Below are 57,671 nucleotides of genomic sequence, written 5' to 3'. Positions count from 1 at the left end.
CGGTCAGGTGCCGGCGCCAGCCGTAGTCGCTGATGGGCCGGTACTGCAGCAGCCACAGTTGCTGGCCGTCCCAGGCCCATTCCACATCACCGGGCACGTAGTGGAAGGTCTTGAGCACCCCTTGCAGGAAATCCCACAGGGCGCTGGCGCTCAGGCCCCGGGTGGTGGCGAAATGGCCGCTTTCCCAGGCCGCGCCCAGGCGTGAAAGGATCGCCCGCTGCGGGCTGACCTGACCGTCGGCAAGGCTTTCCAGATGGCCCTCGACCCACTCCAGTTCCACCGCCAGGTGACGGACGAAGGCGATCCCCGACAGGGTCGGCTGGATAAAGCGCTGCACCACCACTTCCTCGACCCCGGCATCGCGCAGTTCGCTGATGCGCCCGGGCACTTGCTCGCTGGCCACCCGCAGGTAAGTGGTGCTCAAGCCGGCATTGGCCGAGTCGGCCTGATCCTCGCCGTAGCTGGAGGAACGCACCGCCCACAGCGCCGCAGGCTGGCTGGCGAGCAGGGCCGGCAGCTGCGGGTCGCTGGCGCTGTCCAGGGACAGGGCGCTGGGCACCGGCTGGCCGGCCAGCTCCGCCAGGCGCAGGCGGCCGCCCTTGGTGTGGGCGACGAAGCCGTTGTCGGCGGACTCCAGCCAGTCGACGAACGCCGTCGGCGCATCGATCCAGGGGTAATGGCCCCAGCCCGGCCGCAGGCTGACCCGCAGGTCGGCCCGGGCCAGGATGGCCGACCAGGCTGCGGCCTGGGCAATCCCCAGCAGCCGGTCCTGGTCGCCCCAGACCAGTTGCACCGGGTCCTTGATCCACTCCAGCAGCGGCAGCGCGGTATCGGCCCGCAGTTGCTCCCACAGCGGTACGAAGGCCCGGCACCGACCATAGCCGGCGCCCATGCGCCGGTACTGCTCCTGGCTCCACGGCTGGCGCGAGAACTTGCCGGCAAACCACGTCGGTTTATGGCTGAGCAAACCGTGAATCAGCAAGCGCGCGGGCAGCGGCGACATCAGCGCCGGCAAGCGCCGTTGCCAGAGAAAGGCCCCCACCGGCGACAACAGCACACTGCGGCAGAAGTGCCCCGGGCGGCGCTGCAAGGCGTGCAGCACGATCAGCGCGCTGACCCCCACCGCGACAATCCCCTGGCCCGGCTCGGTCATGCCCAGCAGGGCCTCGGCGTATTCACCCAGGTCCTGGCAGGGCGGCAGCGGGTTGTCGCCAAACCCCGGCAGCTCCAGGGGCTGCACCTGATAGCGCTGGAAGTGCGGCAGGGCATCGTCCCACCAGTCGGCGGCGCTGCCATTGCCCGCCAGCAGGTACAACAGGGGCTTGCTCATGGGCATTCCTCAGCTCAGGTCAGGTCGCGCAGGGCGGCGTCCAGGGTCGGGTAACGGAAGCGGTAGCCGGCCTGCAGCAGGCGCGCCGGCACTACCTTCTGGCCATCGAAGAACAGCTCGGCCATCTCCCCGGCCAGGGCCCGTACCGGCGCAGCCGGCACGTGCAGCCACACCGGGCGCTTGAGCACCTTGCCGACAGTAGTGGCGAAGGTGCCCTGGCTCACCGCTTCCGGCGCCACCATGTTGTAGGTGCCGGACAGGGACGGGTCGTTCATGGCCCGGGCCATCACCTGCAACACGTCGTCGCGGTGCACCCAGCTCATGATCTGCCGGCCATCGCCCATGCGTCCGCCAAAGCCGAAATGGAAGGGCATCAGCAATGGCTTCAGGGCGCCGCCGGGACCGAAGACGATCCCCAGGCGCAGCACCACCTGGCGCACGCCGAAGCGGGTGGCCGGTTCGGCGGAGGATTCCCAGCGCGCGCACAGGTCGGCCATGAAGCCTTCGCCGCGCTCGGCGTTTTCATCCAGGCTCTGGCTGGCGTCGCGCACGCCATAGAAGCCGATGGCCGAAGCCTGGATCCACAGCTCCGGCTTGTGCTGGGCGTGTTGCAGCCAGTTGAGCAGGGCTTCGGTGGTGCCGACCCGGCTGGCCAGCAGTTGCGCCTGGCGCTTGGCCGACCAGCGCGGCCCGGCCACCGGGGCACCGGCCAGGTTGATGATCACGTCGAAGGCTTCGCCGTGGCCCAGCTTGCTCAGCGAGCGCAGGCAACGGGCGCGACCGTCGAACAGGTAGGCGGCGCGCAGCGGGTCCCGGGCCAGCACGCTGACCGTGTGCCCGGCATCCAGCAGTTGGTTGACCAGGGTCTCGCCGATAAAACCGGTGCCACCGGTGACCAGCACCCGCTTGCCGCTGCCACCGGCAAAGGGGTTGGCGCCCTGGCCCTGGCGTTGCAGGCGCAGCGCCGCCAGGCCGTCGCGGATGCCCGAGGCGGTGACGCCCACGGCGAACAGGCTCAGGGCCCAGCCCTGCCAGCCCAGGTCGATGGGATTCAAGGCACTGGGCAGGCGTGACCATTCCAGCAGTTGCAGGCCGTACAGGGCGAAGAAGGCCCCGGCGTTGATCGCCAGCACGGTGTGCATGATGCGTTCGATGGCCGGCAGCTTGCGGCTGCGATCCTCGACCACGAAGTCCCACAGGGTCAGGCCGATTTCCAGGGCGAACAGCAGGGCGATCACCAGGGCCCAGATGCCCTGGAACGCCAGGTGGGCGATGCCCAGGAACAGCACGCCGTAGAAGCACGAGCGCAGGGCATGGATGCTGAGCTCCTTGCGGGCGCTGTGACGCTGCGGCAGGGCCACGGTGAGTTCGTGATGGTAGAGAGTATCCAGGGCGCCGAGCACGCCCTGGGCGAGCAACAGGGCGATAGCCCACTGCAGGATTGGCAAATCAGCCACGATGGTGAAGTCCTTTTACGAGGGAAGACGAGAGGTACGGCGGTCGTGGCGCTGCAGCCACAGTAACGGCGGCAGCAGCACCAGCAGGGCGAAGCTGTCGATCCACAGGTGGGCGGTCATGTTCATCTGCCAGGACAGCCACATGTCTTGGGGCGCCCACAGCACAATCCCGGCCATCAGCCAGGCCCAGGCGGCAGGGGCCCGCAGGCGGTTGCCCAGGTGCACCAGCCCCAGCAGGAACAGCGAATAGCTTTGCAGGGTGGCGCCGAACAGCCCCAGCCACCAGATCTGCTGGGCCCGGGCCGGTGCCGGCGCGGCGGCGCCCCAGAAGGCCTGTTCGATGCCCGCGAGGTAATCGTTGAACAGGCCACTGTGGCCGGCCCAGGTCAGCAGCAGCCCGGCCAGCAGGTGGCCGGCGCCGACGGCATACAGCCAGAGCACCAGGGCCCGGCGCAGGCCGGGTCGGGGAGAAGCGGCGACGGATAACATTCCATGTCCTGTGGGGGGATCGAGGCCGCGAAGTGTACCGATTTTTTCCGGCCCATGGCGTGCGCCGGCGCCCATCTCAGGGCTTGCCGAGCAACTCCAGCAGCGCGTCGAGGGTGGCTTGCGGCGCTTCCTGGGGCAGGTTGTGGCCGATCCCCGGGAGGATCCGCCGCTGATAGGGCCCACTGAACAGGCCGACATCGGGGTCCGGCTCGGTGGCCGGGCCGACGCCGTCGTCAGCGCCGCACAGGGCGATGGTCGGCACCCGGATCGGCGGTTGCGCCTCCAGCGCCCGCTCGATGCTTTCCAGGCCCGGGTCGCCCGGCACATAGCCGAAGCGATGACGGTAGGAATGGATCACCACCGCGACGAAGTCCGGGTTGTCGAAGGAGGGCGCGCTCAGGCCATAGAGCCCGGGCCCTTGTTTCCAGGTTGGCGACCACAGGCGCCACAACAGCTCGCAGAATTCCCGGCGGTTGGCCGTCAGGCCGTCCACCCCGCGCTGGGTATTGAAGTAGTACTGGTACCACAGCCGCAGCTCGGTCTCCGGCGCCCGGGGCTCGATGGCCCGGGGAATGTCCTGGATGTTGTAGCCGTCGGCGCTCATCAGGCCCTTGACCCGCTGCGGCCACAGCGCCGCGACGATGCACGCGGCGCGCCCACCCCAGTCGTAGCCGGCGAGGGTGGCCTGGGGCAGGTACAGGGCGTCCATCAGCTCCAGCAGGTCCCGGGCCAGGGCCGCCTGCTGCCCGGAGCGCATCACCTGTTCGCTGGCAAAGCGCGTCGGGCCGTAACCCCGCAGGTAGGGAACGATGACCCGATAGCCGCGCTCGGCCAGGGGCGGGGCGATCTCGTCGTAGGCCCGCACGTCGTAGGGAAACCCGTGGAGCAGGATCACCGGCTCGGCGTTGCGCGGGCCATGTTCCTCATAGGCGATATGCAGGCTGGGGGTGCTGACCTGGTGCAGGGAGGCTGGGCTGGGCATGACGACTCCGGATCCGGTGGGCCGGGAAAAGCTAGCGCAAAACTTGCGTGCTGTCCTCAAGTCTTAGCGGCATGCAGCCCGTGGGCGTCGCGCCAGCAAAGGGGCCCGCAAGCCGGCCCCTAGAGTTCGTCGCTGCGGGCCAGGTGCCTGAAGTGATGCCGCCACAGGTCGATGCCCAGGCCGCCGCTGCGGTCCAGGGACGAACCCACGGTCAGGTCGGTGAGCAGGGTCGGCTGCAAGCCGGCATCGAACAGGGCAAAACCTGCGGCCAGCACGCAGGTGTCGGTCTGGATACCGCACACCAGCACACGCTCGGGGGCGAGGCTTTTGAGGTGCTCGAGAATCTCCGTCGTCGGCCCGTAGCCGTGCTTGATGAAGATCTTGTCGGCGGCCACCAGGCTCTGGTCATCCACCGCCGGCTGCCAGCCCAGTTGCCGGGCGAAGGGCGTGCGGCTTTCATCATGGCGCTCCACCGTGGCCACCGAGGGCATGCGCCCGAGCAGGCGGTTGATGCCGTCCACCAGCCACTGCGGAGGGTTGAAGCAGGGTTGCACGTCGATGATCAGCAGCACCTGGTTCATGACGCTTGCCCCAAACGGGCCGGCTGGCGCAGGCCGATGCAGTTGCCCCAGGGGTCCTGCACCTGGCAGATCGAGTCGCCGCCTTCAATGACCATGGGCCCGCGATACAGGCGCCCACCCAGCCCGGTCAGGCGCTGCACCTGGCCGGGCAGATCGGCGACCTGCCAGTACACCACCGTGCCCGCCGGCCCCTGGCCGACCTTGGCGTCGCAGGGGACGATTTCCAGGGACAGGCCCGCGAGCTGCAAATGGCCGAAATCATCCGGCTCGTGCAGGACCCGGCGGGCCTGGGGAAAGGCCTGGGCGTACCAATGGGTGGCGGCACGCCAGTCGGCGGCATGGATCATCACGGCGATGATCGGCGAGTCGGGCATGGGGCGAGTTCCATTTCTGTCGGGCACCAAGGGAAGAGCGCCCCGGTCTCAGCACCGGGGCCGGGCTCAAGGTTGCCAGACGCTCTTGTCGCCACTCAAGCGCCGGTCGAGAAAACTTGCCGCGCTGATCAGCGCCAGGTGCGTCAGGGCCTGGGGCGTGTTGCCCAGGTGACGGCCGTGGCTGTCGAACTCCTCGGCGTACAGGCCCAGGGGGTTGGCATAGCGCAGCAGTTGCTCGAACTCCAGGTGCGCCTGCTCCAGGCGCCCGGCGCGGGCCAGGCATTCGACGTACCAGAACGAGCAGGCGGCGAAGGCGCCTTCGGTGCCGGCCAGGCCGTCGATCTGGCTGTCGTCATTGCGGTAGCGGTAGACCATGCCGTCACGCACCAGGCTCTTTTCGATGGCATCCAGGGTCGCCAGCCAGCGCGGGTCCTTGGCGCTGACAAAGCGCACCAGGGGCATCAGCAGCATCGAACCGTCCAGGGCGGTACTGCCGATGTGCTGGACGAAATGCCCGTGCTCCTGGTTCCAGAACCGGCTCCAGATATCGTCGTAGATGGCTTGCCGGGTCTGGTCCCAGCGGGCGAAGGGGGCCGGCAGCGAACGCTTGGAGGCCAGGCGGATGGCGCGGTCCACCGCCACCCAGCACATCAGCCGCGAGTGCAGGAAGTGGTGCTGCTCGCCGCGCATCTCCCAGATGCCCACATCCTTGCTCTGCCAGCTGTCACAGACCTGGTCCACCACCTGTACCGTGTGTTTCCAGCCTTCGTGGGAGATGGCCTCGCCGTACTTGTTCACCAGGTACACCGCATCCAGCAGCTCGCCGAAGATATCCAGCTGCACCTGGTCGTAGGCCTGGTTGCCGATGCGCACCGGTTGCGCGCCGCCGTGCCCGGAGAGGTGCCCAAGCTCGGTCTCCGGCAACTCCTGGCGGCCGTCGATGCCGTACAGGATATTGAGCTTCATCGGTTGCCCATGGCAGTCGCTGACCCGGCCCCGCAGCCAGCCCATGTAGGCGTTGGCCTCCTCGACGAAACCCAGGCGCATGAAGGCGTAGACGGTGAACGAGGCGTCGCGTACCCAGGTGTAGCGGTAGTCCCAGTTGCGTTCGCCGCCGGGGCTTTCCGGCAGGCCGAAGGTGGCCGCCGCGAGGATCGCGCCATGGCGCCTGGAGGTCAGCAGTTTCAGCGCCAGGGCCGAACGGTTGACCATCTCGCGCCAGCGGCCGCGGTAGTTGGACTGGCCGATCCAGTCGCGCCAGAACTTCAGGGTGCGCGTAAGGTGCAGCTCGCTATCGCCGTGCCGCACCCGCAGATCGTCGACGCCACCGAGGATGAATTCGGCGCCCTGGCCCTGTTGCAGCACGAACTCGGCCCGGGCCGAGTCCCGTTCAAGGTAAAGCGGCTGGTCGCCCAGCAGGCGCAGCCCGGGCTGCCCGGGGGCTTCGAAGCACACCGAGTCGCCTTCCTGTCGTGCCCCGGTGGCGGCCCGGCCATAGTCCAGGCGCGGCGCGCAGTGCAGGCGCAGGGTGGCCTGGCCGCTGACCACCCGTACCCGGCGGATCAGCAGCGGCAGCTGCTCGGGGTCGTCGTCGATGGTCAGCAGGTCGGTGACTTCCACCACCGCCTCGGTTCCCAGCCAGCGGGTCTGCAGGACGTTGCTGTCGGGCAGGTAGATCTGCTGGCGCCGGGCGTCGGCCAGCACCGGTGCCAGTTCGAAGATCCCGGCGGCGGGGGAGTCCAGCAGCGAGCAGAAGATGCTCGGGCTGTCGAACTCCGGCCAGCAGAAGAAGTCGATGCTGCCCTGGTCGTCGACCAGGGCGGCGCTGCGCATGTCGCCGATGATGCCGTGGGCGTCGATGGGGCGTTGTGCCGTGGGATGCTGGTCAGCCATTGCCGCGAAACTCCGGATAGAGGCTCATGCCGCCGTCGATGAACAGGGTGCTGCCGACCACATAGTCGGAGGCGTCCGAGGCCAGCCATAGCGCGGCATTGGCCACATCCTCGGGGTCGCCGACCCGGCCGTAGGGAATCAGCTTGAGCAGTTCCTGCTCTGCCGCGCCCTCGGTGGCGGTGCGGTTGATGGCGGTGCGGATCGCCCCCGGGGCGATGCCGTTGATGCGGATCCGCTGCTGGCTGACTTCCTGGGCCAGGGTGCGCATCAGCATGTCCACGCCGCCCTTGGAAGCCGCGTAATTCACGTGCCCGGCCCAGGGAATCAACTGGTGCACCGAACTCATGTGGATGATCTTGCCCGCCGCCTTGGACACCCCGGCGCGCACCCCCTGGCGCTGGAAGATGTTCAGCGCCGCGCGAGCACAGAGGAACTGCCCGGTGAGATTGACGCCGATCACCCGGTTCCAGTCGTCCAGGCTCAGGCTGGCGGCCGGCCCATCCTTTTGCAGGCCGGAATTGGCCACCAGGATGTCGAGAAAACCAAAGGCCTCGATGGCCTGGGCGAACAGCGCCTCGACCTGGGCCTCATCGGCCACATCGGCGCCAATGGCAATGGCCCGGCCGCCTTCGGCATTGATCCGCGCGGCCAACTGCTCGGCCGGCGCGGCCTGGGAGTTGTAGTTGAGCACCACGCTGGCACCGGCCGCCGCCAGGGCGATTGCGGTGGCGGCGCCAATGCCGGAGCTGGCGCCAGTGACCAGGGCTACCTGCTGGTCGAGGGATATCTGCATGCACTGCACTCCTGTCGCCGCTGTCGAAGGCCGGGGCTGATGCGCCCATGCGACACGCAACGCATCAGTGGCCCCTGTTGTGCTGACCCCGGACGCGGTTCAGGAGTTCAGTTCAGCGCGGTGGTTGCAACCCGCGCAGCAGCAGCTCAAGCGCCTGCAGGGCTTGTTGCAGGCGTTGCCCGGGCTGCTCGGCGGCGGCGATCCACAGCGCCGCGTCCACCAGGCTGCCGTTGATCAGGCGCGCCAGGGCCTGGCTCGGCGCGGGCGTGATCAGCCCGGCTTCGACCAGCGCTTGCAGGCGGCGGCTGAGGGAGTCGATGCAGTGTTCCTCGGCTGGCTGCCGTTGCCCCAGTACGGCCCGGGCATCCTGCAGGACGATGCGGCGGATTTCGGCTTCCTGGGCCATTTCCAGGTAGGCCCGGCAGCGCTGGGCAAAGCCTTGCCAGGGATCACTGGCCGCTGCGGAAATGGCCTCCAGGCGCTCATCCATTTCACTGTCGATCTGCTCCACCACCGCCGCCAGCAACCCCTGCTTGTCACCGAAGTGGTGATACAGCGCGCCCCGGGTCAGCCCGGCTTCGGCGGTCAGGTCGTCCATCGAGGTCTTGGCGTAGCCCAGGCGGGCAAAGGCCTGGCGCGCGCTGGCAATCAGCCTGGCGCGGGTTTGCTCGATCATCGCGGCGCGTGGGCGGCTGCTCATGGACACAGTTCTCCAACAAATGGCGGGTTGACATACGAGGCGTATGTTTACATGATTTTTAACATACGAGGCGTATGTGTTTCTACTGTGCCTGCCCTTTGTGGCAAGTTGCAGCCCCCCAAGGAGTCGTTGTAAATGGCAAACCCCTACCGCGAACTGTTCAAGGCCCCCGGCAGCCGGGCCTTTGTGCTGGCCGGGATGATCGCGCGCATGCCGATCTCCATGACCGGCATCGGCCTGATCACCATGCTGGCTCAACTGCACGGCGGGTACGCCCTGGCCGGCTCGGTGGCGGCGACGTTCGCCCTGGCCACGGCGTTCTGCGCGCCCCAGGTATCGCGCCTGGTGGACCGTTACGGCCAGAGCCGGATATTGCCCCTGGCCGCCGGCCTGGGGGGTGGGGCGCTGCTGGCCCTGCTGCTGTGCACCCGCTTGCAGGCCCCGCACTGGACCCTGTTCCTCTGCGCCGCCCTGGCCGGCTGCATGCCCAGCATGTCGGCCATGGTCCGTGCCCGCTGGACCGAGCTGTACCGCGGCCAGCCGCAGCTGCAGACCGCCTATGCCCTGGAGTCGGTGCTCGATGAGGTCTGCTTCATTGTCGGCCCGCCCTTGTCGGTGGGCCTCAGCGTCGGCCTGTTTCCCGAAGCCGGGCCCCTGGCGGCGCTGCTGATGCTGGTGCTGGGGGTCAGTGTGTTCGTCATGCAGAAGAGCACCGAGCCGCCGGTCCATCCCCATGAGGAAGGGCACGCTGGCTCGATCATTCGCTCGGTGGAAATCCGCCTGCTGCTGTTGCTGATGACCGCCATGGGCACCATCGTCGGGGTGGTGGACGTGGTCAGCGTGGCCTTCGCCCAGCAACAGGGGCAGCCGGCGGCGGCGAGCATCGTGCTCTCGGTGTACGCGATCGGCTCATGCCTGGCGGGCATCGCCTTTGGCGCCCTGAAACTGGCCACGCCCTTGCCCCGGCTGTTCATGTACGGCGGCATCGCCACGGCGCTGACCACCTTGCCGCTGCTGCTGGCGAGCAACATCCTCGGCCTGTCCCTGGCGGTGTTCGTTGCCGGGCTGTTTTTCTCGCCGACCCTGATCGTCGCGATGGCCCTGGTGGAACGCAGCGTGCCGCCGGCCAAGCTCACCGAGGGCCTGACCTGGCTGGTCACCGGCCTGAGCATCGGCGTGGCCCTGGGGGCCGCGGGGTCCGGAGCACTGGTGGACCAGTTCGGCGCCCGCAGCGGCTTCTGGCTGGCCCTGGCGGGCGGCGCGGTGGTACTGGGGGCGGCGTTGCAGAGCTATCGGCGCATGCGCTGAGGTGATCGGTGGACTAATTTGTTCCCCTCGTGCTGCGTTTCTTTAGCGTCCATCCGTCGAGGGAATAACCGTGACTCAGTTGAACCTGCTGTGCCTGCCGTATTCCGGCGCCAGCGCCATGGTCTACAGCCGCTGGCGCCGCAAGCTGCCGCAGTGGCTGCACCTGCAACCGCTGGAGCTGCCCGGGCGTGGCGCCCGTTATGCCGAGCCGCTGCACACCGACATGCGCGAGCTGGCGCGGCAGCTTGCCCTGGAAATCCGGGGCACGCTGCGCACCCCTTACGCCCTGTTCGGCCACAGCCTGGGCGCCTTGCTGGCCTGCGAACTGGCCCATGCCCTGCGCGCCCTGGGGTGCCCGGAGCCGGTGGCGCTGTTTGCCTCGGGCACTGCTGCGCCGACCCTGCGCACCGAATACGACCGGGGGTTTGCCGAGTCCAAGACCGATGAGCAACTGATCGAACAGTTGCGCACCCTCAACGGCACCAGTGAAGAAGTGCTGGCCAACCAGGAACTGATGAGCCTGACCTTGCCGATCCTGCGGGCCGACTTTCTCTTGTGCGGGCGCTTTCGCCCGGTGCAACGGCCACTGCTCAATTGCCCGGTGCATGTGCTGGGCGGCAAGACGGATCGCGCCACCACCGAGCAACTGATCGGCTGGAGCAAGGAAACCCACGGCAGTTTTTCGGTGGACATGCTGGCGGGCGGGCACTTCTTCATCCACGAGCACGAGGCCAAGGTGCTGAGCCTGCTCAAGGGCCATCTGGAGGTGCATCGCCGCCGCCACCTGCAACCGGTAGCCGCGGTTTCCTAGCGGCTACACACTTGCTTCCTGTAGCCACTGGCGCAGGCTGCGCACGGCCCGCAGGGGCGCAAAAATCCCGGGTTCGCCAGGGGGTCGGCTGGCGATCGCCAAGCAAGGTCCGGCGGGCCTTTGTGCAGCTTCGCGGCCTCGGCAGCGGCTACAGGGAAGAGGGTGGGGCGGTTGGTGGGGCTCAACCCAGGGAGCTGCCCAGGCGCCAGTAGCCCATCAGGGTCAGGTTGCGACGCTCCTGGCCGCGCTCGTTGATCAGGTGGCGGCGAATGTTCATCACCGTGGCCGACTCGCCGGCCACCCAGGCGTAGAAATCGTTGTCCGCCGGTTGGGCGGTTTCCCAGAGGCGCTGTTCGTCGTTGCGTTCGGAAACCTTGATCGGCCGGCGCTGGCTGTTGGCCGGCGGCAGTTCGGCCAGCTCCCGGGCGGCATGGATCAGGGTTTCGCCATGGCGTGCGCCCAGCAGGTCCCGGGGCAACCAGTTGATCCGCGCCAGCGGGTGGCAGCGCAGGTCGATGCAATCGCTTTCATAGGGCACTTCGATAAACGCCTGCACATCCGGATGGTCCGGATAACCCTGCAGTTCTTCCAGAATGCCGGCAATCGCCGGCAGCGCGGTTTCATCGCCCATCAACAGCACCTTGCGGATCCCCGCCGGCGGCAGCCATTCATAACCACCGGGGTCGCCGCTGTAGGCCTTGTTCGGCACCACCATCTGCAGGCGGTCGCCGGGCCGGGCATGGGTGGCCCAGGCGGAGGCCGGGCCGTTGACCCCGTGCAGGACGAAATCCACATCCATTTGCGCAGGCTGCAGGCGCAGGGCGCGAATGGTGTAGGTGCGCATCGGCGGTTGCTGCTCGGCCGGCAGCTTGCGCCGGGCCGCCTGCCAGTCGCCTTCCACCGGCAGTTGCGAGGGCGTGCCATCGGCCCCGGGAAACAGCAGCTTGATGCGCTGGTCCGGCGCCAGGGTGCGCGCCTGGGCGATGTCCTCGCCGGTGAACACCAGGCGGGCCATGGACGGGCTGAGGTGGATGCGCTGCTTGAGCTCGACGTTGATTACCCGGTAGCCCTTTGGCCTGGACCGGTCGATGCCGGTCAGTTTGCGCAAGCCTTGGGTGAGGAGGCCGGTCAGCGATTGAGCGGAAGACATGGGCGGGTACCTGCTGCAAGGGGAGGATAAGGAAGGAACGAAGGATGAGCGGGGTGATTTACTGCTGGCGGCGCCTGCCCAATCACCCTGAGGGGCCCGCAAGCGGGTTGTTCTGGCGCTGTGCGGGGTTAATTTTCCCCGGCCTTCATCCGTTCCGTAGGGATGACCGAGCCAATGCTCGATACCCAACAAGTAAGTACGGATGACTCCCGATGAATGCAGAAGACTCCTTGAAGCTCGCCCGCAGATTCATTGAACTGCCGCTGGAAAAGCGCCGGCTGTTCTTGAAGGCTCTGGACAAGGAAGGCGTCGACTTCTCTCTGCTGCCGATTCCGGCGGGGGTTGCGGTGCCTGATCGCCAGGCCCTGTCCTATGCGCAGCAGCGCATGTGGTTTCTCTGGCAACTGGACCCGCAGAGCGCGGCCTACAACCTGCCCAACGCGGTCCGCCTGAGCGGGCCGCTGGACCGGGCAGTGCTGGCGCAGGCCTTCGACTGGCTGCTGGAGCGGCATGAGAGCCTGCGCACGGTCTTTGCCCTGGAGGACGATGAGCCTCGGCAGGTGATCCAGGAGGCGCGGGTCGACATCGATTATCGGGAGCTCTGCGACCTCGACCCGGTGCAGCGCGAAACCAGGGTGCAACAGCTGGCCGACGCCGAAGCGCGCCGGCCCTTCGATCTGCAACAGGGGCCGTTGCTGCGGGTCTGCGTACTGGGCCTGGGCGAACAGGAGCACGTGATGCTGCTGACCCTGCACCATATCGTCGCGGATGGCTGGTCGATGGGGGTCTTGATCGAAGAATTCCTGCACGCCTACGACAGCCTGCTCCAGGGTGAGGTGCCGAACGTCCCGGCGCTGCCGATCCAGTACCGCGACTACGCACTGTGGCAGCGCAGCTGGCTGGAGGCAGGGGAGCAGGAGCGGCAACTGGACTACTGGCGGGCCAAGCTGGGTGACGAGCATCCGCCGCTGAAACTGCCCACCGACCATCCGCGGCCGGCCCATTCCAGCCGCCAGGGGCGCCGCCTGGATTTTGCCCTGGAACAACCCCTGGCCCAGCAACTGGGCGCCCTGGCGCGCCAGCAGGGGGTGACCCTGTTTGCCGTGCTGTTGGCCGGCTTCAAGCTGCTGCTATCGCGCTACAGCGGCCAGCAGGACATCCGGGTCGGCGTGCCCATCGCCAACCGCACGCGCCAGGAAGCCGAGGGGCTGATCGGTTTCTTCGTCAACACCCAGGTACTGCGTACCGAACTGAGCCCGCAATTGACAGTGCAGCAACTGCTGGCCGATATCCGCGAGACTACCCTGGGCGCCCAGGCCCATCAGGACCTGCCCTTCGAGCGTCTGGTGGAAGCCCTGCACCTGGAGCGCAGCCTGAGCCACAGCCCGCTGTTCCAGGTGCTGTACAACCACCAGCCCCAGGTCACCGAACTGACCACCTTGCACAGCCGCTCCGGGCTGCAAGTGCAGGCCTTGCCGCGCAACGAGCGCACGGTGCAGTTCGACTTGACCCTGGACACTTTCGAACGCGGTGGCCAGTTGCAGGCCGCCTTCACCTACGACTGCCAGTTGTTCGAAGCGCAGACCATCGAGCGCATGGCCGGCCACTGGCAGAACCTGTTGTGGGCGATGGTGCGCGAGCCGCAGTCGGCGCTTGCCGAACTGCCGCTGCTCAGTGCCCAGCAGCACCGGGGCTTCCTGGCCCAGGGGGCTGGCGCAGAAGAGGTGTTCAGCGCCGAATCGGTGCTCGAACTCTTTGCCCGCCAGGTCGCCACGCAGCCCGAAGCACCGGCCCTGGTATTCGCCGGGCAGTGCCTGAGCTACCGCGAGCTGGACCTGCGTGCCAGCCGTCTGGCCGCAGCGCTGGTGGCGCGTGGCGTGGGGCCGGAAGTGCCGGTGGGTATCGCTGTGGAGCGTTCCCTGGAGATGGTGCTGGGCCTGTTGGCGGTGCTCAAGGCCGGCGGTGCCTATGTGCCCCTGGACCCGCAATACCCCGAACAGCGCTTGAGCTACATGCTTGAAGACAGCGGCGTACGCCTGCTGCTGAGCGAGACGGCGGTGCAGCCGCGGCTGCCGGTGACGGCCCGGGTCGAGGTGCTGTTGCTGGATCAGGCACAGGCCTGGGCGCCGGACAGCGATCCGCTGGCAGCCTTGCCCGGGATGGCTGCCGGGAACCTGGCCTATTCGATCTACACCTCCGGCTCCACTGGTGCCGCCAAAGGCGTGAGCATCACCCACGGAGCCCTGGCCAACTATGTGCAGGCGATCATCCAGCGCCTGCCACTGGGGGCTGCGCGCACTATGGCCGTGGTCTCGACCATCGCCGCGGATCTTGGCCACACCACGCTGTTCGGCGCCCTGTGCTCCGGCAGTTGCCTGCACGTGATCGACCTGGATACCGGGTTGGACGCCGACGCCTTCGGCGCCTACCTGCACACCCACCAGATTGATGTATTGAAGATCGTCCCGTCGCATTTGCAGGCGCTGATGAGTGGCGAAGAACCGGCCCGTTCCCTGCCGCGCCAGTGCCTGGTGCTGGGCGGCGAGGCCTGCCCGGCGGCTCTGGTCCGCAGGATCGCGACCCTGGCACCGGAGTGCGCGGTGTTCAACCACTACGGCCCCACGGAAACCACGGTCGGCGCCCTGACCATGGCCGCCGCCACGCTGGCGGACGAGCGGGCGGTGGTGCCCCTGGGCCTGCCGCTGGCCAACGTCCGTGCGCGGGTGCTGGATGCATCCTTGCAACCGGTGGCGCCCGGCACTCCGGCCGAGCTGTACCTGGGTGGCGCCGGCCTGGCGCGGGGTTACCACCAGCGCGCGGCCTTGACCGCCGAGCGCTTTGTGCCGGACCCCTTCAGCGGCGACGGGCAGCGCCTGTACCGCACCGGTGACCTGGCGCGCTATCTGGACGGCGGGGTTATCGACTACCTGGGCCGCATCGACCATCAGGTGAAGATCCGCGGTTACCGTATCGAGCTGGGGGAAATCACCGCGGCCCTCAAGCAGTTGCCCCAGGTCGAAGACGCCGTGGCACAGGTGGTCAGTGTGGCGGGCGAGTCGCAAGTGGCGGCCTATGTGGTACTGGCCAAGGCTCAGGAACCGGAGGCGGCGTGGCAGGAGATCCGCCGGCAACTGGCGGTGGCCTTGCCCGACTACATGCTGCCCATGCATTTCCTGGCGTTGGCCGGCATGCCCTTGACCCCCAACGGCAAGCTCGACCTGCGGGCCCTGCCGCCATTGCAGCAGCAGGCGCCGGTGGAAGCCTTTGTGGCCCCGGTCAGCGAGCTGCAGCAGGGCATCGCGGCGATCTGGCAGGCGGTGCTCAAGGTCGAGCGGGTGGGCCTGGGCGACAACTTCTTCGCCCTGGGTGGCCATTCATTGCTGGCAACCCAGATCATGTCCCGGGTGCGTCGCCTGCTGGGGGCGGACGTGCCGCTGCGGGTGCTGTTCGAAACCTCGCGCCTGGACGAATTCGTCGAACAGGTACAGGCCTGCGCGGGCGCCGCGGCACTGCCGCAGATCGAGGTGCTGGAGCGTGATGGGCCCTTGCCGGCCTCCCATGCCCAGCAGCGGCAATGGCTGTTCTGGCAGATGCATCCGCAGAGCACCGCCTACCACACGCCGATCGTGGTCCGGTTGCAGGGGGAGCTGGACCAGGTTGCCTTGCAGCAGACCTTCGACGCCCTGGCGCAGCGCCATGAAGCGTTCCGCACCACTTTCACCCAGCATCAGGACCGTCTGTGCCAGGTGGTGCATGCGCAAGGCGAGATCAGTGTGGCCTGGGAGCGGCTGACGCCGGGCCTGCCCCGCGCGGCCGTCCAGGCCCGCGCCCTGGAGGAGACCCAGCAACTGTTCGACTTGGAGCACGGCCCCCTGTGCCGGGCCCGGGTGCTGCAGATCGCCGAGCAGGATTGCCTGTTGGTGGTGACCTTGCACCACATCATTTCCGATGGCGCTTCCATGAGTGTGCTGGCCCGGGAGTTCGTCGCGCTGTACCGCGGCTTGATCCAGGGGCAGGCACCGCAGTTCGAGCCGTTGAGCGTGCAGTACGCCGACTACGCCAACTGGCATCGCAGCTGGCTGGAGCAGGGCGAGCAACAGCGCCAGCTGGATTACTGGCGCCAGCAACTGGGGCTGGAGCATCCGGTTCTGGAGCTGCCTCTGGATCATCCACGCCAGGCGTTGGTCTCCCACCGCCAGGAACGCCTGGGCCTGCGCCTGCCGGCGGACCTGGAGCAAGGGCTGCGGCGAGTGGCGCGGGAACATGACATGACCCTGTTCCAGCTGTTCCTGGGGTCGTTCGCGTTGCTGCTGCACCGTTACTCCGATCAGCCGGATATCCGCATCGGGGTGCCGGTGAGTAATCGCCGCCACCAGGAAATGGAAGGGGTGATGGGCTTCTTCGTCAACACCCTGGTGATGCGCGTCGAGCTGGCGCCGAGCCTGCCGGTGGGGCAGTTGCTGCGTCAGGTCAAGGCCACGGCCCTGGCCGCCCAGGCCCATCAGGACCTGCCGTTCGATCGTCTGGTGGATGCCCTCAAGCCCCAGCGTGCGCTGGACCAGAACCCGTTGTTCCAGGTGATGTACAACCACCTGAGCATTGCCGGGGAAAGCACCGACGGCACCAGCCTGCCGGGCCTGCAAGCCGAGGAAATGGTCCTGCAGGGCGGTACCGCGCAATTTGACCTGACCCTGGAAACCCTGGAGACCGACGCCGGGATCAACGCTTCGTTCATCTATGCCGGCGAATTGTTCGAGGTCTCCACCGTCCAGAGCCTTGCCGATCACTGGCGCAATCTGCTGCAAGGCATGCTTGAACCGCAGCAAGCCCTGGGCGAGCTGCCGATGCTGGGCCAGGACGAGCAGCGCCGCATTCGCCAGGAGTGGGACCACACCGATGTGGTCTACCCGACCCATCGTTTTGTCCACCAGCTGTTTGCCGATCAGGCGGCCAAGGCGCCGGACGCCCCGGCGGTGTTTTTCGCCGAGCAGCGCTTGAGCTATCGCGAGCTGGATACTCAAGCCAACCAGCTGGCGCACAAGTTGATCGAACTGGGCGTTGGCCCGGAAGTGCGGGTGGCCATCGCCATGCCGCGCTGCGCGGAAATCATGGTGGCCTTCCTGGCCGTGCTCAAGGCCGGTGGGGTTTATGTGCCGCTGGATATCGAGTACCCCCAGGACCGCCTGCGCTACATGATGCAAGACAGCGGCGCGTGGCTGCTGCTGACCCAGAGCCACCTGCTGGATCGCTTGCCGATCCCCGATGGCCTGCCGACCTTGTCGGTGGAACGGGCCGCAGATTTTGCCGGCTACCCCGCCAGTGCCCCGCAGGTGGATCTGGCCGAGGAAAACCTCGCCTATGTGATCTACACCTCCGGCTCCACCGGGCTGCCCAAAGGCGTGGCGGTGTCCCACGGCCCGCTGGCCATGCACAGCCTGGCCACCGGCGAGCGCTATGAAATGAGCCCGGCGGATTGCGAGTTGCACTTCATGTCCTTCGCCTTCGACGGCTCCCACGAAGGCTGGATGCACCCGCTGATCTACGGGGCCAGCGTGCTGATCCGTGATGACAGCCTGTGGTCGCCGGAATTCACCTACGAACAGATGCACCGCTACGGCGTCACCGTGGGTGTGTTCCCGCCGGTGTACCTGCAACAACTGGCGGTACACGCCGAGCGTGACGGCAACCCGCCGGCGGTGCGGGTGTACTGCTTCGGCGGCGATGCAGTGCCCCAGGCCAGTTACGATTTGGCGTGGCGAGTGCTGCGTCCGAAGTACATCTTCAACGGCTACGGCCCGACCGAGACGGTGGTCACTCCTTTGATCTGGAAGGCCCGTGTCGGTGATCCCTGTGATGCGGCCTACGCGCCTATCGGCAATATCGTTGGCAATCGCAGCGCCTATGTGGCCGATGCCAACCTCAACCTGTTGCCGGTTGGCGTGGCGGGCGAGTTGTACCTGGGCGGCCTGGGCGTGGCCCGGGGTTACCTGGATCGACCTGGGCTGACGGCCGAGCGTTTTATCCCTGACCCCTACAGCACCGCCGGTGCCCGGTTGTACCGCAGCGGCGACCTGACCCGCTACCGCACCGATGGCTTGGTGGAGTACGTAGGCCGTGTCGACCATCAGGTGAAGGTGCGGGGCTTCCGTATCGAGCTGGGCGAGATCGAAGCGCGCCTGCTGGAGCAGGACCCGGTATTGGAAGTGGCGGTGATCGCCCAGCCAGGGCCGAGCGGCCAGCAACTGGTGGGTTATATCGTGCCGGTGGACGCTGACGTGGCGTCGAGCAACGAGCGCCAGGCGCAGTTGCGCGAGAGCATCAAGGCTCGCCTGCGCGAGAGCCTGCCGGACTACATGGTGCCCACTTACCTGCTGTTCCTCGAAGCGCTGCCGCTGACGCCGAACGGCAAGCTGGACCGCAAGTCGCTGCCGAAAGTCGATGCGCAGCTGATGCAGCAGACCTACGTCGCGCCGCAAAACGACCTGGAACAACAGATCGCGGCGATCTGGGCCGATGTGCTGAAGCTTGAGCAGGTGGGCGTCACCGACAACTTCTTCGAACTGGGTGGCGACTCGATCATCTCGATCCAGGTGGTCAGCCGGGCGCGGCAGGCCGGTATCCGCTTCACCCCCAAGGACCTGTTCCAGCACCAGACGGTGCAGGGGCTGGCCACGGTGGCGGAGCAGGGCGAGGGCGGTTTGCAGATCGACCAGGGCCCGGTGCGTGGGCAAATGCCGCTGCTGCCGATCCAGCAGTGGTTCTTCGACACCCCGGTGCCGGAACGGCATCACTGGAACCAGTCGGTGCTGCTCAAGCCGCTGAAGCCTCTGAGTGCCGAGGCACTGCAGCAGGGCTTGCAAGCCTTGCTCGAACACCACGACGGCCTGCGCCTGAAGTTTGTCGAAGAAGGCGCAGCCTGGGTCGCGACTTATGCCCCGCTGGGGCAGGTGACTGCGGCACCGTTGGCGGCGATGCAGGCCGATGCGCTGCTGTGGCTGGCGGACGACGCCACTGAAGATTCGTTGCAAGCCCTGTGCGATACCGCGCAACGCAGCCTCGATCTGCAACAGGGGCCTTTGTTGCGTGCCGTGCTCTTCACGTTGCGTGATGGCACCCAGCGCCTGCTGCTGGCCATCCATCACCTGGTGGTGGACGGGGTGTCCTGGCGGGTGCTGCTGGAGGACCTGCATCAGGCCCTGGTACAGCAGGCCGCCGGGCAAACCATCAAGCTGCCGGCCAAGACCAGCTCTTCCCAGGCCTGGGCCGGCCAGTTGCAAGCCTATGCCCGCAGCGCGGCGCTGCAGCAAGAGCTGGGTTACTGGCAGGCGCAGTTGCAGGACGTGGATTCGGGCCTGCCCTGCGACCGGGCAACGGATCAGGTGGTGATCAAGGATGCCAGGAGTGTCAGCACCGAGCTGGACCCAAGCTATACCCAGCGCCTGTTGCAGGATGCGCCGGCGGCCTATCGCACCCAGATCAACGATCTGCTGCTCACCGCCCTGGCCCGGGTCATTACCCGCTGGACCGGCGACAGCAGCGCCCTGGTGCAACTGGAAGGCCACGGCCGCGAAGAGCTGTTCGACAGCATCGACCTGAGCCGCACCGTGGGCTGGTTCACCAGCGTGTTCCCGGTGAAGCTGACGCCGCAGCCGGCCCTGGCCGACTCGATCAAGTTCATCAAGGAACAGCTGCGGGCGGTGCCGAACAAGGGCATCGGCTTTGGTGCCCTGCGCTACCTGGGGGACGAAGCGGCGCAACAGACCCTCGCGGCATTGGCGGTGCCACGCATCACCTTCAACTACCTGGGCCAGTTCGATGGCAGCTTCGATGAGCCGGATGCCTGGTTTGCCCCCAGCGCCGAAGCCAAGGGTGCCGATCAAGGCGCCCAGGCTCCGCTGGGCAACTGGCTGAGCATCAATGGCCAGGTCTATGGCGGCCAATTGAAGCTGGGCTGGACCTTCAGCCAGGCGATGTTCGATACCGCCACCATCGAGCATCTGGCGGATGACTACGCCCGGGAACTCAAGGCGCTGATCGAGCATTGCAGCCAGCCCGAGCACCGTGGGGTAACCCCGTCGGACTTCCCGCTGGCGGGCCTGAACCAACAGCAACTGGACCAGTTGCCACTGGCCCTGGCCGAGGTCGAGGACCTCTATCCGCTGTCGCCGATGCAACAGGGCATGCTGTTCCACACCCTCTACGAGCAGGGCGCGGGCGACTACATCAACCAACTGCGGGTGGATGTGGACGGGCTCGTACCCGAGCGCTTCCGCCAGGCCTGGCAGGCGGCCATCGACAGCCATGACATCCTGCGCAGCGGCTTCCTCTGGCAGGGCGAGCTGCCGGCGCCGATCCAGGTGGTGCACAAGCGTATCCGCCTGGACTTTGTCGAGCATGACTGGCGGGCGAACGAGGCCGTGCCGGCCGCCCTGGATGGCTTGGCCGAAGAAGAGCGCCTGCGTGGTTTCGACCTGCTGGCCGCGCCCCTGCTGCGCCTGACCCTGGTGCGCACTGGCGAGCAGCGTTACCACCTGATCTACACCAACCACCACATCCTGATGGACGGCTGGAGCAACTCACGGCTGCTCGGGGAAGTACTGCAACGCTATGCGGGGCAGTTCGCGAGCCATGCGCCCGGGCGCTACCGCGACTACATCGCCTGGCTGCAACGCCAGGACGCCCAGCTCAGCGAGACCTTCTGGAAGCAGCAACTGGCGGTCCTGGATGAGCCAACCCGTCTGGCCCAGGCCATCAGCCGCGGTGGCCAGACCCTGGCCGGCAAGGGCTACGCCGCCCATCAACAGCACCTGGACCTGCAACAGACGCAACGCTTGAGCGAGTTCGCCCGCCAGCAGAAGGTCACGGTCAACACCCTGGTGCAAGCCGCGTGGCTGTTGCTGCTGCAACGCTACACCGGGCAGGACAGCGTGGTGTTCGGTGCCACCGTGTCCGGGCGCCCGGCGGAGCTCAAGGGCGTGGAGCAACAGATCGGCCTGTTCATCAACACGCTGCCGGTCGTGGCTGCGCCGCGCCCGGACATGCCGGTCAGTGACTGGCTGCAACTGGTGCAGGAACGCAACCTGGCCCTGCGCGATTTCGAACACACGCCGCTGTACGACGTGCAGCGCTGGGCGGGTCTGGGGGGCGAGGCGCTGTTCGACAACATCCTGGTGTTCGAGAACTACCCGGTGTCCGAGGCCCTGGCCCAAGGTGCACCGGCGCAGTTGAGCTTCGGCATGGCGGCCAACCATGAGCAGACCAACTACCCGCTGACCCTGTCGGTGTACCTGGGGCAGACCCTGGCGTTCGACTACAGCTATGCCCTGGAGCATTTCGCCGAGGCGAACATCCGGCAACTGGCGGGCTACCTGGAGCAGATGCTATTGGCGCTGGTGGAGCAGCCGCAGGCGAGCATCGGTGAGTTGGCGCTGACTGGCGCTACCGAGCGCCGCTTGATCGAGGAGCAACGCAGCCGTACTCCGGCGCGAGACCTGTCGCCGCTCTGCGTCCAGCAGTTGATCGAGGCCCAGGCCGCACGCACTGCGGATGCCGTGGCGCTGCTGTGCGCCGGCCAGCAACTGAGCTATGGCCAGTTCAACCAGCGGGCCAACCAGTTGGCCCATAAGCTGATCGAGCAGGGCGTGGGTCCGGATGTCCGGGTCGGCATCGCAGTGGAGCGCGGGCTGGACATGCTTGTCGGCCTGCTGGCGGTGCTCAAGGCCGGTGGCGCCTATGTGCCGCTGGACCCCGAATACCCCCAGGAGCGCCTGCACTACATGATGCAGGACAGCGGCATCCAGCTGCTGCTGACCCAGTCGCCGCTGCTGGAACGCCTGCGCGACGGGGTGGAGGTACCCCACCTGTGCCTGGATCAGCAGGGCCTGGACGGCTACTCCCTGAACAATCCAGCGCCGCGGGCCCAGGCCGACAACCTGGCCTATGTGATGTACACCTCCGGTTCCACCGGCCGGCCCAAGGGTGTGGATATCAGCCACCGCGCCTTGACCCAGCACGCCCAGGTTTCCCGGGACTACTTCAACATGAGCGCGGCAGACCGTGGCCTGCAGTTCTCCACCTTCAACTTCGACGCCTTTGTCGAACAGCTGTACCCGGCGCTGATCTGTGGCGCCTCGGTGGTGATTCGCGGCAAGGCGCTGTGGGACAGCGAAACCTTCTACCGCGAGCTGATCGAGCAGGGCATCAGCATCGTCGATCTGAGCACCGCCTACTGGTTCATGCTGGGCAAGGACTTCGCCAGCCGCGAACCCCGCGACTTCGGCCGCCTGCGCCAGCTCAACCTGGGGGGCGAAGCCATGCCGGCAGAAGGCGTGGCGGCGTGGAAGAAGGCCGGCCTGAAACACGCCTGCCTGCTCAACACCTACGGGCCGACCGAGGCCACGGTGAGCGTTACCGCCCATGACTGCAGCCGTTACCTGCAGGACGGGCAAGCCTTGCCGAGCCAGATGCCGCTGGGCAAGGGCTTGCCGGGCCGCTCCATCTACTTGCTGGACAACAGCGGCAACCTGACCCTCAGCGGCGCCACCGGCGAGCTGATGATCGGGGGCGAGCTGCTGGCCCGGGGTTACCACGACCGCCCAGGCCTGACTGCCGAGCGTTTCATTCCCGATCCGTTCAGCAGCGATGGCGGTCGCCTGTACCGCTCAGGCGATCTGGCCCGCTATGACGCCGAGGGCGTGATCGAGTACGCCGGGCGCATCGACCACCAGGTGAAGATCCGCGGTTTCCGCATCGAAATGGGCGAGATCGAGGCGCGGCTGCTGGAGTTGCCACTGGTGCGCGAAGCCGTGGTGCTGGCCCAGGAGGCGGCCGGTGGTCCACAGCTGGTGGCCTACGTAGTGGCGGCCGCGGGCGTGGCGGTAGAGAGCCCGGAACAGCAGGCACAGGTGCGCGAGCAACTCAAAGCGGCCCTCAAGGAGGTGTTGCCGGACTACATGCTGCCGGCGCACCTGCTGTTCCTCGAAGCGCTGCCGTTGAGCCCCAACGGCAAGCTGGACCGCAAGGCCCTGCCCAAGGCCGACGCCAGCCTGTTGCAGCAGGCCTACATCGCCCCACAGAGCGAACTGGAACAGCAGGTCGCGGCGATCTGGGCCCAGGTGCTGGAGGTCGAGCAAGTGGGCATGAACGATAACTTCTTTGAACTAGGTGGGCATTCCTTGTTGGTAACCGCGATGGTCTCTCGAGTCCAGCTCAAGCTTGGGCGCCAGGTCAGTGTGCAGATGGCGTTTGAATTTCCCACCCTGGGGCTGTTCGTCAGCCAGTTGCAACAGACGCCCGGCCAGGTGCAAGGCGCCGACCTGAGTGCGCTGGAACTGTTGCTCGACGAAATGGAGGCTGTGTAATGGACAACACCACCGCGCTGAAAATTGTCAAAGGCTTCATCCTGCTGCCCCTGGAGAAGCGCAAGGTCTACCTGCAGAAGATGCTCGAACAGGGCATCTCCCCGGCCAACCTGCCGATTCCCGAGGTGCGCCTGAGCCAGGAGCGCCTGCCGCTGTCCTATGCCCAGCAACGCCAGTGGTTCCTCTGGCAACTGGCGCCCGAGAGCACGGCCTATCACATTCCCAAGGCCCTGCGCCTGCGCGGAAAACTGAATGTCGAGGCCTTGCAGCGCAGCTTCGACAGCCTGATCGCCCGGCATGAAAGCCTGCGCACGCATTTCGTCGAGGAGGCCGACACGGCGCTGCAGGTGGTCGCCCCCGAGGCGCGCCTGGAACTGGTGCGCCAGGCACTGCCGGCGCAGGCGAGCGAACAGCAGATCCAGACGGCCGTGCAGGACTTCGTCCAGGCCCAGACCCGGCAGCTGTTCGATCTGCTGGCCGGGCCGTTGCTCAGGGTCGGCCTGTTGCAGGTGGCCGAGGATGACCATGTGCTGGTCCTGACCCAGCACCACATCGTCTCCGATGGCTGGTCGATGCAGGTCATGGTGGATGAACTGATCGCGTTCTACATCGGTTTCTGCCAAGGGCAGACGGCGTCGTTGCCGGCGCTGCCGATCCAGTATGCCGATTACTCCCTCTGGCAGCGCCACTGGATGGAGGCCGGTGAAAAGGACCGACAACTGGCCTACTGGACAGCGCAACTGGGCGGCGAGCAACCCTTGCTCGAACTGCCTCTGGATCGCCCGCGCCCCGCAGTGCAGAGCCATCGGGGCGGGCGCCTGGAGCTGACCCTGGAGCAGCCCTTGAGTGAGGCCCTGGGCAGCCTGGCCCAGCGGGAAGGGGTGACCCTGTTCATGCTGTTGCTGGCCTCGTTCCAGACCCTGCTGCACCGCTACAGCGGCCAGGCCGATATCCGCGTCGGTGTGCCCATTGCCAACCGCAACCGGGTCGAGACCGAGCGCCTGATCGGCTTCTTCGTCAACACCCAGGTGCTCAAGGCCGAGATCGACGGGCAGATGTCCTTCAGCCAGTTGCTGCAGCAGGTACGCCAGACCGCCCTGGCGGCGCAGGCGCACCAGGACCTGCCGTTCGAGCAGTTGGTAGAGGCCTTGCAGCCGGAGCGCAGCCTGAGCTACAACCCGCTGTTCCAGGTGATGTTCAACCACCAGGTGGAAGCGGCGGTCGCAGGCAAACCCCTGAACCTGCCTGGCCTGAGCATCGAGGCCCTGGACACCCAGGGGCAGTCGGCGCAGTTCGACCTGACTCTGGACACCGTGGAAACCCAGGGCCGGATCGCCGCGTCCCTGGTCTATGCCACCGATGTGTTCGACGCCGCCACCATCGAGCGCCTGGCCGCCCATTGGCGCCAGTTGCTGCAAAGCGTGGCCAGCCAGCCACAGCAGCGCATCGGCCTGTTGCCCTTGCTTGAGGCTGATGAGCGGGCGCAGATCCTCGACCAGTGGAACCGGCAGCAGCAGGCATTCCCTTCCCGGGCCTGCGTCCATCAGCTCATCGAGGCCCAGGCCGCCAGGGCGCCCCAGGCCATTGCCCTGACCTTCGCCGGGCAGAGCCTGGACTACCAGCAGCTCAACGAACGGGCCAATCGCCTGGCGCACAAGCTCATCGAGCAGGGCGTGGGGCCCAATGTGCTGGTGGGGCTGGCGGTGGAGCGCAGCCTGGAGATGGTCATCGGCCTGCTGGCGATCCTCAAGGCCGGCGGCGCCTACGTGCCGCTGGACCCGGCCTATCCCCAGGACCGCCTGCAGCACATGATGCAGGACAGCGCCATCGCATTGCTGCTGACCCAGGAGCATCTGCTGCAGGGCTTGCCGGCGTTTGCCGGCAGTACCTGGTTGCTGGAGCAACCCCTGGACGGCTACCGGGTCGACAACCCCGAGGTCGGGGTGACGCCCGAAGACCTGGCCTACGTGATCTACACCTCCGGTTCTACCGGCAAGCCCAAGGGCACCTTGCAGCCACACCACAACGTCCTGCGCCTGTTCGCGGCCACCGAGCAGTGGTTCCAGTTCGGCGCCGAGGATGTCTGGAGCCTGTTCCACTCCTATGCGTTCGACTTCTCGGTGTGGGAGATCTTCGGTGCCCTGCTGTATGGCGGGCGGCTGCTGATCGTCCCCCAGGAGGTGGCGCGCTCGGCCCAGGACTTCTACCCGCTGCTCTGCAGCGAGGGCGTGACGGTGCTCAACCAGACGCCGTCGGCGTTCCGCCAGTTGATGCACGTGGCCTGCAGCGCCGAGCCTGCGCACCGGTTGCGCTACATCGTGTTCGGTGGCGAGGCCCTGGAGGTCAATACCCTGCAACCCTGGTTCCAGCGTTTCGGCGATCAGCGCCCGCAGTTGGTGAACATGTACGGCATCACCGAAACCACGGTGCACGTGACCTACCGTCCCTTGTCCGTGGCGGACCTGAGCCTGGCGGGGGCCAGCCCGATTGGCGAGCTGATCCCCGACATGTCCTGGTATTTGCTGGACAGCAACCTGCAACCGGTGCCCAAGGGCTGCATCGGTGAACTCTATGTCGGGCGTGCCGGGCTGGCCTGGGGCTACCTGAACCGCGGCGACTTGAGTGCGGCGCGGTTTGTCCCGGACCCGTTTGGCGAGGCTGGTGGGCGGCTCTACCGTACCGGCGATCTGGCGCGTTATCAGGCCGACGGTTCGATCGGCTACATCGGCCGTATCGACCACCAGGTGAAGATCCGCGGTTTCCGCATCGAGCTGGGGGAGATCGAAGCGCGGCTGCTGGAGTTGCCTGCGGTGCGCGAGGCGGTGGTGCTGGCCCCGGAAGGTCCCGACGGCCCGCAACTGGTGGCCTACGTGGTGCCCGCCGGCCTGGACTGGAACGGCCAGGACCTGCTTGCCGAGCAACTGCCCCTGCGCGACGCCATCAAGGCCGGGCTGCGCGAGCACCTGCCGGGCTACATGGTTCCGGCCCATGTGCTGTTCCTCCAGGCGCTGCCCCTGACCGCCAATGGCAAGCTCAATCGCGCTGCCTTGCCGGCCATCGACGGCAGCCTGTTGCAGCAGGCCCACGTGGCCCCGCGCAGCGAGCGCGAACAGCAAGTGGCCGGGATCTGGGCCCAGGTGCTGAAACTGGAAAAGGTCGGCTTGACCGATAACTTCTTCGAGCTCGGCGGCCATTCGCTGCTGGCTACCCAGGTGATGTCGCGCATCCGCCAGGAGCTGGGCATCGAGGCCCCCCTCAAGCTGTTGTTCGAAGGCGAGTCGCTGGAAGATTTCGTCCGCCTGCTGGGCCCGGAAACTGCCCAGCCACTCCAGCCGATTCCCCTGGTGGACCGGCAGCAGCCGCTGGCGGTGTCCTATGCCCAGGAACGCCAGTGGTTCCTCTGGCAGCTGGACCCCGACAGCAGCGCCTATCACATCCCCATGGCCCTGCGCCTGCGCGGCTCGCTGGATAGCCGGGCCCTGCAAAGCAGTTTCGATGCCTTTATCACCCGCCATGAAAGCTTGCGCACGCACTTTGTCGAGAGCGCCCGGGGCCTGACCCAGGTGATCGCGGCCCAGGCCCGCTTGCCCATCAGCCAGCAGGACTTGTCCCTGCTGGTGGAGGCCGGCAACACCGATGACTTGATCAAGCAGGTCATCGACACCCAGGTACGTCAGCCGTTCGACCTGCGCCAGGGGCCGTTGCTGCGGGCCACCCTGGTGCGCCTGGCGGAGGACGAGCATGTGCTGGTGCTGGTCCAGCACCACATCGTTTCCGATGGCTGGTCGATGCAGTTGATGGTGGAGGAACTGATCCGGCTCTATGGCGCCCATAGCCAGGGGCAGGAGGCCGAGTTGCCGGCGCTGGCGGTGCAGTACGCGGACTACGCGGCCTGGCAACGCCAGTGGATGGAAGCCGGTGAGCGCGAGCGGCAACTGGATTACTGGTTGCAGCAACTGGAAGGCGGCGCTCAGGTTCTGGATTTGCCCCTGGACCATCCGCGGCCGTTGCAGCAAAGCCACAAGGGCGCGCGCCATGGCATCAGCCTGGATGGCGCCTTGCCGGGGGCCCTGAAACAGCTGGCCCAGCGCGAAGGGGTCACGCTGTTCATGCTGTTGCTGGCCTCGTTCCAGGTCCTGCTGCACCGCTACAGCGGCCAGGCGGACATCCGCGTCGGGGTGCCCACCGCCAACCGCAACCGGGTGGAGACCGAGCGCCTGATCGGCTTCTTCGTCAATACCCAGGTGCTCAAGGCTGAAGTCGACGGGCAACTGAGCTTCAGCGACTTTCTAAGTCAGGTCAAAAGAGCCGCGCTGGAGGCCCAGGAGCATCAGGACCTGCCCTTCGAACAACTGGTGGAAGCCCTCAAGCCGGAGCGCAGCCTGAGCTACAGCCCGCTGTTCCAGGTGATGTTCAACCACCAGGCGGCCGCCCGCCAGGACGCTGCAACCCTGGAGGTTCCAGGGTTGCAGGTGCAGATGCTCAGTGGCGAGGACAGCACGACCCAGTTCGATCTGAGCCTGGATACCTTCGAGTCCGGGGATCGCCTCTGGGCCTCCCTGACCTATGCCTGCGACCTGTTCGAGGCTTCCACCATCGAGCGTCTGGCCCAGTCCTGGGTGCAGTTGCTGCAGGGCATCGTCCAGCAGCCACGCCAGCGCCTGGGGGACCTGCCGCTGCTGGGCGCTGCCGAGCAGCACCAGTTGCTGCACGAGTGGACCCCGGCCACTGGTGAGTTCCCCAGCGATGGTTGCGTGCAGCAGTTGGTGGAAGCACAAGCACTGAAAAGCCCGGAGGCCGAGGCCCTGTTGTTCGCTGGCCAGAGCCTGAGCTACCGGGAACTCAATGCCCGGGCCAACCGCCTGGCGCACAAGCTGATCGAGCTGGGCGTGGGGCCTGAAGTGCGGGTGGGCGTGGCCTTGCAGCGCACCCCGGAAATGGTCGTGGCGCTGCTGGCGGTGCTCAAGGCCGGTGGCGCCTATGTGCCACTGGACCCGGATTATCCCCAGGACCGTCTGGCCCACATGCTGCGCGACAGTCAGGCACAGATCCTGTTGACCGAAAGCGCCTTGCTGTCGCTGCTGCCGTCCGTGGAATCCTTGCAGACCCTGCAACTGGATGCCCAGCCAGGCTGGCTGGATGGCTACTCGACAGACGACCCGGCGCCACGCGCGACCCCGGACAACCTGGCCTATGTGATCTACACCTCCGGTTCCACCGGCCTGCCCAAGGGCGTGGCGATTGCCCATCGCAACGTGCTGGCGCTGATCGACTGGTCGAACCGGGTGTACAGCACTGCAGACCTGCAAGGGGTGCTGGCTTCCACCTCGATCTGCTTCGACCTGTCGGTGTGGGAGCTGTTTGTCACCCTGTCCAGCGGCGGTTCCATCGTCCTGGCCCGCAACGCCCTGGAACTGCCGGAGCTGGCGGACCGCGACCGGGTGCGCTTGATCAATACCGTGCCTTCGGCGATTGCCGCGCTGCACCGCAGCGGGCAGATTCCGCCCAGCGTGCGGATCATCAACCTGGCGGGTGAGCCGCTGAAACAGGCCCTGGTGGATAGCCTCTACCAGCAGCCCGGGCTGGTGCATGTCTACGACCTGTACGGCCCTTCGGAAGACACCACCTACTCGACCTACACCCGGCGCGAGGCGGGAGGGCAGGCCAATATCGGCCGGGCCATCAGCAATACCCAGAGCTACATCCTCAGCCCGGACCTGCAACCGGTGCCGGTGGGCAGTGCCGGCGAGCTGTATCTGGCCGGCGCCGGGGTGACCCGAGGCTACCTGGCGCGCCCAGGGCTGACCGCCGAAAAGTTCGTACCCAACCCGTTCTCCAGCGACGGTGGCCGGTTGTACCGCACCGGCGACCTGACCCGTTATCGCGTCGATGGGGTGATCGAGTACATCGGCCGCATCGACCATCAGGTGAAGATCCGCGGTTTCCGTATCGAGCTGGGTGAAATCGAAGCGCGGCTGGTGCAGCAGGCGGCGGTGCGTGAAGCCTTTGTCCTGGCCCATGACAGCGAAAACGGCCAGCAACTGGTGGCCTATATCGTGCCGAGCGAGGCCACCCCGACCGTCGAGGCCCAGGCCGCCCTGCGCGAAAGCCTCAAGACGGCACTCAAGGAACACGTGCCGGACTACATGGTGCCGGCCTACCTGCTGTTCCTGGAGGCGCTGCCGCTGACCCCCAACGGCAAGCTCGATCGCAAGGCCCTGCCCAAGGTCGACGCCCAGCAGATGCAGCAGGTCTACGTGGCGCCGCAGAGCGAACTGGAGCAGCAGATCGCGGCGATCTGGGCCGATGTGCTGAAGCTGGATCGGGTGGGCATGAGCGACAACTTCTTCGAGCTGGGCGGCCACTCCCTGTTGGTGGCTCAGGTGGTGACTCGGGTCAAGCAGCAGTTTGGCGTGGATATGCCCATCAAGTCGCTGTTCGGCGCGGAGAGCCTCGCGGCCTTTGTCGAGAAGGTTCAGGCCCTGCGGCAGACAACTTCTTCACTGCAGGATGAATTGGCTAAATCTTTGGAGGCCCTCAAACGTTTATCTCCCGATGATCTTGAAAAAATAATTTCTTAGGCGAGGTAGTACATGCAAGCTTTAATCGACTCGGTAGGCACGCTTTCTTCCAAGGAAAGAAGAGCCCTGGCGATTTTGCTTAAAGAAAAGGGCATCAACCTCTTTGGTATCGCTCCTATCTGCAGCCGCGGCGCCGACGAGGCGCCGGTTCTCTCCTATACCCAGGAAAGCCAGTGGTTCCTTTGGCAACTGGAACCCGACAGCACCGCCTACCACATCACCACGGCGCTGCGCTTGACCGGAGAACTGGACCTCGACGCGCTGCGCCATGCATTCGATACCCTGATTGCCCGGCATGAAACCCTGCGCACTACCTTTTCCGAAGAAGATGGCACGGCGGTGCAGGTGGTGCACCCACCGGCGCCGCTGGACATCGAGGTCATCGAACTGCACGCCGGCGGCCTGTCCTATGAGGCCCAGGTCCATGCCCTGACCGACAGCAAGAGCCAGCCGCCCTTCGATCTGCGCAATGGCCCGCTGTTGCGGGCCAAGTTGCTGCGGGTGGCGGCAGACGAGCATGTGCTGGTCCTGACCCAGCACCACATCGTGTCCGATGGCTGGTCGATGGGGGTGATGGTGGAGGAGCTGATCCAGCTCTATGCCGGTTACCGCCAGGGGCGCACGGTCAGCCTGCCGGACCTGCCGATTCAATACGCCGACTATGCCAACTGGCAGCGCCAGTGGATGGATGCCGGCGAGCGTGAGCGGCAACTGGGCTACTGGCTGGAGCAACTGGCCGGGGAGCAACCCTTGCTGATGCTGCCGCTGGACCACCCGCGCCCGGCGATCCAGAGCTATCGGGGGGCGCTGCTGGATATCCCGTTGCCGGAAGAGCTGCGCCTGGGCCTCAAGCAATTGGCCCAGCGTGAAGGGGCGACCCTGTTCATGCTGTTGCTGGCCTCGTTCCAGGTCTTGCTGCACCGCTACAGCGGCCAGGCGGACATCCGCGTCGGGGTGCCCACCGCCAACCGCAACCGGGTGGAAACCGAGCGCCTGATCGGCTTCTTCGTCAACACCCAGGTGTTCAAGGCCGAGGTCGACGGGCAACTGGGCTTCAATGATTTCCTGCAGCAGGTCAAGCAGACCGCGCTGATGGCCCAGTCCCACCAGGACTTGCCTTTCGAGCAGTTGGTGGAAGCCTTGCGCCCCGAGCGCAGCCTGAGCCACAGCCCGCTGTTCCAGGCAATGTTCAACCACCAGACCGCGGTCAAGAAGGGCGGGCAGAGCCAGCGCCTGGACGACCTCAGCATCGAGACCCTGAGTTGGCAGGGGCGCGCCGCGCAGTTCGACCTGACCCTGGATACCTTCGAATCCGAGGATGGCCTCTGGGCCTCCCTGACCTACGCCACCGACCTGTTCGAGGCGTCCACCATCGAGCGTCTGGCCCAGTCCTGGGTGCAGTTGCTGCAGGGCATCGTCCAGCAGCCGCGCCAGCGCCTGGGGGACCTGCCGCTGCTGGGCGCTGCCGAGCAGCACCAGTTGCTGCACGAGTGGACCCCGGCCACCGGTGAGTTCCCCAGCGATGGTTGCGTGCAGCAGTTGGTGGAAGCACAAGCACTGAAAACCCCGGAGGCCGAGGCCCTGTTGTTCGCTGGTCAGCGCCTGAGCTACCGGGAACTCAATGCTCGGGCCAACCGCCTGGCGCACAAGCTGATCGAGCTGGGCGTGGGGCCTGAAGTGCGGGTGGGCGTGGCCTTGCAGCGCACCCCGGAAATGGTCGTGGCGCTGCTGGCGGTGCTCAAGGCCGGTGGCGCCTATGTGCCACTGGACCCGGATTATCCCCAGGACCGTCTGGCCCACATGCTGCGCGACAGTCAGGCGCAGATCCTGTTGACCGAAAGCGCCTTGCTGTCGCTGCTGCCGTCCGTGGAATCCTTGCAGACCCTGCAACTGGATGCCCAGCCGGGTTGGCTGGACGCGTATTCGCCGGAAAATCCGCCGCAGCGAGCTACTGCGGACAATCTGGCTTATGTGATCTACACCTCCGGTTCCACCGGCCTGCCCAAGGGCGTGGCGATTGCCCATCGCAACGTGCTGGCGCTGATCGACTGGTCGAACCGGGTGTACAGCGCCGATGACCTGCAAGGGGTGCTGGCCTCGACTTCGATCTGCTTCGACCTGTCGGTGTGGGAGCTGTTTGTCACCCTGTCCAGCGGCGGTTCCATCGTCCTGGCCCGCAATGCCCTGGAGCTTCCGGAGCTGGCGGATCGCGACCGGGTGCGCCTGATCAACACCGTGCCGTCGGCAATTGCCGCGCTGCAACGCAGCGGGCAGATTCCGCCCAGCGTGCGAATCATCAACCTGGCGGGTGAGCCGCTGAAACAGGCGCTGGTGGATAGCCTTTATCAGCAGCCCGGGCTGGTGCATGTCTACGACTTGTACGGCCCTTCGGAAGACACCACCTACTCGACCTACACCCGGCGCGAGGCCGGCGGCCAGGCCAATATCGGCCGGGCCATCAGCAATACCCAGAGCTACATCCTCAGCCCGGACCTGCAACCGGTGCCGGTGGGCAGTGCCGGCGAGCTGTACCTGGCCGGTGCCGGGGTGACCCGAGGCTACCTGGCGCGCCCAGGGCTGACCGCCGAGAAGTTCGTACCCAACCCGTTCTCCAGCGACGGTGGCCGGTTGTACCGCACCGGCGACCTGACCCGTTACCGCGCCGATGGGGTGATCGAGTACATCGGCCGTATCGACCATCAGGTGAAGATCCGCGGTTTCCGTATCGAGCTGGGGGAAATCGAAGCGCGGCTGGTGCAGCAGGCGGCGGTGCGTGAAGCCTTTGTCCTGGCCCATGACGGCGAAAACGGCCAGCAACTGGTGGCCTATATCGTGCCGAGCGACGCCGCTATGGCGGTGGCAGGGGAAGCCCAGGCCGCCCTGCGCGACAGCCTCAAGACGGCACTCAAGGAACACGTGCCGGACTACATGGTGCCGGCCTACCTGCTGTTCCTCGAAGCGTTGCCGCTGACCCCCAACGGCAAGCTCGATCGCAAGGCCCTGCCCAAGGTCGACGCCCAGCAGATGCAGCAAGTCTATGTGGCGCCGCAGAGCGAACTGGAGCAGCAGATCGCGGCGATCTGGGCCGATGTGCTGAAGCTTGAGCAGGTCGGTGCCACCGATAACTTCTTCGAACTGGGCGGTGATTCGATCATCTCGATCCAGGTAGTCAGCCGCGCGCGGCAGGCCGGTATCCGCTTCACCCCGCGGGATCTGTTCCAGTACCAGACGGTACAGGGGCTGGCGGCAGTGGCCGAGCAGGGCGAGGGCGGGGTGCAGATCGACCAGGGCCCGGTGCGTGGCGCAACTGCGCTGCTGCCGGTGCAGCAGTGGTTCTTCGAGCTGCCCATGAGCGAACGCCATCACTGGAACCAGTCAGTGCTGCTCAAGCCGGCCCAGCCGCTGCGCGCCGAGGTGGTAGAGAACGCCTTGCAGGCCCTGTGGGTGCAGCATGACGCCTTGCGCTTGCAGTTCAGCCAGGAGGCGGATGGCTGGTCGGCGCGTTTTGCCGATGCAGGCCAGCGGCCGGAGCTGCTCTGGCAGGTCGCAGTGGATGGCGCCCAGGCCATGGAACAGTCGGCGATCGAGGCGCAGCGCAGCCTGAACCTGCAGGACGGGCCGCTGCTGCGGGCCGTGCTGTTCAGCCTGGAGGACGGCAGCCAGCGCCTGTTGCTGGTGATTCACCACCTGGTGGTGGACGGCGTGTCCTGGCGGATCCTGCTGGAGGATCTGCAACGGGCCCACACTCAACTCAGCGCCGGCCAGACTCTGGCATTGCCGGCCAAGACCAGCTCGACCCAGGCCTGGGCGGAGCAGATGCGGGCCTATGCCCAAGGTGCGGCGCTGCAGGAAGAACTCAAGTACTGGCAGGCCCAGTTGCAGGGCGTCGAGTCGAACCTGCCGCTGGATCGCCCGGTGACCGCATTGCAGAACCAGCACGCCAGCAGCCTGAGTTCACGCCTGGACAAGTCCCATACCCAGCGCCTGCTGCAGGATGCCCCGGCGGCCTACCGCACCCAGATCAACGATCTGCTGCTCACCGCCCTGGCCCGGGTCATCACCCGCTGGACCGGCGAAGCCAGTGCCCTGGTGCAACTGGAAGGCCACGGCCGCGAAGACCTGTTCGACAGCATCGACCTGACCCGCACCGTGGGCTGGTTCACCAGCATGTTCCCGGTGAAGCTCACGCCCCAGGCGTCCCTGGCCGATTCGATCAAGTTCATCAAGGAACAACTGCGGGCGGTGCCGAACAAGGGCATCGGCTTTGGTGCCTTGCGCTACCTGGGCGAGGCGCAAGCGCAGCAGACCCTGGCAGCCTTGGCCGTGCCGCGTATCACCTTCAACTACCTGGGCCAGTTCGACGGCAGTTTCGACGAGCAGGATTCCCTGTTCAAACCCAGCGGTGAAGCCAAGGGCGACGACCAGAGCCCACTGGCCCCGCTGAGCAACTGGCTGAGCCTGGATGGCCAGGTCTATGGCGGCGAGTTGAGCCTGAACTGGACCTTCAGCCAGCAGATGTTCGATACCGCCACGGTGCAGCGGCTGGCCGACGACTATACCGAGGAGCTCAAGGCGCTGGTGGCGCATTGCTGCACACCAGAGCTGGCGGGCGCGACCCCGTCGGACTTCCCACTGGCGGGCCTGAACCAGCAGCAACTGGATCGCCTGCCGGTGGCGATGGCCTCGGTCGAAGACCTCTACCCCCTGTCGCCGATGCAGCAGGGCATGCTGTTTCATACCCTCTACGAGCAGGCCGCGGGCGATTACATCAACCAACTGCGGGTAGACGTGGATGGCCTTGATCCGCTGCGCTTCCAGCAGGCCTGGCAGGCGGCCATCGATCGGCATGACATCCTGCGCACCGGCTTTATCTGGCAGGGCGAGGTGTCGACGCCGCTGCAAGTGGTGCACAAGCACATTGCCCTGGACTGCACCGAACATGACTGGCGCGGCCAGCCGCAGCAGCAGGAAGCCCTGGATACCCTGGCCACCGCCGAGCGCCAGCGTAGCTTCGAGCTGGATGCCGTGCCGTTGTTGCGCCTGACCCTGGTGCGTATCGATGAGCAGCGCTACCACCTGATCTACACCAACCATCACATCCTGATGGACGGCTGGAGCAACTCGCAGTTGCTCGGCGAAGTGCTGCAACGTTATGCCGGTCAGTTGCCCAGCCACGCTCCGGGCCGCTACCGGGACTACATCGCCTGGCTGCAACGCCAGGATGCCCAGGCCTGTGAAAGCTTCTGGAAAGAACAACTGCAGACGCTGGATGAACCGACCCGCCTGACCCAGGCGCTGTCCCGGGTCGCGGATATTCCGGCCGGCACCGGCCACGGCAAGCATCATCGCGAGCTGGACCTGGCACAGACGGCACGGCTTGGCGAATTTGCCCGGCAGCAGAAGGTCACGGTCAATACCCTGGTGCAGGCGGCGTGGCTGCTGTTGCTGCAACGTTGCACCGGGCAGGAAAGCGTGGTGTTCGGCGCCACGGTGGCGGGGCGTCCCGCGGAGCTCAAGGGCATAGAGCAGCAGGTGGGCTTGTTCATCAACACCTTGCCGGTGGTGGCTACGCCACGCCCGGACATGACCGTGAGCCAGTGGTTGCAGGCAGTGCAGAACCGCAACCTGGCGCTGCGCGACTATGAGTACACGCCGCTGTACGAAGTGCAGCGCTGGGCCGGGCTGGGCGGGGATGCGCTGTTCGACAACATCCTGGTGTTCGAGAACTACCCGGTGTCCGAAGCCCTGGAAAAAGGTGCTCCGGCGCAACTGCGCTTTGGCGCTGTGGGTAACCACGAGCAGACCAACTACCCCCTGACGGTCGCGGTCAACCTGGGGGCGAGCCTGTCGTTCGAGTTCATCTATGCCCGTGAATCTTTCTCTGAACCTTCAATGGTGCAGTTGGGCGGGCACTTGCAGGGCCTGTTGCTGAGCCTGATGGAGCATGCGCAAACCGGCCTGGGTGAGTTGCCATTACTGACGCAGGACGAGCAGCACCGTATCCGCCAGGATTGGGACCACACCGATGTGGTCTACCCGACCGAGCGTTTTGTTCACCAGCTGTTTGCCGATCAGGCGGCCAAGGCGCCGGATGCACCAGCGGTGTTCTTCGCCGAGCAGCGCCTGAGCTATCGCGAGCTGGATACTCAAGCCAACCAGCTGGCGCACAAGTTGATCGAGCTGGGCGTTGGCCCGGAAGTGCGGGTGGCCATCGCCATGCCGCGTTGCGCGGAAATCATGGTGGCCTTCCTGGCCGTGCTCAAGGCTGGTGGGGTTTATGTGCCGCTGGATATCGAGTACCCCCAGGACCGCCTGCGCTACATGATGCAAGACAGCGGCGCGTGGCTGCTGCTGACCCAGAACCATCTGCTGGATCGCTTGCCAATTCCTGAGGGGCTGCCGACCCTCAGCGTCGAAGGCGCGGCTGATTTTGCGGCTTACCCTGTGACCAGTCCGCAGGTGGATCTGGCCGAGGAAAACCTCGCCTACGTGATCTACACCTCCGGCTCCACCGGCTTGCCCAAGGGCGTGGCGGTGTCCCACGGCCCGCTGGCCATGCACAGCCTGGCCACCGGCGAGCGCTATGAAATGAGCCCGTCGGATTGCGAGTTGCACTTCATGTCCTTCGCCTTCGACGGTTCCCACGAAGGCTGGATGCACCCGCTGATCTACGGGGCCAGCGTGCTGATCCGTGATGACAGCCTGTGGTCGCCGGAATTCACCTACGAACAGATGCACCGCTACGGCGTCACCGTGGGCGTGTTCCCGCCGGTGTATCTGCAACAACTGGCGGTGCACGCCGAGCGCGACGGCAATCCGCCGGCGGTGCGGGTGTACTGCTTCGGCGGCGATGCAGTGCCGCAGGCCAGTTACGACTTGGCATGGCGGGTGCTGCGTCCGAAGTACATCTTCAACGGCTACGGCCCGACCGAGACGGTGGTTACGCCATTGATCTGGAAGGCCCGTGTCGGTGATCCCTGTGATGCGGCCTACGCGCCTATCGGCAATATCGTTGGCAACCGCAGCGCCTACGTGGCCGATGCCAACCTCAACCTGTTGCCGGTTGGCGTGGCAGGCGAGCTGTACCTGGGTGGCCTGGGCGTGGCCCGGGGTTACCTGGATCGTCCGGGGCTGACGGCCGAGCGTTTTATCCCTGACCCCTACAGCACCACCGGTGCCCGGCTGTACCGCAGCGGCGACCTGACCCGCTATCGCACCGATGGCTTGGTGGAGTACGTAGGCCGTGTCGACCATCAGGTGAAGGTGCGGGGTTTCCGTATCGAGCTGGGCGAGATCGAAGCGCGCTTGCTGGAGCAGGACCCGGTACTGGAAGTGGCGGTGATCGCCCAGCCAGGGCCGAGCGGCCAGCAGCTGGTGGGCTACATCGTGCCGGTGGACGCCGAGGTGGCGTCGAGCAACGAGCGCCAGGCGCAGTTGCGCGAGAGCATCAAGGCGCGCCTGCGCGAGAGCCTGCCGGACTACATGGTGCCGACTTACCTGCTGTTCCTCGAAGCACTGCCGCTGACACCGAACGGCAAGCTGGACCGCAAGTCGCTGCCGAAAGTCGATGCGCAGCTGATGCAGCAGACCTACGTCGCGCCGCAGAACCCGCTGGAACAACAGATCGCGGCGATCTGGGCCGATGTGCTGAAGCTTGAGCAGGTGGGCGTCACCGACAACTTCTTCGAACTGGGTGGCGACTCGATCATCTCGATCCAGGTGGTCAGCCGGGCGCGGCAGGCCGGTATCCGCTTCACTCCCAAGGACCTGTTCCAGCACCAGACGGTGCAGGGGCTGGCCACGGTGGCGGAGCAGGGCGAGGGCGGTTTGCAGATCGACCAGGGCCCGGTGCGTGGGCAAATGCCGCTGCTGCCGATCCAGCAGTGGTTCTTCGACACCCCGGTGCCGGAACGGCATCACTGGAACCAGTCGGTGCTGCTCAAACCGCTACAGGCGCTGCAAGCCCAGCCCCTGGAAAGCGCATTGCAGGCCCTGACGGTGCAGCACGATGCCCTGCGCCTGCGTTTTACCGAACATCAAGGCGCCTGGAGCGCAGCCTTTGCCGACGCCGAGCAGCAGGCGCCATTGCTGTGGCAGGCCACCGTGGCCGATGCCCAGGCCTTGCAGCAGTTTGCCGAGCAGGCCCAGAGCAGTCTCAACCTGCAGGAGGGCCCGTTGCTGCGGGCCGTGCTGTTCACCCTGGCCGACCAGAGCCAGCGCCTGTTGCTGATCGTTCATCACCTGGTGGTGGATGGGGTGTCCTGGCGGATTCTCCTGGAGGATCTGCAAGCCTTGCTGGGCGGCCAGGCACTGCCGGCCAAGTCCAGCTCGACCCAAGCCTGGGCCGGGCAGTTGCAGGCCTATGCCAGCAGCGCGGCGCTGCAGCAGGAGCTGGGTTACTGGCAGGCACAGTTGCAGGGTGTCGAATCGAACCTGCCTTGCGACCACGGCCACGACGGGTTGCAGAACCAGCACGCGAGCAGTGTCGAAACCCGGCTGAGCAAGGGTGATACCCAACGCCTGTTGCAGGACGCGCCGGCAGCCTATCGCACCCAGATCAACGATCTGCTGCTTACCGCCCTGGCCCGGGTCATCACCCGCTGGACCGGCGACAGCAGCGCCCTGGTGCAGCTGGAAGGCCACGGCCGAGAAGAGCTGTTCGACAGCATCGACCTGAGTCGCACCGTGGGCTGGTTCACCAGCGTGTTCCCGGTGAAGCTGACGCCGCAGCCGGCCCTGGCCGACTCGATCAAGCTCATCAAGGAACAGCTGCGGGCGGTGCCGAACAAGGGCATCGGTTTCGGTGCCTTGCGCTACCTGGGGGATGCTCAAGCACAGGCAGCCCTCGCCGCACTGGCCGTACCGCGCATTACCTTCAACTACCTGGGGCAGTTCGACGGCAGTTTCGATGACCAGCAGGCATGGTTTGCCCCGGCCAATGAGGCCAAGGGCGACGACCAGAGCCTGCACGCCCCCCTGGGCAACTGGTTGACTCTCAATGGCCAGGTCTATGGCGGTGAGCTGAGCCTGGGCTGGAACTTCAGCCGGGCGATGTTCGATACCGCCACCATCGAGCACCTGGCGGATGACTACGCCCGGGAACTCAAGGCGCTGATCGAGCATTGCAGCCAGCCCGAGCACCGTGGCGCCACGCCATCGGACTTCCCGCTGGCCGGCCTGAGCCAGCAACAGCTGGACCGCTTGCCGCTGGCCCTGGCACAGGTAGAGGACCTTTATCCGCTGTCGCCGATGCAGCAAGGCATGCTGTTCCACACCCTGTATCAAGAGGAGGGTGGCGACTACATCAACCAGCTGCGGGTGGATGTGGACGGGCTCGATCCCGAGCGCTTCCGCCAGGCCTGGCAGGCAACCATCGAGCGTCATGACATCCTGCGCAGCGGTTTCCTCTGGCAGGGCGAACTGCCGGCGCCGATCCAGGTGGTGTACAAGCAGGTCAGCCTGGAGTGTGTCGAGCACGACTGGCGCTCGACGCAGCAGGCCCCGCAAGCCCTGGACACCCTGGCGGCGACCGAGCGTCAACGGGGCTTCGATCTGGCCGCTGCACCCCTGCTGCGCCTGACCCTGGTGCGCACTGGCGAGCAGCGTTACCACCTGATCTACACCAACCACCACATCCTGATGGACGGCTGGAGCAACTCGCAGTTGCTCGGTGAAGTACTGCAACGTTATGCCGGTCAATTGCCGCAGCACCTGACCGGGCGCTACCGCGACTACATCGCCTGGCTGCAACGCCAGGACGCAACCCTCAGTGAGCATTTCTGGAAACAGCAACTGCAGGGGCTGGATGAGCCGACCCGTCTGGCCCAGGCCATTGCTGCCGGTGCACGCGCGCCGCTGGAGGAGGGCCATGGCAGCCATGGCTGCACCCTCGACGAGGCCCAGACCCGCAGCCTGGGCGAGTTTGCCCGCCAGCAAAAGGTCACGGTCAACACCCTGGTGCAGGCCGCCTGGCTGTTGCTGCTGCAACGCTGCACCGGGCAGGACACTGTGGTGTTCGGCGCCACCGTGTCTGGCCGGCCGGCGGAACTCAAGGGCGTGGAGCAGCAGATCGGCCTGTTCATCAACACCTTGCCGGTGGTGGCCGCGCCACTTCCGCAGTTGTCGGTCAGCGACTGGTTGCAGGCAGTGCAGGAACGCAACCTGGCCCTGCGTGACTTCGAACACACGCCGCTGTACGACGTGCAGCGTTGGGCCGGCCTTGGGGGCGAGGCGCTGTTCGACAACATCCTGGTGTTCGAGAACTACCCGGTGTCCGAAGCCCTGGAAAAAGGCTCGCCGGCACAGCTGCAATTTGGCGCGGTAGGCAATCATGAGCAGACCAACTACCCGCTGACCCTGTCGGTGTTCGTCGCTGAGCGCCTGTCGTTCGACTACAGCTATTCGTGCCAGCACTTCAGTGGCGCGGTGATCCGGCAACTGGCCGAGGGCCTGCAGCACCTGCTGCTGGCCATGATCGGCAACCCCCGGCAGTGCCTGGGGGACCTCTCGCTGCTCAGCGATGGGCAACGGATGGCCGTTGAACAAGCATCCCGCCGGGCGGCCGGGCAAGTGGGCCGGGACCTGAATATCCACCAGTTGATCGAAGCCCAGGCCGCGCGCACTCCGGATGCCGTGGCGCTGCTGTGCGCCGGTGAGCAACTGAGCTATGGCCAGTTCAACCAGCGGGCCAACCAGTTGGCCCATAAGCTGATCGAGCAGGGTGTAGGCCCGGATGTGCGGGTGGGCATTGCCGTGGAGCGCGGGCTGGACATGATTGTCGGCCTGCTGGCGGTGCTCAAGGCCGGTGGCGCCTACGTGCCGCTGGACCCCGAGTACCCCCAGGAGCGCCTGCACTACATGATGCAGGACAGCGGCATCCAGTTGCTGCTGACCCAGTCGCCGCTGCTGGAGCGTTTGCAGGATGGCCTCGCGGTGCCGTACCTGTGCCTGGACCAGGCTCCCGTCTGGCTGGCCGGTATGGCGCAGGGCAACCCGCCTGAGCGCAGCAGCGCGGAAAACCTGGCCTATGTGATGTACACCTCCGGCTCCACCGGCCGGCCCAAGGGCGTAGGTATTACCCACAACGCCCTGAGCCAGCACGCACGGGCCACCGCCAGCCATTTCAACATGACGGCTGCGGACCGTGGCTTGCAGTTCTCCACCTTCAACTTCGATGCCTTTGTCGAACAGCTGTACCCGGCGCTGATCCGTGGTGCTTCGGTGGTGATCCGCGGCAAGGCGCTGTGGGACAGCGAAACCTTCTACCGCGAGCTGATCGAGCAAGGCATCAGTATCGTCGACTTGAGCACCGCCTACTGGTTCATGCTGGGCAAGGACTTCGCCGCCAAGGGGCCGCGGGACTTTGGCCGCCTGCGTCAGCTCAACCTGGGGGGCGAGGCCATGCCGGCGGAAGGCGTGGCCGCCTGGAAGCAGGCCGGCCTGAAACACGCTTGCCTGCTCAACACCTACGGGCCCACCGAGGCCACCGTGAGTGCCACGGCCCATGACTGCGGTGCCTACCTGAAGGGGACCGAGCCGCTGCCGGCGGTGATTCCACTGGGCAAGGCCCTGCCGGGCCGTTCCATCTACCTGCTGGACAGCAGCGGCAACCTGCCGCTCAACGGTGTGATTGGCGAGCTGATGATCGGTGGCGACCTGCTGGCCCGGGGTTACCACGACCGCCCAGGCCTGACTGCCGAGCGTTTCATTCCCGATCCGTTCAGCAGCGATGGTGGGCGCCTGTATCGCTCCGGCGATCTGGCCCGCTATGACGCCGAAGGCGTGATCGAGTACGCCGGTCGCATTGACCACCAGGTGAAGATCCGCGGTTTCCGTATCGAAATGGGCGAGATCGAAGCGCGGCTGCTGGAGCTGACGGCAGTACGCGAGGCGCTTGTACTGGCCCAGGACGGCGCGAGCGGGCCACAACTGGTGGCTTATGTAGTGCCAGCCGCGCAGGTGGCGGCCGATACGCCGCAGGCCCAGGCGCAACTGCGCGAGCAATTGAAAGCGGCCCTCAAGGAGGTGCTGCCGGACTACATGCTGCCGGCGCACCTGCTGTTCCTCGAAGCGCTGCCGTTGAGCCCCAATGGCAAGCTGGACCGCAAGGCCCTGCCCAAGGCCGATGCCAGCCTGTTGCAGCAGGCCTACATCGCTCCACAGAGCGAGCTGGAACAGCAGGTCGCCGCCCTCTGGAGCCAGGTGCTGGGCGTCGATCAGGTGGGCCTGGACGACAACTTCTTCGAGTTGGGTGGGCACTCCCTGGATGCCTTGCGCCTGATCGGCGCCATCAACCAGGCACTGGCTGTGCAACTGAGCATCAATGCGCTGTTCACGGCGCCGACCGTGGGGCAACTGGCTGGTGTGATCGCAGCCGGTCAGCCCGACAGTGCACAGAATGTCATCGCCCTGGGCGGCTCCGGCCAGCCGCTGTTCTGCTTCCACCCGGCGGGGGGCAGCGTGTATGGCTACCTGCCGTTGGCGGCGCAGTTGCGCGACCGTTGCGCGGTGTATGGCGTGCTGCACCAGGCCTACCTGCAAGCCGACTGGAGCGAGGTTTCATGGCAGGCCATGATTGAGCGCTATGTCGCCAGCATCCGTCAGGTACAGCCGAGCGGTCCCTACTATCTGGCGGGCTGGTCCCTGGGCGGGTCCATTGCCATGGACGTGGCCAGCGAACTGGAGGCGGCGGGAGAGACGGTGCGTTTCCTCGGCCTGCTCGACCCGACACCGCCTCAGGGCGCCGGGGACGATCAGATCCAGACGCAGGAGATGCCAGTCACTGTGACGGCCGAGTCCGAGTGGCAGGCGATCATCGACAAGCTTTGCCAGCAGTTCCCGGGCAGTGCGGAGATGATCGAGAGCCGCTTGAGGCGCGAAGCCGAGCTCGACTGGCAGAGCATCCATGGCTGGGTGGCTGGCAATATCCCCCTGGCTCCCGGCGAGCTGGATCGGGTGGTGGGGCTGTTCAAGGCCGAGTTCGACGCCTCGCTGGTCAGCGCGGTGTTCAATGACTTGAGCGCCTTGTCTGCGGCCTATGCCTATCGCCCCCTGCGGGTTGCGCCGCGGCTATGGTGGTCCAGTGACTACACCCCGGAGCGGATCCAGGTCATGGAGCAGGCCATGGGTCGCGAGGTGCAGGGTGGCGAGATAGCCGCTTCATATCATATCGAAGCCCGCCATGAAGCCATGGTGGACAGCCGAGCCTTGCTGGAGAGCTTCACAGAGCAGTTGCTGACCTGCTTGAACTGAGACACCGACAAAGGCCTGGACCGGCAACGGTCCAGGCCTTTGTCGTTTTCGTCATAAGCAAATCAACGGCTCGCCCTCGCTCTGTAGGAGCTGGCTTGCCAGCGAACGTGCGCAGGTCTTAAGGGCGCCTTTGCCGGCAAGCCGGCTCCTACGGGGATCTGCACCGTGCATCTGACTGCTGTAGGAGCTGGCTTGCCAGCGTAGGCGTCACCCGGGGCACTGCATGACTTGCGGGCCTCTTCGCCGGCAAGCCGGCTCCTACGGGGATCTGCACCGTGCATCCGACTGCTGTAGGAGCTGGCTTGCCAGCGTAGGCGTCACCCGGGGCGCTGCATGACTTGCGGGCCTCTTCGCCGGCAAGCCGGTTCCTGCGGGGATCTGCACCGTGTATCTGACTGCTGTAGGAGCTGGCTTGCCAGCGAAGACGTCACCCGGGGCGCTGCATGACTTGCGGGCGCCTTCGTCGGCAAGCCGGCTCCTACGGAAGGGGATGTGGGAGGGGAGGGGAATTCATCGCGTTGCAGGATCTGGCTTGCCAGCGAAGGTGCGCGAGTCTCAAGGGCGCCTTCGCCGGCAAGCCGGCTCCTACAGGGGGAGGACGTGATTCACAGAGACCAGCTGACCGTGACCATGGCGTTGCGCGGGTCGCCGTAGAGGCTGGTGCCGTAGTCGGTGTTGGTGCCGATGCTCTGGTAGTAGCGCTTGTCGAAGAGGTTGTTGACGTTGAGGCGAATGTTCACATTCTCCGAGGCCTTGTAGCTGGTCATCAGGTCCACCAGGGCGTAGGACTTCTGTTCGATGCGGTAGTCGAAGGTGCTCAGGTAGTCGTTGGTGCCCTTGTTGTAGATGGTGTTCTGGCCATAGATCCCGCCGCCGATGGTCCAGCGGTTCAGGTCGCCGGGCAGTTGGTAGGTGGTGAAGGCCTTGAACACGCTGCGCGGGATGTCGGTGTCGAACAGGCGGCCGACGTTGGCTTCATTGGAGTCCTTGGTGTACTTGACCGAGGCATAGGTGTAGCCCGCCCCCAGTTCCCAGCCCGGGGCCAGGGTGCCGTTGATTTCCAGCTCGATACCTTCGCTGCGCACCTGGCCCGCGGCTTCGTAGCAGGCGGTGCCGGGTCTGCACAGGTCGGGGTGGAGGGCCTTGGCACGGTTTTCCTGGTCGATGCGGAAGATCGCCGCACTGGCATTGAGTTTGCCGTCGAAGTACTCGCCCTTGATGCCCAGTTCGTAGTTCTTGCCTTCGATCGGCTTGAGCGCGCCGTTGGAGGCGTCGAGTTCGGTCTGCGGCTTGAAGATATCGGTGTAGCTGACATAGACCGAGTGGTTCTGGTCCAGGTCATAGATGGCCCCGGCATAGCGGGTCAGGTGGCGTGTCACTTTGTTCGGCAGGCTGGAGGCGGAGGCCTTGCCGTTCCAGGTGGTGGTCACGTCATAGTCGTACCAGTCCAGGCGGCCGCCCAGGATCAGCTTCAGGTCATCGGTGATGCTCAGCCGAGTGGTGACGTAGGTGCCTTCCAGCTGGCTGGTACGGCGTTGTGTCCAGGGTTGGCACTCATGTCCGGCTTGGGAATGCCGCTGGGTTTGTAGATGTTGGTGTGGGTCTCGAGGTCGATGGGCAGGCCCTTGCCCTTGAACGTCAGGTCGCGCCGGCTGGCGCCCACCACCAGTTCATGGGTACGCCCGAACAGGGAGAAGGGACCGGTGACGTAGCCGTCGTAGCTGTTTTGCTGGTCTTCGTAGTCGTAGCGACCGATATTCTGGCCGAACTCATCGTAGTTGGCGCCCATGCGTTCCGGAATGGAGCCGAGCATGTTCAGGTCCGACCAGCTCTTGCTGGCGGACAGGAGCATTTTCCAGCTGTTGGCGAAGCGATACTCCAGGCGGCTGAACGCCGTGGTGTTGTTCTGATCCCAGTACTCCCACTTGCTGCCCAGGTAGCTAGAGCGCTTGAGGTGCAGGTCGCTGCCGTCGGCTGCAACCGGCAGGCCACCCCAGGAAGTGTTGTTTCTGCCGCTCTGGTTGGAGACGCCAAAAGTGAAGGTGGTGTCTTCGTTCAGGTCGGCCTCGGTGATGCCGTAGAACACGTTGCGTTCACTGCTGACGAAGTCCTGGAAGCTGCCCTTGCTCTGATAGGCGGCGACCACCCGGCCGCGTAGGGTGCCGCTTTCGTTGAGGGCGTTGGAGGCGTCGATCTCGGTGCGGTAGTCGTCCCAGCTGCCGGCGCTGCCGGTGACGGTGACCCGCGGTGTGGCGGTGGGGCGCTTGCGCACCATGTTGATCGCTGCCGACGGGTTACCTGCGCCCTGCATCATCCCGGTGGCGCCACGCACCACTTCCACATGGTCGAAGATCGCCATGTCAGCCGAGGAGTTCATGTCCCGGCTCAGGTAGTGGGTCAAATCGTTGGGCAAGCCGTCGGTCATCAGGTTTTCGACGGCAAAACCACGGGAGTAGAAGGTCGGCCGCTGCGGACCGTCCTTGGTGATGGAAATGCCGGGGGTGGCCTTGAGCACATCCTCCAGGGACCTCATGTTCTGGTCATCCATGCGCTGGCGGGTGATGACCGTGACCGACTGCGGGGTTTCCCGGGCCGTCAGCGACAGCTTGCTGGCGGTCTGCATGGCCCCGGTGGTGTAGGAACCTGTGTCCTCGGTGGTGGTGCCCAGGCCCTGGCCGCTGATGGTGCTGGTCCCCAGTTCCAGCGAGCCGTTGCCACCATGGTTGCGGATAGTGACCGAGTTGTCCTTGAGGGTGTAGGCCACCCCCGTGCCATTGAGCATGGCCGCGATGGCCCGCTCCGGCGAATAGCTGCCGCTGAGGGCGTTGCTGCGCTTGCCTTGCACATCGTCAGGGTTGTAGAGCACCTGCATATTGGCCTGGCGCCCGAACTCCTGCAGGGCCGCAGACATGGACTGCGAGACGATGTTGAAATGGATTTCCTGGGCCTGGACCTGAGCCATCAGTGGCAGGGTCAGGGCCAGGCCCAGGGTGCGGGAAGCCAGTTTTGGCGAGAAGGCCTGGCGAAGCAGCGCTTTCGTCAAAGGGGTCAGTCGGTGTTGTGCGGGCATGCTCATATGCTCTTATAGATCCGGCAGATGTAGTGACTGTTAATGGTATTAATTCTCAGTTCTGTCTGTATGACGCATCAGCTGCCATAAACCGGAAACAATCACGCCGGTTGCAGTTCAGTCAGGACTCGTCCGGCCTTCATGCGCACCAACTGGTCGGCAATGTCGAAGTAGCGATCGTCGTGGCTGATCACGATGATGGTCTTGCCCAGGCGCTTGAGATCGGGCAGCAGCTCGGTGTAGAAAATCCGCCGGAAGGCCGGGTCCTGGTCGGCGGCCCACTCGTCGAACACCAGCACCGGGCGCTCTTCCAGCCAGGCATTGACCAGGGCCAGGCGCTTGCGCTGGCCGGTGGACAGGTCGGTGGTGGTGAAGGCGCCATCCTTGACGCTGACCTTGTGGGCGATTTCCAGGCGGTTCAGGTACTGGGTGGCGACGTCCAGCGACTTGCCGGCATTGCCCTGGACCAGGTCGTCGAACAGGTAGTAGTCGGCAAATACCGTGGTGAACAGCTGCCGGTAGTCATCCCGGGCCCGGTCGGTCACCGCTTCGCCATTGAGACGGATCTCCCCGGACTGGGGCTGGTACAGGCCCAGCAACAGCTTGATCAGGGTGGTCTTGCCGCAGCCGTTCTCGCCGACGATGAAGACGATGTCGCCCTGCTTGATGTTCAGGTTGATCGGGCCCAGGTGGAACGGTTCGCTGCCTTCCACCGGCGGCGGGCTGTAGCGCACCTCGCGCAGTTCCAGGCTGTGCACCACCGCTTGCGGCGCTTCGCTGTCGTCCATCAGCAGGTGCGGCTCGGGAGAGGAGAAGCGTTCGGACAGTTCGCTGATCCGGGCGAAGGCGATCTTGGCCTTGCCGACGATGGGCAGGTAGCCGACCACGTGTTCCAGCGGGCCCTTCATGTACAGCAGCACCAGCACGAAACCGGTGATCACCGCAGGGTCCGGGTTCGGGTAGTAGGCCTGCATGGCCAGGGCCAGGCCGATGACCACGAAGAACAGCATCGAGCCGAAGCTCTTGGCCAGGATGTAGATGTTCACCGAGCGCACCTGGATATCGCTGATGCGATCCGCGGTTTTCTGGATGCGCTGGGTATTCATGCGAAAGCGCCGGGGCCGGTGAATGCGCAGTTCCTTGGCACCGGAGGCAATCGCGTTGTAGTAGCGCTGCAGCTCGTCCTCATGGTCGCGAGCCTCATCGAAGCCCTTGATGCCCTTGCCGCCGGCCACCAGCTGCACACTGGTGCCGATGATGATGGCCACCACCATCATCAGGAACATCGGCACCGAGAGGTACGCCAGGTAGCCCAGGCAGCCCAGGGTGACGGTGGTGGCGATGGCCAGGGGAGTGAAGGCGAAAGAGAAGTCGCTGATGGTGTCGACGTCGTGGGTCAGTACCGGGATCAGGCGGTGGGAGCGATAGCGCTCGATCTGGGTGATGGGCGCCGAGAGTACTTTTTCACCCAGGTCCTTGCGCAGGGCGGCAATGATCCGTTGTCCCACATAGTTGGTGCCGATGTCCGAGACGATGGAACTGACCAGGGCCAGCAGGCACAGGGCGGCGAAGGTCAGGACCACGCCCTGGGTCATGCCGGTCGCCGAGTGCAGGGCGTTGTTGATGGTGGCCAGCAACAGGGTGATGGCCAGGCCGCCGGCCATGCCCAGGGCAACGGAGATCACCACGATGGTGCGAAAGGGCCTGAGCAATGCGAGCAGACCGTTGAAGGCGCCGCGCTTGGGGTCGGTCATAAGTACTTCCCAGAGAGTGGATAGAGGGTCGTAGCACGCAGACCCTTACCCCTGACAAACGAAGCGCCGACGCCAGTATTTAGCTCGGCATGCCAGCCCGGCGGGCACTGCGGATAAATTGCCCTGCCTGTGGTTCGTTCTTGTTCTGTGGGCGCACGTGTATCGACGCAGTGCCTGAACCATTGAGCGAGAGCGAGCAAATGACAAAGAAGAATCTGGTGTATGTCTGGTCCCTGCGAAATGCCGCCGCCGACAAGGCCGGGCAGGCGGTGGCTTACAAGGACCACGAGCGCTACATGAAATCGGTGCTGGAATTTCTGGTCCAGACGCTGAACCAGACGCCCCTGGGCGAGGCCTACGAACTGGTGGGCGTGGTCTACGACGATGACGAGCAGTCGCCACGGGACCAGCAGTTGGTCAGCGACTACGGCTTTGCCTACCAGCCGGGCCGCCAGTGGTTGTACCCGGCGGACCTGGAAGTGCAGGGCAAGCGGGTCAACGACTTGCTGCTGAGTGTGCCGTCCACCTATCGTCGCCATCCCCGCGGCAGTGCCGAACACATCGCCGGCAAGCAGGATTTCGAACGCCGCCTGCACGACACCCTGGTGGAGCTCAAAGCCGATATCGTGGTGCTCGACGGCCTGCTGGTGATCCTCGATGAACTGGTGCGCCCGGGAGCGCCTTTCGCCCGGCGGATCATGAACATCCACCCGGGCATCACCCGCATCGAATCGCCCTATGAGCGTCGCGGGGCCTATGCCACCTGGAATGCCCTGTACGGCGCCCGTGGGCAGAAAGTAGTGGATTGGGCGACGAAGGAAACCGAGCCGACCGCGCCGCTATACCTGACCGGTGCCTCGTTCCACTACGTGGACAACGGTATCGACTCCGGCGAGGTGCTGCATGACGTGCTCAACACCGAAATCGGCCCCGAGGACACCATCCTCGAACTGCGCTGGAACAACTTCAACAACAGCCTGTTCCCGGCCTTGCGCCAGGGCCTGTGGCTGATGCTGGAGAACCTTCGCCAGGCTCAGGCCGGCAAGTCCCGGGACGTCGCCTGATACTGCCAGTGGCCCGGTGCGGTTGTTGCCCCGGGCCGCTGTTCATCGGGGTGTCTACTTGTGGCTGGCGCCGGGCTGTTCCAGCTCACGCACAACTCGGAAGCTCAGCCAGTCCCCGCGCACTTCGCGCTTGCGGCTGTTGCGGTTGCCCGAACGCGAGAATACCGGTGCCTCGCCCCAGTCGTTGCCGCGAATCTGGGCATCCAGGCACACCCCTTCCGACTCTTCCATCCAGGCCCGGCCATCGGCAGGTGCGCCCACGTAGTCGGGGTGCCAGCAGTCGGCGACCCATTCATAGACGTTGCCGTGCATGTCATACATGCCGAAGGCATTGGGCGGATAGCTGCCCACCGGGGCGGTGAAACTGAAGCCGTCCTTGGGGCCGTAGGTGTTGGCGTGCTTGGTGATCTGGTACTGGCCTTCCTCGTCGAAAGGGAAGGGGAAGGAACCGGTGCTGCCGGCGCGTGCGGCATATTCGCGTTCCGCCTCGCTGACCATGCGGTAGTGCTTGCCGGTTTTCTTCGACAGCCACTGGGTATAGGCCTGCACGTCGGCGTAGTCGACGCAGACCGCCGGCTGGCGCGGCCCCTGTTCATAGCGTGGCTTGCTGGCCTGGCACAGGCGGCCGGGGCGGTCGTCGCCGTCCTTGATCACGGTACCGGTTTCGCGGATGTAGGCATCAAGCTCGGCGGCAGTGACATGGAAGCGGCTCATGGCGAAGGCGTTCTTGAAGGTCACGGTGTGCTGCGGGCCTTCATCGGGCTCGCGGCCCACTTCGTCTTCCGGGGTGCCCATGACAAAGCTGCCGGCCGGCAGGACCACCATTTCCGGGCAGTTCTTGCAGTCCTTGAACACGCTGCCGGGCTTGGGCGGTTCTACCGCGTGTGCGTTGAGGCTGATCAGGCAACCGGCCAGGGCGGCCAGGGAGGAACAGGCGATGGGTTTCATCAGTCAATAGCCTTGTGCAATGTGAGTTCAGGGGGCGTGGCAACGGCTCAGGCGGTCTTGCTGCTGCGCAGGCGCTTGCCCAGCAGGTCCATCGTCCGGTCGATATCTGCCTCGCTGTTGAGCAGGCCGGGGGCCATGCGCACCACCGGCCCGGCATCGCGGTCCACCGCGTCCACCAGGATGCGGTTCTCGATCAACCAGGCGGCGGTGGCGTCGGTGTCCAGGTTCTGGCCGCGGAAGAAGGTGAAGCCGGCGGAGTGCTCCGGGCTCAGGGGTGTTACCAGCTCGATGCCCGGGTGCTCCTGCAGGCGCTGCTTGAGGTAGCTGTTGAGTTCATGGATGCGCGACTGGATGTTGGCCTTGCCCAGCTGCATGTGCAGGTCGAAAGCCTGGTCCACAGCCCAGCGGTGCTCGAAGCTGTGGTAGCCGCCGGGGGTCATGGTGGTGGCGAAGTTCTGGTTTTCGGAGAAGGTCGCCACCATCGGCGTCAGGTGTTCGAGTTGTTCCGAGCGCGAGCAGAAGATCCCGGTGCCCCGCGGGCCGAACATCCATTTGTGGGTGCCGGCGACGAAGAAGTCGCAGTTCAGGTCGGCAAAGGTGATGTCCTCCACCCCCAGCCCGTGCACACCATCGACGCAGTAGAGAATCCGCTCGTGCTCATCGCGATTGCGGTTGTGCTGGTCCACCAGCTTGCCGATCTCGCCGATCGGCAGTTTCACGCCGCTGCCCGACTGCACCCAGGTCATGCCCAGTACGCGGGTGTTGGCGCGGATGTTGCGGTCGATGTTGCCCAGCACTTCGTCGGTGGACATCCGGTGGGGCGACTTGAACAGTTCGATGGTGCGCACCTGGGTGCCGTCGCGCTGGGTGCGGTACTTCAGCGCGTTGCGGGTCGAGTAGTGCTCGTGAACCGTGGTCAGGATCTCCTGTCCGGGGCGCACGTGGATGCCGCCATACATCAGGGCCAGGCCTTCGGTGGTGCTACCGGTCAGGGCCACCTGGCCGGGCTTGATCTGCAGGTAGCGGCCGACACTTTCGCGCACCTGGGCCTCGCGCTTCCAGGTGTACTGGGTGTCGTAGTCCATGGCCATGGCCGGGTTGCGGTCGAGCACTGCGCGGTATTTTTCGATGGCCTCGCGCACCGGCCTCGGGTGCGAGGTGATGAGGAAATTGGCCAGGTGCACGTAGTCCGGGTCGAGGTCGAACAACTGGCGCAATTGGGTCCACTGCGAAGCACTGGCGGTGGCACTGTCGGCCCGGGCCTGGCTGATGGCGAGGTTGCCCAGGGGCAGGGCGGCGGCCAACAGGCCTGCTTGTTTGAGGAATGTCCGACGGTTGGTCACAGGAAGGCTCGTGGTCATGGGTTAGCCGGCGATGGCGGGTTGAGGGGCGGGTTTTGCAGGCTTGGCCAGTTTCTGCACCTGTTCCCAGACGCGCAGATAGTTCTCGCCCCAGAGCTTGGCGATCTCGATATCGCTGTAGCCACGCTGGATCAGCTCGGCGGTGACGTTGCGGTTGTCCGCCACGCTCATCCAGCCATTGACGCCACCGCCCTCGTTGAAGTCCGAGCTGATGCCGACGTGGTCGATGCCGACTTTCTTCACCGTGTAATCGATGGCGTCGACATAGTCCTTGAGGCTGGCCTTGGGTTCCTCATCGAGGATGCCGTACAGGGAGCTGGCGTATTCGCCAAAGCGCTGTTCCGGCCAGATGGTGATCACGGCGTCGCCGGGCATCAGTGCGTTCTCCAGGCCTTGCAGTGGCCCGAGGTCGAAGCGCTTGCGCAAGGCATTGAGCTTGTCCAGGGTCGGCTGGCTGAGGGGGCGCAGGTAGGTGGAGAAGCCCACGACCTGGATCACCCCGCCGGTGGCCTTGATCTGTTGCATTTCCTGGTCGCTGAGGTTGCGCGGGATATCCACCAGCGCCCTGGGGGCGGAGTGGGAAGCCACCACCGGTGCCCGGGTCAGGCTCGCAACGTCGTCCAGGGCCTTGCTCGACATCTGCGAGACGTCGATCACCACCCCCAGGTCATTGAGCCGCTGCACCGCCTGCTTGCCGACGGGCGAGAGGCCGCCGAGGGCGTCCCGGGTGTCATTGAAGAAGGGCAGCGGGCGCGACGAGTCGGCCCAGTCGTTGTTGCCCACATAGCTGAAGCCGAACAGGCGCATGCCCCGTGCGGCCCACTGGTCCAGCTGGTCCAGGTCGTCGCCCATGGCGTAGGCGTTGAGCAGGCTGATCACCACCGCCACCTTGCCTTCCGAGGCAATGCGGCGCAGGTCGGCGGGGGTGTAGGCGATGGCGGCCTGGTTGGGGAAGTCACGCACCATGCCCTGGATGATCCGGTAGCGGGTCTCGCGCTGGTGGCGGGCTTCCTCGACGAAGCCGGCGGTGGGGCGGTGCGGCGCGTTGGGGCCGTTCCACATCTCCGGCCAGGCCAGGATGCTCAGGGCGGCGCCGGACATGCGGCCGCGACCGGCCTTGACCAGGTCGAACTGGCGAGAGGTGTCCTTGTCCGCTTCGCTGCCTTCGGTGCCGAAATCCAGGGGCACGGTGATGTGGCTGTCGAAGGAAATGATGCGCTCCTGCAGGTCGTTGGCGTGCTTGACGATTTCGTTGGGGTAGGACACCCGATCCTTCCAGTAGTAGTGCCAGGCCGCGCCGGCACCGACGCCGAGGGCGGCGATGATAAGTATCAGCAGGCTCAGATAGAGGGTTTTCTTACCAGATATTTTGATCATTGCTATCCCAGTCGCAGGCGGGCTGATGACGGGGTCGGGCCCTGGGGTTCAGTGCTGCCGGGTCCGACCTTTTGTGCACATCTATCCGCGATAAACGAGCTGGCCGAGAGCAAATTTAGCGTCGCGGCAATCACTGGCCGGTAAATTTCCCTGCAAATCCAACGTTCTAGCTAGATGCGTGACGCGCCACTGGATAAAGGTAGAGCGATGAGGTTTTCGAGAAGAGGATTTTTGACCGGTCTGGCGGTGACGGGAGCGGCTATCCCTGTGGCGTACTACACCCAGAAGGAGTTGCTGCGTCAGGATGTTCGCCGCAAGGAAGAGCAGGAGATCACCCCCGGGGAAGCCAAGCTGGAGGTGGCCCTGGACCCTGGCGTGCGCCTTGCCGATCACCTGCGGGGCATCTGGGATATCGAGTTTCTCGACGCCAACGGACCGCAATCCCTGCCTCGTAAAGGTTGTGAGTTGTTACTGGATGCCGGCCCCACCGGGCGCGGCTTGCGTGGCCTCCTGGGGCGTGCGCAGAGCCTGCGAGGCGACGGCCCGGTGGAGTTCATGGTGCAGGGCGACCTGGCGTCGGTGGACGCCGCCAGGTTGCGCTGGCGCTTGTTTGCCGGTGGCCGCATCGCCGGTGCCCCCAGCCATGAATGCCAGGTGGTGCTCGATGAGGTCTGGGCCAGTTGGGGCAATGCCGGCAGCGGCACCCTCAGTGGCAGCCTGCAGTCGCTGCAGGCGTCGCCACTGGCGCCGGTATCCGCGGCGCGTTTTGTGGCGCGCAAGCGAGTCTTTCCTGCCGCCCGGGACCAGAGCGGGCTGAGCCCCGCCTTGCTGGCGTGGCTGGTATCGCCGCAGCACCGCCTGTTCCATCAGCTCTGGCACGCTTCGCGGGACCGTTGGCACACCCTGCCCAAGGACAAGCGCAACAGCCTGCGGGGGCTCGGCTGGCAGCCGGGCCCGGTCAAGCATGAACGTGACGCCCGTGGGCGGCGCAAGCACCGCAATGCCTCGGGCATCGATTTTCTGTTCATGCACCGGCACATGTTGCTGCACGCCCGCTCGTTGCAGCCGGACCTGGTGTCCTGGCAGCAGTTGCCGCAGCCCTGTGCCCGTCTTGAGCAGGACCGGCAGGCCTTTATCCGCTATTACGAAAACCACGACGGCTGTTCGGTGCCACCGGCCTGGGTGGCCGACGATGATGAAGAGTTCACCCAATGGCTGCACGGGCTGAAAGGTGATGCGGCGTTCTATGGCAACTTCCAGGTCTGGGAGTCGCAGTACCAGGACCCCGAGTACCTCAGCCACCTGACCCTGGGCCAGTTCGGGTCCGAGGTCGAGCTGGGCCTGCACGACTGGCTGCACATGCGCTGGGCGGATGTCGCCCGCGATCCTTCCAACGGCATGCCGGTGATGGAAGCGCGCCTGTCCTCGGACTTCGCCGGGCGCTGGTACCAGCCGCAGAATGACTTTCTCGGCGATCCCTTCTCGTCCCACGTGCACCCCATGTTCTGGAAATTCCATGGCTGGATCGATGACCGGATCGACGACTGGTTACGGGCCCACGAGCGCTACCACCCCGGCGAAGTGTTGCGCCGTGAGGTCAATGGCGTGCCCTGGTTCGCCCCCGGCGTTGGGTCGAGATCGACGACCCGTGGCTGGGGGCCTCGACCCATGGCTGCGGCCCCCTGGGCAATGCCCCGGGAGAAATGTCCCTGGAGATGGATCAGGAGGTCATGAAGCTGGCCTTGCGCATCGCCCTGAGCCGCGACGAAGAGGTGCCGGACCTGCTCAAGCGGGCACCGCGGCGGCCTTGGTATGCCCAGCACTTGAAGCTCTGAGGCGGGGGATTCAGTTGCTCAGGGCCACTTCGGCGAGGAAGCTCAAGAGCCCGTTGTATCGGCTGGTTTGCCATTGCCCGCAGCTGTGGTCGAAAAACTCGACCGGTGCCAGGCAGTGCCGGTTCTCGATCCTGAACCCGTAGAAGTCACCGCAACCGTTCTCTGAAAACAGCAGGTGACGGCCGGTGATGGCCGGGTGCGCCCGGTTGATCTCCACCAGGTGGAAATCACTGCTGCTGTCCAGTGAGTAGAGCATGGCCAGGGCAAAGTAGCCGCCGCCGCACTCCTTTAGGAACCAGGCGTATTCGGCTGGCAGTTGCAGCCCCAAGGCCTGCTGCGCCTCCAGGACCTGGGTTTGGCTGGCAAGGCGGTCCGACGGCAGTTCGAACCAGATCGGATGGCTGCGTTTGCGCTCGTCCAGCAGTTGCTTGAAGTCCTCGACGTTCATTGTTTGCTCCTTGCGCAGTCAGTCGTCCGTCAGGATGGCCCGGGCGCCGTGCCGCTCCAGTAGCGCCTGCAACGCTTGCAGCTCTGCGGCGGGCGGCGGCTGGCCGGTCACGGCGGCGTAGAGGTCGTTGAGAATGAGGTCCGCGTCCCTGTGGGTGAGCTGCGCCATCAACTGCGCCAGATTGCGGTCGCACAAGTGCGGGTACAGCAGCACCAGAAGGCGCTTGTAGTCGCGGTTGTCGAGCCCGTTGGGGTAGACCTTGCGCAGCAGGGCCAGCAGGTCTGCCAGTGGGTCGTGCGGCGCATTTTCGAGGGACATGGGGTTCTGTTGGCGGTGGGGCGGGAGGGGATTCTAAGCGATTTCACGCTCGACCGCTGCGCCGGGCGCGGGAGTGACCGGGCCGGGCACTCCCGCCGTGTCAGTGGCTCCAGCCGCCCCCCAGGGCCTTGTACAGGGCAATGCTCGACTGCAGGCGCGACAGCCGCAGTTGCACGTTCTGGTCCTGGGCGGTGTACAGGGTGCGCTGGGTTTCCAGGACGGTCAGCAGGTCTTCGGCGCCGGCCTGATAGCGGCTCTGGGCGATCTCGAAGGCGCGCTGCGCCTGGTTCAGTTCTTCGCTCTGCCACTGGCGTTGCTGGTCCAGGCCGCGAATGCTGTTGAGGGCTTTCTCCACATCGGCAAAACCATTGATGATCGCCCCGCGATAAGTCTCCAGCAGCTCTTGCTGGCGCGCTGTGGTCCTGTCCCGTTCGGCGCTCAGGCGCCCGTTGTTGAAGATCGGCGCCACCAGCCCGGAGGTGAGGTTGTAGAAGGGATTGCGCAAGACATTGCCCAGCTTGTCGGCGTTCGAACCCAGGTTGGCGGTCAGGGTCAGGGTCGGCAGCATTGCCGCCCGCGCCACTTTGACATCGGCCTGGGCCGCCGCCAGCCGGGCCTCGGCACCGGCGATATCGGGACGGCGGGTCAGCAGTTCGCTGGGCACCCCGGCATCGATGGTCGGCCAGTTCAATTGGGCAAAGGGCTGGTCGTTCAGTTTCAGGCTCTGTACCGGCCGGCCCAGCAGGGTGGCGAGGGTGATCTGCGCCTCTTCGGCCTGCTGTTGCACCAGGGGCACCTGGCGTTGCTGGGCGGCCACCAGGCTTTTCTGCTGGGCCAGTTCCAGGGCGGTGGCCGAGCCGGAGTCATAGCGGGTCTGCACCAGTTGCAACACGTTCTGCGCATTGGCCAGGTTGAGTTCGGCGATACGGCTCTGTTCGCGCAGGGACAGGACCTGGGCATAGCTGTTGGCCACGCCGCTGAGCAGGGTCAGCTCAACGGTGGCCTGGTCGAACTCGCTGGCCTGGACCCCGAGCAGGGCGCTGTCGTAGGCGGCGCGGCGGCCGCCCCAGAAGTCGACTTCATAGGTGGCGCTCAGGCCCGCGTCGAACGAGTTCGTGACCTTGCTGTTGCTGCTGGAATCGAGCTGGCTGGAGTCGTTGCCCCGCAACTGTTTTCTGCGGCTGGCGTTGAAGGTGCCATTGACGCTGGGCAGCAGCGGTGCCCCGGCGACGATGGCACTGGCCTGGGCCTGGTGGACCCGGGCCATGGCGGCGGCCAGGTCGTGGCTGCCGGCCCGGGCTTCGGCGATCAGTTGGTCCAGCTCCGGGCTGCCGAAACGGGTCCACCAGCGCAGGTCTTGCTGCCGGTCGCCCTGGCTGGCGGGAGAGTGCCAGGACGCCGGTGCTTGCAGGCCGCTTTCCGGGCGCGGCGCCGGGCTGCTGCAGGCCGCCAGCAAAATACTGGCGGCCAGGAGGGTCAGGTGCACTTTCATAGATCGATCATTCACTGGTAAGGGCCGTGACCGGGTCGAGCCGGGCAGCTTTGCGGGCCGGCATGAAGCCGAAGATGACGCCGGTGACCAGGGCGCAGGCGAAGGCGCCGAGCACTGCGGCCAGGGAGAAGGCCACCGCCACTTCGCTGAGAATCAGGATGCCACCGATGATCAGGGCCACGCCGATGCCGGCCAGGCCGCCGACCACCGAAAGCATCACTGCTTCGGTGAGGAACTGGCGCAGGATGTCGCGCTGGCGGGCACCGGTGGCCATGCGGATACCGATTTCCCGGGTGCGTTCGCGCACGGTCATGAGCATGATGTTCATCACCCCGATGCCGCCCACCAGCAGCGAGATCGCGGCGATGGCGCCGAGCATCAGCGACAGGGTGTTCTGGGTCCGGGCCTCGGCCTGGATCATCGCGGCGTTGTTGGTCAGTTCGAAATCGCGCTTGCCACCGTGCATGCGCAGCATCAGTTCATCGATCTCCTGTTCGGTCTGCTTGACCCGGCTGGCATCGGCGGCGGCGATCGCCACGTACTGCGGGTTGTGGTCGCCGAACAGGCGGATGCTGGCGGCGGAGTAGGGCACAGCGATGCGGTCGTCACTGTCGCTGTCGCCGGAGCTGGCGCCTTTTTCCGAGAGTACGCCGACCACCTGGAACGGCACGTTTTCGATGAGGATGTACTGGCCGATGGGGTTGGCCACGTCCTTGAGGAGCTTTTCCCGGACCTTGTGGCCAATCACCGCCACTGCCGCTGCCGAGCGTTCGTCGGCCTCGCTGAAGTAGCTGCCCTGGGCCACGGGCCAGTTGAAGATTTCCGGGAAGTTGGTGTCGTTGCCGCCCACGTAGCTCATGTAGTCGGCGTTGCCGAAACGCACCCCGGCCTTGGCGCCGTTGACCGCCATGATCCGTTTCACCTGGGGCAGGTTGGCTAGGGCG

Annotated in this window: 24 protein-coding genes and 2 pseudogenes (2 of these 26 running past the window's edge); 7 read left to right on the top strand and 19 right to left on the bottom strand. The window is 65.8% G+C overall.

What is annotated here, in order from left to right:
* From KI242_RS21440 to KI242_RS21400, 9 genes are all read right to left on the bottom strand, one after another.
* Window positions 1-1,330: the 5' portion of a hypothetical protein gene (locus tag KI242_RS21440; protein ID WP_015636432.1), read on the bottom strand. 1,109 nt of this gene lie to the left of the window's left edge; 1,330 of the gene's 2,439 nt are visible here — the first part of the coding sequence; it begins with the start codon at window positions 1,328-1,330; the stop codon falls past the left edge of the window.
* Between the two features lie 14 nt (window positions 1,331-1,344).
* On the bottom strand, window positions 1,345-2,787 hold the full coding sequence (locus tag KI242_RS21435) for a TIGR01777 family oxidoreductase (protein ID WP_212805553.1): 1,443 nt from the start codon (window positions 2,785-2,787) through the stop codon (window positions 1,345-1,347).
* 15 nt (window positions 2,788-2,802) lie between these two features.
* The gene (locus tag KI242_RS21430; RefSeq protein WP_015636431.1) at window positions 2,803-3,276 is read right to left on the bottom strand and encodes a hypothetical protein; all 474 of its coding nucleotides are present in this window, start codon (window positions 3,274-3,276) and stop codon (window positions 2,803-2,805) included.
* Between the two features lie 76 nt (window positions 3,277-3,352).
* Complete coding sequence (locus KI242_RS21425) at window positions 3,353-4,258, bottom strand: alpha/beta hydrolase (protein ID WP_212805552.1); 906 nt, start codon at window positions 4,256-4,258, stop codon at window positions 3,353-3,355.
* Window positions 4,259-4,377: 119 nt separating this feature from the next.
* Window positions 4,378-4,839, bottom strand: coding sequence for a cysteine hydrolase family protein (locus KI242_RS21420; RefSeq protein WP_212805551.1), 462 nt, complete (start codon window positions 4,837-4,839; stop codon window positions 4,378-4,380).
* Entirely contained in the window at window positions 4,836-5,213 is a 378-nt protein-coding gene (locus KI242_RS21415) for a glyoxalase/bleomycin resistance/dioxygenase family protein (protein ID WP_011062383.1), read from the bottom strand. Before KI242_RS21415 ends, KI242_RS21420 begins: the two co-directional genes overlap by 4 nt.
* 66 nt (window positions 5,214-5,279) lie before the next feature.
* Window positions 5,280-7,106, bottom strand: coding sequence for a glycoside hydrolase family 15 protein (locus KI242_RS21410; RefSeq protein ID WP_041119264.1), 1,827 nt, complete (start codon window positions 7,104-7,106; stop codon window positions 5,280-5,282).
* On the bottom strand, window positions 7,099-7,899 hold the full coding sequence (locus KI242_RS21405) for a glucose 1-dehydrogenase (protein ID WP_011062381.1): 801 nt from the start codon (window positions 7,897-7,899) through the stop codon (window positions 7,099-7,101). Before KI242_RS21405 ends, KI242_RS21410 begins: the two co-directional genes overlap by 8 nt.
* A gap of 112 nt (window positions 7,900-8,011) precedes the next feature.
* Window positions 8,012-8,599, bottom strand: a complete 588-nt coding sequence (locus KI242_RS21400; protein WP_011062380.1) for a TetR/AcrR family transcriptional regulator — start codon at window positions 8,597-8,599, stop codon at window positions 8,012-8,014.
* 135 nt (window positions 8,600-8,734) lie between these two features.
* Here KI242_RS21400 and KI242_RS21395 point away from each other — a divergent pair, with 135 nt between their 5' ends.
* Both KI242_RS21395 and KI242_RS21390 read left to right on the top strand, forming a co-directional pair.
* Entirely contained in the window at window positions 8,735-9,907 is a 1,173-nt protein-coding gene (locus KI242_RS21395) for an MFS transporter (RefSeq protein WP_011062379.1), read from the top strand.
* Between the two features lie 70 nt (window positions 9,908-9,977).
* Window positions 9,978-10,718, top strand: a complete 741-nt coding sequence (locus tag KI242_RS21390) for an alpha/beta fold hydrolase (RefSeq protein WP_212805550.1) — start codon at window positions 9,978-9,980, stop codon at window positions 10,716-10,718.
* Window positions 10,719-10,899: 181 nt separating this feature from the next.
* Here the strand turns inward: KI242_RS21390 and KI242_RS21385 are convergent, their stop codons facing one another.
* Window positions 10,900-11,868 (bottom strand): siderophore-interacting protein, encoded by a 969-nt coding sequence (locus KI242_RS21385; RefSeq protein WP_015636427.1) that lies wholly within the window; start codon window positions 11,866-11,868, stop codon window positions 10,900-10,902.
* A gap of 212 nt (window positions 11,869-12,080) precedes the next feature.
* Here KI242_RS21385 and KI242_RS21380 point away from each other — a divergent pair, with 212 nt between their 5' ends.
* The 3 genes from KI242_RS21380 to KI242_RS21370 are packed head-to-tail and all read left to right on the top strand — an operon-like array spanning window position 12,081 to window position 43,060.
* Window positions 12,081-23,228: a non-ribosomal peptide synthase/polyketide synthase gene (locus KI242_RS21380; protein ID WP_212805549.1), complete on the top strand. Its 11,148-nt coding sequence runs from the start codon at window positions 12,081-12,083 to the stop codon at window positions 23,226-23,228.
* Window positions 23,228-29,809 carry a non-ribosomal peptide synthetase gene (locus KI242_RS21375; RefSeq protein ID WP_212805548.1) on the top strand — a complete coding sequence of 2,194 codons (6,582 nt, stop codon included), beginning with the start codon at window positions 23,228-23,230 and terminating at the stop codon, window positions 29,807-29,809. Before KI242_RS21380 ends, KI242_RS21375 begins: the two co-directional genes overlap by 1 nt.
* A 12-nt stretch (window positions 29,810-29,821) precedes the next feature.
* Window positions 29,822-43,060 (top strand): non-ribosomal peptide synthetase, encoded by a 13,239-nt coding sequence (locus KI242_RS21370; RefSeq protein WP_212805547.1) that lies wholly within the window; start codon window positions 29,822-29,824, stop codon window positions 43,058-43,060.
* Between the two features lie 605 nt (window positions 43,061-43,665).
* Here KI242_RS21370 and KI242_RS21365 read toward each other — a convergent pair.
* Both KI242_RS21365 and KI242_RS21360 read right to left on the bottom strand, forming a co-directional pair.
* Window positions 43,666-46,136: pseudogene (locus KI242_RS21365) on the bottom strand (TonB-dependent siderophore receptor).
* A gap of 95 nt (window positions 46,137-46,231) precedes the next feature.
* Window positions 46,232-47,884: a cyclic peptide export ABC transporter gene (locus tag KI242_RS21360; RefSeq protein ID WP_011062372.1), complete on the bottom strand. Its 1,653-nt coding sequence runs from the start codon at window positions 47,882-47,884 to the stop codon at window positions 46,232-46,234.
* A 200-nt stretch (window positions 47,885-48,084) separates the two neighbouring features.
* Here KI242_RS21360 and KI242_RS21355 point away from each other — a divergent pair, with 200 nt between their 5' ends.
* A complete protein-coding gene (locus KI242_RS21355; protein ID WP_072444617.1) occupies window positions 48,085-48,948 on the top strand; it encodes a formyltransferase family protein in 864 nt (287 codons plus the stop codon).
* A gap of 54 nt (window positions 48,949-49,002) precedes the next feature.
* On the opposite strand, the gene KI242_RS21350 is transcribed toward KI242_RS21355, so the two are convergent.
* From KI242_RS21350 to pvdM, 3 genes are read right to left on the bottom strand one after another with little or no spacing between them, the layout of a single operon-like run.
* Entirely contained in the window at window positions 49,003-49,896 is an 894-nt protein-coding gene (locus KI242_RS21350; RefSeq protein ID WP_011062370.1) for a formylglycine-generating enzyme family protein, read from the bottom strand.
* Window positions 49,897-49,943: 47 nt separating this feature from the next.
* The gene (locus KI242_RS21345) at window positions 49,944-51,239 is read right to left on the bottom strand and encodes an aminotransferase class V-fold PLP-dependent enzyme (protein ID WP_011062369.1); all 1,296 of its coding nucleotides are present in this window, start codon (window positions 51,237-51,239) and stop codon (window positions 49,944-49,946) included.
* A gap of 21 nt (window positions 51,240-51,260) precedes the next feature.
* Window positions 51,261-52,634 (bottom strand): pyoverdine-tailoring dipeptidase-like protein PvdM, encoded by a 1,374-nt coding sequence (gene pvdM, locus KI242_RS21340; protein WP_077934544.1) that lies wholly within the window; start codon window positions 52,632-52,634, stop codon window positions 51,261-51,263.
* Window positions 52,635-52,841: 207 nt separating this feature from the next.
* Between pvdM and KI242_RS21335 the strand changes: the two are divergent.
* Window positions 52,842-54,469 (top strand): annotated as a pseudogene (locus KI242_RS21335) (twin-arginine translocation signal domain-containing protein).
* A 10-nt stretch (window positions 54,470-54,479) separates the two neighbouring features.
* Here KI242_RS21335 and KI242_RS21330 read toward each other — a convergent pair.
* The 4 genes from KI242_RS21330 to KI242_RS21315 all read right to left on the bottom strand — a co-directional run.
* Window positions 54,480-54,917, bottom strand: coding sequence for an SMI1/KNR4 family protein (locus KI242_RS21330; protein ID WP_174395610.1), 438 nt, complete (start codon window positions 54,915-54,917; stop codon window positions 54,480-54,482).
* Window positions 54,918-54,935: 18 nt separating this feature from the next.
* Window positions 54,936-55,235, bottom strand: a complete 300-nt coding sequence (locus tag KI242_RS21325; protein WP_174395609.1) for a DUF3349 domain-containing protein — start codon at window positions 55,233-55,235, stop codon at window positions 54,936-54,938.
* Between the two features lie 100 nt (window positions 55,236-55,335).
* Window positions 55,336-56,727, bottom strand: coding sequence for an efflux transporter outer membrane subunit (locus KI242_RS21320; RefSeq protein WP_212805546.1), 1,392 nt, complete (start codon window positions 56,725-56,727; stop codon window positions 55,336-55,338).
* A gap of 7 nt (window positions 56,728-56,734) precedes the next feature.
* On the bottom strand, window positions 56,735-57,671 hold the final stretch of the coding sequence (locus tag KI242_RS21315) for a MacB family efflux pump subunit (RefSeq protein ID WP_212805545.1). 1,037 nt of this gene lie beyond the right edge of the window; the window shows 937 of its 1,974 coding nt (coding positions 1,038-1,974); the start codon falls outside the window, past its right edge — the gene reads right to left on this strand; the stop codon is at window positions 56,735-56,737.

Origin of the sequence: Pseudomonas sp. Eqa60, assembly GCF_018326405.1 — a bacterium.
In the GTDB taxonomy this organism is placed as follows: domain Bacteria; phylum Pseudomonadota; class Gammaproteobacteria; order Pseudomonadales; family Pseudomonadaceae; genus Aquipseudomonas; species Aquipseudomonas protegens.
This window is presented reverse-complemented; position numbering and strand designations above follow the sequence as displayed.

Excerpts from the sequence above, each read along its gene's own strand:
- KI242_RS21430 (WP_015636431.1), bottom strand. The coding sequence starts at position 3,276 with ATGTTATCCGTCGCCGCTTCTCCCCGACCCGGCCTGCGCCGGGCCCTG.
- KI242_RS21425 (WP_212805552.1), bottom strand. The coding sequence starts at position 4,258 with ATGCCCAGCCCAGCCTCCCTGCACCAGGTCAGCACCCCCAGCCTGCAT.
- KI242_RS21420 (WP_212805551.1), bottom strand. The coding sequence starts at position 4,839 with ATGAACCAGGTGCTGCTGATCATCGACGTGCAACCCTGCTTCAACCCT.
- KI242_RS21415 (WP_011062383.1), bottom strand. The coding sequence starts at position 5,213 with ATGCCCGACTCGCCGATCATCGCCGTGATGATCCATGCCGCCGACTGG.
- KI242_RS21410 (WP_041119264.1), bottom strand. The coding sequence starts at position 7,106 with ATGGCTGACCAGCATCCCACGGCACAACGCCCCATCGACGCCCACGGC.
- KI242_RS21405 (WP_011062381.1), bottom strand. The coding sequence starts at position 7,899 with ATGCAGATATCCCTCGACCAGCAGGTAGCCCTGGTCACTGGCGCCAGC.
- KI242_RS21400 (WP_011062380.1), bottom strand. The coding sequence starts at position 8,599 with ATGAGCAGCCGCCCACGCGCCGCGATGATCGAGCAAACCCGCGCCAGG.
- KI242_RS21395 (WP_011062379.1), top strand. The coding sequence starts at position 8,735 with ATGGCAAACCCCTACCGCGAACTGTTCAAGGCCCCCGGCAGCCGGGCC.
- KI242_RS21385 (WP_015636427.1), bottom strand. The coding sequence starts at position 11,868 with ATGTCTTCCGCTCAATCGCTGACCGGCCTCCTCACCCAAGGCTTGCGC.
- KI242_RS21380 (WP_212805549.1), top strand. The coding sequence starts at position 12,081 with ATGAATGCAGAAGACTCCTTGAAGCTCGCCCGCAGATTCATTGAACTG.
- KI242_RS21375 (WP_212805548.1), top strand. The coding sequence starts at position 23,228 with ATGGACAACACCACCGCGCTGAAAATTGTCAAAGGCTTCATCCTGCTG.
- KI242_RS21370 (WP_212805547.1), top strand. The coding sequence starts at position 29,822 with ATGCAAGCTTTAATCGACTCGGTAGGCACGCTTTCTTCCAAGGAAAGA.
- KI242_RS21360 (WP_011062372.1), bottom strand. The coding sequence starts at position 47,884 with ATGACCGACCCCAAGCGCGGCGCCTTCAACGGTCTGCTCGCATTGCTC.
- KI242_RS21355 (WP_072444617.1), top strand. The coding sequence starts at position 48,085 with ATGACAAAGAAGAATCTGGTGTATGTCTGGTCCCTGCGAAATGCCGCC.
- KI242_RS21350 (WP_011062370.1), bottom strand. The coding sequence starts at position 49,896 with ATGAAACCCATCGCCTGTTCCTCCCTGGCCGCCCTGGCCGGTTGCCTG.
- pvdM (WP_077934544.1), bottom strand. The coding sequence starts at position 52,634 with ATGATCAAAATATCTGGTAAGAAAACCCTCTATCTGAGCCTGCTGATA.
- KI242_RS21330 (WP_174395610.1), bottom strand. The coding sequence starts at position 54,917 with ATGAACGTCGAGGACTTCAAGCAACTGCTGGACGAGCGCAAACGCAGC.
- KI242_RS21325 (WP_174395609.1), bottom strand. The coding sequence starts at position 55,235 with ATGTCCCTCGAAAATGCGCCGCACGACCCACTGGCAGACCTGCTGGCC.
- KI242_RS21320 (WP_212805546.1), bottom strand. The coding sequence starts at position 56,727 with ATGAAAGTGCACCTGACCCTCCTGGCCGCCAGTATTTTGCTGGCGGCC.